Source organism: Clostridium simiarum (assembly GCF_018919175.1).
GTDB lineage: Bacteria > Bacillota > Clostridia > Clostridiales > Clostridiaceae > Clostridium_L > Clostridium_L simiarum.
This window is the reverse complement of the sequence record NZ_JAHLQL010000004.1, coordinates 173,015-230,685: the sequence shown is the minus strand read 5'-3', so window position 1 is coordinate 230,685 and position 57,671 is coordinate 173,015. Positions and strand designations below refer to the sequence as shown.

At 31.2% G+C, this 57,671-nt stretch carries 50 protein-coding genes (2 of these 50 running past the window's edge); 3 read left to right on the top strand and 47 right to left on the bottom strand.

What is annotated here, in order from left to right:
- The 32 genes from whiA to KQI89_RS12415 form a co-directional block, all read right to left on the bottom strand.
- Nucleotides 1–209 carry the start of a DNA-binding protein WhiA gene (whiA, locus tag KQI89_RS12570; RefSeq protein WP_032122560.1) on the bottom strand. The gene continues 745 nt to the left of window position 1, outside the view, so 209 of the gene's 954 nt are visible here — the first part of the coding sequence; its start codon is at nt 207–209; its stop codon lies off the left edge, out of view.
- A 17-nt stretch (nt 210–226) separates the two neighbouring features.
- Nucleotides 227–1,555, bottom strand: a complete 1,329-nt coding sequence (locus KQI89_RS12565; protein ID WP_216457355.1) for a gluconeogenesis factor YvcK family protein — start codon at nt 1,553–1,555, stop codon at nt 227–229.
- Nucleotides 1,552–2,436, bottom strand: coding sequence for an RNase adapter RapZ (gene rapZ / locus KQI89_RS12560; protein ID WP_216457354.1), 885 nt, complete (start codon nt 2,434–2,436; stop codon nt 1,552–1,554). The genes KQI89_RS12565 and rapZ overlap by 4 nt, the downstream gene beginning before the upstream one ends.
- A 152-nt stretch (nt 2,437–2,588) precedes the next feature.
- A complete protein-coding gene (gene hisC / locus KQI89_RS12555) occupies nt 2,589–3,674 on the bottom strand; it encodes a histidinol-phosphate transaminase (RefSeq protein ID WP_216457353.1) in 1,086 nt (361 codons plus the stop codon).
- Nucleotides 3,675–3,895: 221 nt separating this feature from the next.
- Nucleotides 3,896–4,810: a UDP-N-acetylmuramate dehydrogenase gene (gene murB / locus KQI89_RS12550; RefSeq protein WP_032122564.1), complete on the bottom strand. Its 915-nt coding sequence runs from the start codon at nt 4,808–4,810 to the stop codon at nt 3,896–3,898.
- A 115-nt stretch (nt 4,811–4,925) separates the two neighbouring features.
- The gene (locus tag KQI89_RS12545; protein WP_216457352.1) at nt 4,926–5,654 is read right to left on the bottom strand and encodes a phosphatase; all 729 of its coding nucleotides are present in this window, start codon (nt 5,652–5,654) and stop codon (nt 4,926–4,928) included.
- Nucleotides 5,655–5,803: 149 nt separating this feature from the next.
- Nucleotides 5,804–6,679 (bottom strand): DUF5808 domain-containing protein, encoded by an 876-nt coding sequence (locus KQI89_RS12540; RefSeq protein ID WP_216457351.1) that lies wholly within the window; start codon nt 6,677–6,679, stop codon nt 5,804–5,806.
- A 162-nt stretch (nt 6,680–6,841) separates the two neighbouring features.
- Nucleotides 6,842–8,707, bottom strand: coding sequence for an excinuclease ABC subunit UvrC (uvrC, locus tag KQI89_RS12535; protein WP_216457350.1), 1,866 nt, complete (start codon nt 8,705–8,707; stop codon nt 6,842–6,844).
- 13 nt (nt 8,708–8,720) lie between these two features.
- Complete coding sequence (locus tag KQI89_RS12530) at nt 8,721–10,199, bottom strand: peptidoglycan D,D-transpeptidase FtsI family protein (RefSeq protein ID WP_216457349.1); 1,479 nt, start codon at nt 10,197–10,199, stop codon at nt 8,721–8,723.
- 1 nt (nt 10,200) lies between these two features.
- Nucleotides 10,201–11,400, bottom strand: coding sequence for an FtsW/RodA/SpoVE family cell cycle protein (locus tag KQI89_RS12525; protein WP_216457348.1), 1,200 nt, complete (start codon nt 11,398–11,400; stop codon nt 10,201–10,203).
- A 36-nt stretch (nt 11,401–11,436) separates the two neighbouring features.
- On the bottom strand, nt 11,437–11,871 hold the full coding sequence (locus KQI89_RS12520; RefSeq protein WP_032122570.1) for an FHA domain-containing protein: 435 nt from the start codon (nt 11,869–11,871) through the stop codon (nt 11,437–11,439).
- 497 nt (nt 11,872–12,368) lie between these two features.
- Complete coding sequence (uvrA, locus tag KQI89_RS12515) at nt 12,369–15,194, bottom strand: excinuclease ABC subunit UvrA (RefSeq protein WP_216457347.1); 2,826 nt, start codon at nt 15,192–15,194, stop codon at nt 12,369–12,371.
- A 29-nt stretch (nt 15,195–15,223) separates the two neighbouring features.
- Nucleotides 15,224–17,203, bottom strand: a complete 1,980-nt coding sequence (gene uvrB / locus KQI89_RS12510; RefSeq protein WP_216457346.1) for an excinuclease ABC subunit UvrB — start codon at nt 17,201–17,203, stop codon at nt 15,224–15,226.
- 193 nt (nt 17,204–17,396) lie between these two features.
- Nucleotides 17,397–18,755, bottom strand: a complete 1,359-nt coding sequence (locus tag KQI89_RS12505; RefSeq protein WP_216457345.1) for a PDZ domain-containing protein — start codon at nt 18,753–18,755, stop codon at nt 17,397–17,399.
- A 14-nt stretch (nt 18,756–18,769) separates the two neighbouring features.
- The gene (locus KQI89_RS12500) at nt 18,770–20,038 is read right to left on the bottom strand and encodes a S41 family peptidase (RefSeq protein WP_216457344.1); all 1,269 of its coding nucleotides are present in this window, start codon (nt 20,036–20,038) and stop codon (nt 18,770–18,772) included.
- A gap of 148 nt (nt 20,039–20,186) precedes the next feature.
- Nucleotides 20,187–21,077, bottom strand: a complete 891-nt coding sequence (ftsX, locus tag KQI89_RS12495) for a permease-like cell division protein FtsX (protein ID WP_032122573.1) — start codon at nt 21,075–21,077, stop codon at nt 20,187–20,189.
- A complete protein-coding gene (gene ftsE, locus KQI89_RS12490) occupies nt 21,067–21,753 on the bottom strand; it encodes a cell division ATP-binding protein FtsE (RefSeq protein WP_032122574.1) in 687 nt (228 codons plus the stop codon). Before ftsE ends, ftsX begins: the two co-directional genes overlap by 11 nt.
- 113 nt (nt 21,754–21,866) lie before the next feature.
- Nucleotides 21,867–22,730: a YitT family protein gene (locus KQI89_RS12485; protein ID WP_216457343.1), complete on the bottom strand. Its 864-nt coding sequence runs from the start codon at nt 22,728–22,730 to the stop codon at nt 21,867–21,869.
- A 236-nt stretch (nt 22,731–22,966) separates the two neighbouring features.
- Complete coding sequence (locus KQI89_RS12480) at nt 22,967–23,812, bottom strand: YitT family protein (protein ID WP_216457342.1); 846 nt, start codon at nt 23,810–23,812, stop codon at nt 22,967–22,969.
- Between the two features lie 297 nt (nt 23,813–24,109).
- Nucleotides 24,110–25,048, bottom strand: coding sequence for a transketolase family protein (locus KQI89_RS12475; protein ID WP_216457341.1), 939 nt, complete (start codon nt 25,046–25,048; stop codon nt 24,110–24,112).
- Nucleotides 25,048–25,872, bottom strand: coding sequence for a transketolase (locus KQI89_RS12470; RefSeq protein ID WP_216457340.1), 825 nt, complete (start codon nt 25,870–25,872; stop codon nt 25,048–25,050). The genes KQI89_RS12475 and KQI89_RS12470 overlap by 1 nt, the downstream gene beginning before the upstream one ends.
- A gap of 297 nt (nt 25,873–26,169) precedes the next feature.
- Complete coding sequence (locus KQI89_RS12465) at nt 26,170–26,523, bottom strand: type II toxin-antitoxin system PemK/MazF family toxin (RefSeq protein ID WP_032122579.1); 354 nt, start codon at nt 26,521–26,523, stop codon at nt 26,170–26,172.
- Entirely contained in the window at nt 26,480–26,773 is a 294-nt protein-coding gene (locus KQI89_RS12460) for a hypothetical protein (RefSeq protein WP_032122580.1), read from the bottom strand. The genes KQI89_RS12465 and KQI89_RS12460 overlap by 44 nt, the downstream gene beginning before the upstream one ends.
- Before the next feature lie 217 nt (nt 26,774–26,990).
- Nucleotides 26,991–28,151: an alanine racemase gene (gene alr / locus KQI89_RS12455; RefSeq protein ID WP_032122581.1), complete on the bottom strand. Its 1,161-nt coding sequence runs from the start codon at nt 28,149–28,151 to the stop codon at nt 26,991–26,993.
- Nucleotides 28,152–28,276: 125 nt separating this feature from the next.
- The gene (locus KQI89_RS12450; RefSeq protein ID WP_216457339.1) at nt 28,277–28,885 is read right to left on the bottom strand and encodes a germination lipoprotein GerS-related protein; all 609 of its coding nucleotides are present in this window, start codon (nt 28,883–28,885) and stop codon (nt 28,277–28,279) included.
- Nucleotides 28,886–29,011: 126 nt separating this feature from the next.
- The gene (locus KQI89_RS12445; protein WP_216457338.1) at nt 29,012–30,523 is read right to left on the bottom strand and encodes an NAD(P)H-hydrate dehydratase; all 1,512 of its coding nucleotides are present in this window, start codon (nt 30,521–30,523) and stop codon (nt 29,012–29,014) included.
- Complete coding sequence (acpS, locus tag KQI89_RS12440; protein ID WP_216457337.1) at nt 30,524–30,913, bottom strand: holo-ACP synthase; 390 nt, start codon at nt 30,911–30,913, stop codon at nt 30,524–30,526.
- 164 nt (nt 30,914–31,077) lie between these two features.
- Entirely contained in the window at nt 31,078–31,431 is a 354-nt protein-coding gene (locus tag KQI89_RS12435; RefSeq protein WP_216457336.1) for a DUF6514 family protein, read from the bottom strand.
- 393 nt (nt 31,432–31,824) lie between these two features.
- Nucleotides 31,825–33,081, bottom strand: a complete 1,257-nt coding sequence (locus KQI89_RS12430) for a hypothetical protein (protein WP_216457335.1) — start codon at nt 33,079–33,081, stop codon at nt 31,825–31,827.
- A complete protein-coding gene (locus tag KQI89_RS12425; protein ID WP_216457334.1) occupies nt 33,078–34,205 on the bottom strand; it encodes a DUF58 domain-containing protein in 1,128 nt (375 codons plus the stop codon). Before KQI89_RS12425 ends, KQI89_RS12430 begins: the two co-directional genes overlap by 4 nt.
- Before the next feature lie 10 nt (nt 34,206–34,215).
- On the bottom strand, nt 34,216–35,166 hold the full coding sequence (locus tag KQI89_RS12420) for an AAA family ATPase (RefSeq protein WP_216457333.1): 951 nt from the start codon (nt 35,164–35,166) through the stop codon (nt 34,216–34,218).
- A gap of 264 nt (nt 35,167–35,430) precedes the next feature.
- Complete coding sequence (locus KQI89_RS12415; RefSeq protein WP_032122588.1) at nt 35,431–35,889, bottom strand: COG2426 family protein; 459 nt, start codon at nt 35,887–35,889, stop codon at nt 35,431–35,433.
- A 362-nt stretch (nt 35,890–36,251) separates the two neighbouring features.
- Here KQI89_RS12415 and KQI89_RS12410 point away from each other — a divergent pair, with 362 nt between their 5' ends.
- Nucleotides 36,252–38,912, top strand: coding sequence for an FAD-dependent oxidoreductase (locus KQI89_RS12410; RefSeq protein WP_216457332.1), 2,661 nt, complete (start codon nt 36,252–36,254; stop codon nt 38,910–38,912).
- Nucleotides 38,913–38,958: 46 nt separating this feature from the next.
- On the opposite strand, the gene KQI89_RS12405 is transcribed toward KQI89_RS12410, so the two are convergent.
- Complete coding sequence (locus KQI89_RS12405) at nt 38,959–39,300, bottom strand: single-stranded DNA-binding protein (RefSeq protein ID WP_032122590.1); 342 nt, start codon at nt 39,298–39,300, stop codon at nt 38,959–38,961.
- 366 nt (nt 39,301–39,666) lie between these two features.
- On the opposite strand from KQI89_RS12405, the gene brnQ reads away from it, so the two are divergent.
- Nucleotides 39,667–40,962 (top strand): branched-chain amino acid transport system II carrier protein, encoded by a 1,296-nt coding sequence (gene brnQ, locus KQI89_RS12400; RefSeq protein WP_216457331.1) that lies wholly within the window; start codon nt 39,667–39,669, stop codon nt 40,960–40,962.
- Between the two features lie 52 nt (nt 40,963–41,014).
- Here the strand turns inward: brnQ and KQI89_RS12395 are convergent, their stop codons facing one another.
- The 7 genes from KQI89_RS12395 to KQI89_RS12365 form a co-directional block, all read right to left on the bottom strand.
- Nucleotides 41,015–42,895, bottom strand: a complete 1,881-nt coding sequence (locus tag KQI89_RS12395; RefSeq protein WP_216457330.1) for a M6 family metalloprotease domain-containing protein — start codon at nt 42,893–42,895, stop codon at nt 41,015–41,017.
- 2 nt (nt 42,896–42,897) lie between these two features.
- Nucleotides 42,898–43,533 carry a response regulator transcription factor gene (locus tag KQI89_RS12390; protein WP_216457329.1) on the bottom strand — a complete coding sequence of 212 codons (636 nt, stop codon included), beginning with the start codon at nt 43,531–43,533 and terminating at the stop codon, nt 42,898–42,900.
- A gap of 59 nt (nt 43,534–43,592) precedes the next feature.
- Nucleotides 43,593–44,678 carry a sensor histidine kinase gene (locus KQI89_RS12385; protein ID WP_216457328.1) on the bottom strand — a complete coding sequence of 362 codons (1,086 nt, stop codon included), beginning with the start codon at nt 44,676–44,678 and terminating at the stop codon, nt 43,593–43,595.
- A 226-nt stretch (nt 44,679–44,904) separates the two neighbouring features.
- The gene (locus KQI89_RS12380; RefSeq protein WP_216457327.1) at nt 44,905–46,017 is read right to left on the bottom strand and encodes an ABC transporter permease; all 1,113 of its coding nucleotides are present in this window, start codon (nt 46,015–46,017) and stop codon (nt 44,905–44,907) included.
- Nucleotides 46,014–47,159 (bottom strand): ABC transporter permease, encoded by a 1,146-nt coding sequence (locus KQI89_RS12375; protein WP_216457326.1) that lies wholly within the window; start codon nt 47,157–47,159, stop codon nt 46,014–46,016. The genes KQI89_RS12380 and KQI89_RS12375 overlap by 4 nt, the downstream gene beginning before the upstream one ends.
- 16 nt (nt 47,160–47,175) lie before the next feature.
- The gene (locus KQI89_RS12370) at nt 47,176–48,108 is read right to left on the bottom strand and encodes an ABC transporter ATP-binding protein (RefSeq protein WP_216457325.1); all 933 of its coding nucleotides are present in this window, start codon (nt 48,106–48,108) and stop codon (nt 47,176–47,178) included.
- A 120-nt stretch (nt 48,109–48,228) separates the two neighbouring features.
- On the bottom strand, nt 48,229–49,203 hold the full coding sequence (locus KQI89_RS12365) for an LCP family protein (protein ID WP_216457324.1): 975 nt from the start codon (nt 49,201–49,203) through the stop codon (nt 48,229–48,231).
- 430 nt (nt 49,204–49,633) lie between these two features.
- Between KQI89_RS12365 and KQI89_RS12360 the strand changes: the two genes are divergently transcribed.
- Nucleotides 49,634–51,595, top strand: a complete 1,962-nt coding sequence (locus KQI89_RS12360) for a family 10 glycosylhydrolase (RefSeq protein WP_216457323.1) — start codon at nt 49,634–49,636, stop codon at nt 51,593–51,595.
- Nucleotides 51,596–51,732: 137 nt separating this feature from the next.
- On the opposite strand, the gene KQI89_RS12355 is transcribed toward KQI89_RS12360, so the two are convergent.
- The 7 genes from KQI89_RS12355 to KQI89_RS12325 form a co-directional block, all read right to left on the bottom strand.
- Nucleotides 51,733–52,887: an exo-beta-N-acetylmuramidase NamZ family protein gene (locus tag KQI89_RS12355; protein WP_216457322.1), complete on the bottom strand. Its 1,155-nt coding sequence runs from the start codon at nt 52,885–52,887 to the stop codon at nt 51,733–51,735.
- A 68-nt stretch (nt 52,888–52,955) separates the two neighbouring features.
- Nucleotides 52,956–54,230: a PTS sugar transporter subunit IIC gene (locus KQI89_RS12350; protein ID WP_216457321.1), complete on the bottom strand. Its 1,275-nt coding sequence runs from the start codon at nt 54,228–54,230 to the stop codon at nt 52,956–52,958.
- 71 nt (nt 54,231–54,301) lie between these two features.
- The gene (locus tag KQI89_RS12345) at nt 54,302–54,613 is read right to left on the bottom strand and encodes a PTS sugar transporter subunit IIB (RefSeq protein ID WP_032122601.1); all 312 of its coding nucleotides are present in this window, start codon (nt 54,611–54,613) and stop codon (nt 54,302–54,304) included.
- A 129-nt stretch (nt 54,614–54,742) separates the two neighbouring features.
- Entirely contained in the window at nt 54,743–55,012 is a 270-nt protein-coding gene (locus KQI89_RS12340; protein WP_032122602.1) for an acylphosphatase, read from the bottom strand.
- Between the two features lie 92 nt (nt 55,013–55,104).
- The gene (locus KQI89_RS12335; RefSeq protein ID WP_216457320.1) at nt 55,105–56,190 is read right to left on the bottom strand and encodes a DUF871 domain-containing protein; all 1,086 of its coding nucleotides are present in this window, start codon (nt 56,188–56,190) and stop codon (nt 55,105–55,107) included.
- An 11-nt stretch (nt 56,191–56,201) separates the two neighbouring features.
- Nucleotides 56,202–57,536 carry an N-acetylglucosamine kinase gene (locus tag KQI89_RS12330; RefSeq protein ID WP_216457319.1) on the bottom strand — a complete coding sequence of 445 codons (1,335 nt, stop codon included), beginning with the start codon at nt 57,534–57,536 and terminating at the stop codon, nt 56,202–56,204.
- 25 nt (nt 57,537–57,561) lie between these two features.
- Nucleotides 57,562–57,671, bottom strand: partial view of a hypothetical protein gene (locus KQI89_RS12325; protein WP_216457318.1) — the 3' end only. The gene runs 259 nt beyond the window's last position; 110 of the gene's 369 nt are visible here — the last part of the coding sequence; its start codon lies off the right edge, out of view; the stop codon is at nt 57,562–57,564.

Sequence of the window (57,671 nt, the reverse complement as noted above, 5' to 3'; positions counted from 1 at the left end):
TGTATATCAAAATGGTCTTTTAGTAATATGAATATAAGCCTAGCTGTAGCAGGGTTTTCAGTGGTTATTTTAAAGCTAAGCTGCCTATTCCCTGCAAAGGTTAAGGTTCCACTAACCTTCATTATAGCGGATATCTGGGCTAATGCCTCTTCCTTTGAAGTTTCTACAAATCTACATATTTCACCTTTTACTTTTGATGAAAACGACATATCTCATTCTCCTAATTCTAGTTTTTCTTTTGCTTTAATCTTTCTGAAAGATAGAAGTATTCAATTATCTTCTTTCTATCATAGAACAGCTTTTTCTCCATTATAGTTTCTACTATTACTGAGGCTAACTTTTCTGAATCATGTCTTACAAGCCCCTTTCTAGTCTTTACCAGGTTCGAATCTATAATTTTAACATTTAGTCTGGCTAGTTCTTCTTCATCCTTGGTAACTAGTTTAGAGTTTTCTTTTAAATATCTTTCTTTTAATTCCTCTTCTATAGTTCCCGCATTTGTTATTACATAATCTACTATGCCATCGCCACCATGCTTCATTATTGCCTTAATATGATCTGCCACATCATAATCATCTGTTTCTCCTGGTTGGGTCATTATATTAGAAATATATATCTTAAGAGCGGAAGTTTTATGAAGGGCATCGGATATATCTTTTACTAACAAATTAGGAATTACGCTGGTATAAAGACTTCCTGGTCCTAATATTATAGCATCTGCATCCTTAATAGCCTCTACAGACTCTTTTAATGCCTTAGCATCCGCTGGTTCAATTATTATGCTATCTATGGGGCTATTTTGTTTTATGGCCTCCTCTGGAATATTAGATTCCCCTTCAACTATACTACCATTTTGAAGCTTTGCTTTAAGCACCATATTTTCTAAAGTAACAGGCATAACTCTTCCTGTAACAGCTAAAACAGAGCTCATCTTTTTAACAGCATCCTCAAAGTTGTCTGATATACCGTCCATAGCCGCTAAAAATAAGTTTCCAAAGCTCTGGTTTTTCAATCTTCCATCTTTAAATCTGTATTGCAAAAGTTCTTCCATTAGTGGCTCTGTATCAGCTAAAGCTAATATACAGTTTCTTATATCCCCTGGAGGAAGTATCCCAAGATCTTCTCTAAGATCTCCAGATCCTCCACCATCATCCGCTACAGTAACTATAGCTGTTATATTAGAAGTATAGTATTTTAATCCTCTAAGCATAGTTGAAAGTCCAGTTCCGCCACCAATTACAACTATTTTAGGGCCCTTAACCAAAAGTCTCTTTTCGTAAATTAAAGTTTCAAGCTTTCTTGAATCCAAAGAAAACTTTAGATATCCCTTATTTATCAATGCCATTATTGACTTAATACCTTCAGTGACTGAAATGTATAGCACAAAAATCCCTGTTACATTTAATAATATATAGAAACCTTTATAATACCAATTATAGAGCATGTGCCTTGATAACTCATTTAGTCCAAATATAATAAGTATCATTCCAAATATAGCAAAAAGAATCCATCTTTTTACCTTTATACCTGGTTTCAGCCAATCTGTAATCTTCATAGCTTCTTACCACCCTTATTTATATCTTCATTTATATCTCTATGATCTATGTTTGCATTTCTTCCAGAGTTCATAAGAGTATGGTATATGGAATTGGCTATGGCTACAGATCTATGTCTTCCACCAGTACAGCCTATGGCTATAATAAGCTGTCTTTTACCCTCTTTTATGTAATGGGGTATTAAAAACTCTAACATGTCTTCTAATCTAAGGATAAATCCTTTGGTTTCTTCATGTTGCAATACATACTCTTTTACAGGTTCCTCCATGCCTGAAAACTTTTTTAGTTCAGGTATATAGAAAGGATTAGGTATAAATCTCACATCAAAAACAAGATCTGCATCCACTGGAATTCCATATTTAAATCCAAAAGAAAGCACAGTTATACTTAAATCTTTTATAGCTGTCACTCCATCACCATAGATAGAATTAATTTTTTCTCTAAGCTCATGTATGGATAATTTTGAAGTATCTATAATATTATCAGCTTTTTCTTTTACCTCTTTAAGCCTTGTTCTTTCAAGAGTTATTCCATTAGTAACCCTTCCATCCCTTGCTAGAGGGTGTCTTCTTCTAGATTCTTTAAATCTTTTTACTAATACTTCATCTGAAGCATCTAAAAATAATATCTCATATTTGAAATCATTTTTTCTTAGGTATGTTAAACTTTCAAAGAGTGCATCAAAAAACATGCCTCCTCTTATGTCAATAACTAAAGCTATTTTTTCTATTTTACCCTCACTTTGTATACAAACCTCTGCAAACTTTGGTATCAAAGTTGGTGGTAAATTGTCTACGCAAAAATAGCCTAAATCCTCTAAGTTTCTTGTGGCTTCTGTTTTTCCTGCTCCCGATAATCCTGTTACAATTACAAATCTCATAGTATCACTCCTATGCTATGCTGGTTAAACTTATTATATCACAGATGAGTAAGCTTTATAATATTAAAAAAATTGCAATGGTCTTTTAATATAAAAAAATCGGATAGTAAGTATTCTATTATACTTACTATCCGATTTTAATTATACTTTATTTATAGAATCTCTTTTAACGCTTTAACAAACTTTTCATTTTGCTCCCTAGTACCTATGCTTATTCTTAACCACTGAGGCATATCTAACAAAAATCCTGGTCTTATTATTATTCCTTTTTTAAGTAAAGCATCAAATATAGGTTTATCATCTCTATTTAAATTAACCATAATAAAGTTAGTATTGGTTTCTATATACTCTAAACCTAGGTTTTTAAATTCACTATATAAAAACTCTTTTTCTACGTTATTAGTATCATAAACTTTCTTTAAAAATTCATCATCTTCAATAGCTACTACTGCTGCATTTTGAGCAAATAGATTTACATCAAAAGGATTAATAACTCTATTTACATATTGAACCAAATCTTCGCTAGCAACTCCATATCCGCACCTTAATGAGGCTAAACCATAAGCTTTTGAGAAGGTTCTTAATATTATCATATTAGGATGATTTTTTAATAGTTCTAAAGAGTCTGGAAAATCCGGATCTACCACGTATTCAACATAAGCCTCATCCATAACTATAATAACACTGTCTGGTATTTTATTTAGTATTTTATCAAAGTCTGCCTTTTTAAATATATTTCCTGTAGGATTGTTAGGATTACAAAACCATATTATCTTAGTTTTATCTGTTATGGCATCCACCATAGCCTCTAAATCTAAAGCATTGTTTTTCATAGGTATTTTTATTGCTTTAGCCCCCATAAGCTTTGTGCTAGTTTCATATCTTGGAAAAGTAACTTGTCCCATTATAGTTTCGTCTCCAGATTCTAGTAAAGTATTGCACAAAACTTTTATTAAAGAATCTGATCCTGCTCCACAAAATATCTGTTCAGGACTAACATTTAACTTTTTAGCTATAGCTCTCTTTAATTCGTAACTAGAAGAATCAGGATATAATGCTGAGTCATTTATCATATTCATTATAACCTCTTTAGCCTTTGGTGAACATCCAAGAGGATTTTCGTTAGAAGCAAGTTTTATAACCTCATCTAACCCTAATTCTCTCTTTACCTCACTAATAGGTTTTCCTGCCACATACTTCTCAATATTTAACACATCTTTTCTAATAGAATAACTCATGTTATCTTCCATTTCTTATAATTATTACCCAATAAGAAATGGATTACACCCCCCTTTATATATATTATGGATATAGAACCCATTTTATAATTAAGAATGGAGAATCAAGAAGATTTCTCAAGGCAATTTAACACTTTATTACTATTAGGTTTTGTAGCTTATAAATTTCCTTAATTATAAATCCTTAACTATCCATTCATTAACTACTTTATAACCATTGATTAGTCTTCCCCTATTATCCTAACTTCTGGTTGCAACTCTACTGAAAAATTATCTAATACTGTTTTCTGCACAAAATTTATAAGTTCTAAAATTTCTTTAGCAGTTGCATTGTTCCTATTTATTATAAATCCTGAGTGTTTTTCTGAAACTGCTGCACCACCTATAGCTCTCCCCTTTAGTCCAGAGTCTTGTATTAACTTCCCTGCAAAATATCCTTCAGGTCTTTTAAAAGTACTACCTGCTGAAGGGTACTCTAAAGGTTGCTTTTCTTCTCTTCTTTTTGTGAGTTCATCAATTCTATTTTTTATCTTTGACTTTTCCCCTGATTTAAGCTGAAGTGTTACTTGAAGAACAACATACCCCTTCTTCATAACTGCGCTAGTTCTATAACCAAGTTCTAACTCACCATTTCTTAGAGTAAGAACATTTCCCTCTTTATCCATAACTAAAGCATGTTCTATTACATTTACCATTTCTCCATCATAAGCCCCTGCATTCATGGTAACAGCTCCCCCTATGCTACCCGGAATGCCACAAGCAAACTCAAAACCTGTTAAACTATGCTCTAAGGCACAATTAGATACATCTTTTAATTGAGCTCCACCCATAGCTATTATCTTATCTTCTTCTACAATTACATCATCTAATTTACTAAGCTTTATTATAATACCTCTAAAACCGCCGTCTCTTACTAATAGATTTGATCCATTACCTATAATATAATAGGGAATTTCACTTTTAACACAAAACTTAACTGTCTCTATTAATTCTTCTTTTGTCCTTGGGGTAACCAAAATATCTGCTGGTCCTCCAATTTTAAAATATGTGTGTTTTTTCATAGACTCATCTAGCAATATATCTTCTTTTTTCAATATTTCTTGTAATTTAGGAACTAAGTGACTGTAATGATTCATTATATTTCTCCTCGAACTTACTTAATTGATAAATACATCATGAAACCTATTATGCATTTATTTTTATTAATCATAATATATTATACATTATAATATAAATATATTTAATAGTCTATTAGAGCTTATAATCTTTAAGTTTTCCCTTTTCTTTAAGATAATTTATTAGTCTATTCTCATCTAGGTTTATTATAAGTTCCTCTGGCATATTTACTTTTTTTAATATAGCTTCTGATTTATCAAATCCACCTATATCGTAACATATATGAGCATCACTACCCATTACAATGTTAGCTCCATATTCCTTACATAAGCTTGCAATCTTTATGCAATTATCCTCAGAACCTAGCCTTGATCTAAAAGAGCTATTGTTTATTTCAATAAGCACATTTTTTTCTTTAGCCTTTTTTACTAATTCTTCTTCAAATATTGGAAAAGAAGGATTGCCTGGATGTCCTATTATATCTACAAGAGGATTATCCATCACCTTTATTAGTGCTCTTGTATTTTCTTCCCTACTTCTTGGAGTTATGCATACATCATGAAGACTTGCTATTATTATATCTAATCTCTCTTGAAATCTATTAGAAATGTCTAAATTACCATCAATATCCATTATATTGGCTTCACAGCCCTTTAAATGAATTATTCCTTCCATATGAAGTGGAAGAACTTTTAAATTCCCAAAATAAAATTCATGAGGTCCTCCTGGCATAGCTGGTCCATGATCTGTAGTACACAATATCTTTAATCCCTTTTTACAGGCCCACTTCAAATTTTCTATAAGTGTGCTATAAGCGTGTCCGCTTTCTATTGTATGTGTGTGTGTATCTAAAACATATTTCATCCTTTGTCCTCCTGTTTTCTACTTTTAAAAGTAACTTTCTATTATTAATATCCATATTTTTTATTTAATTAAAATCCCAACAATTTATATTCTACATTAATTAAATTAATTCATCAAATTCCTATTGAGTAAGTTTTACTTTATATCAATTATCTTAACTGTTCTTTTATATTATCATACAAGGACTTTGTTATATTTTCGTCCTGCTTATTTATAAAAATCCAGGTTCCTTCCTGTAACTCTATAGCTATACAAGGTTCTTCTACATCATTTATAAAAATCAATGATTTTCCCTTTCCTTCTACGTTAAAGTATCCATAAGCCTTTCTACAACTAGTGGCACCATTTCTTTTACATTTAATTCTAGGCATTTTGTTTTCATAAGTTACAGTTTTTATATCCTTTAGACTTATTTCCTTTCCATAAGCACCTTCAATTTTTAGTGCGTTTTCATTTAAATTTATAACCCTATCCTTTGTAAAAGCAGGTATATGTAACATTAAAAGAAACCCACCAATTATAATTATTGCTGTAATTATAATAAAAATTTTTCCTAAAAGTTTTCCTATATTCAAATCCCATCCTATACCTATTCTTTTTCTTGTAATAATGGAAGGATCTTTCTTATTGTAATACATTGTACCCATTATATAATTTTCGTCATCATCGCCCTTTGGAAAGTAAAAGTTCCAATTTTCTTTACTTTTAATAAGTTTCATGGCCTTATAAGATTTGTAGTGACAAATATTTAATGTTAGAAAACTTGCTATAGCCCCAGTGTAAAAAAACAGTGGAATATACTCTTCTTTAAATAAATGTTGAAGAACTATTATAACTAACCACAATACTCCATAGGAAATATTCCAGTTTCGTTTAAAGCACTTATCTACATGTTTTATATCCTCTCTATTAAAAGCACTTTTAGGAATTCTAACACCGTAATAGACTTCACTTCTTGATGTACTTTGACTAAAATAGCCTATAAAATATAAGATAACCATTATAAAAAGCTCAATAATATACATAAGTTACATAATACCCCCATATCTATGAAAACTTTCTCATAAATTCAATATGTCTCATATATAATAATTTTCTCCCCAAACCCCTTAACCTTGTATAGTTAGAAAAAACATGCTTTATAAATAAATTTTAAACCTCATTTATAAGCATGTTTTTAATTACAATTATCTTTGGTTTTTAAAAAACTCCATAATACTTTCTGCAGCCTTTTTATCTATAGATGGAGTATCTATAAGCTCTTCATATTTAGCATTTTTAATATTTTCAATACTTCCAAAATTTTTAAGTAGTTCTTTCCTTCTCTTGTCTCCTATGTTAGGTATATCTTCTAGTATAGAGTGAAGAACCCTTTTATCCCTTAAACTTCTATGATAGGTTATAGCAAATCTATGAACTTCATCCTGCATTCTAGTTATAAGTTGCATGGCATTAGAACTAGGTCTCATTAATAATTCTTCATTATTAAATATTAATCCTCTAGTATTATGTTTATCATCCTTTACCATTCCGCAAACTGGTATATTTAAGTTTAATTTATCTAATACCTCTAAGGCTATATTAACTTGACCCTTTCCCCCATCCATCATTATAAGGTCAGGAAATACACAAAACTTACCTTTACTTAATTCAAGATTTCTCTCTTGTATATTTTTAATCTCATCTAAGCCATGTTTAAATCTTCTAGTAAGGATTTCTCTCATACTATCATAGTCATTAGCACCTTTTACAGACTTTATCTTAAATCTCCTATAGTCACTGTTCTTTGCTTTTCCCTCTTCAAATACTATCATACTTCCTACAGAATCCATACCCTGTATGTTTGAAATGTCATAAGCCTCTATTCTGTGAGGAATATAATCTAAGTTTAATATATCCGCAAGTTCTGTAAGGGCAACTTTATGAATCTCTTTATCTCTTAAAATCTTAAATTTAAACTGCTCTAATGTTAACTTAGCATTCTTCTCTACCATATCTAAAAGGCTTTTCTTTTCGCCCTTTTTAGGTATCTTCAGCCAAACCTTGCTTCCTCTTTTCATAGTTAGCCATTGTTCTAAAAGCTCTCCATCTTCAAGATCAGGAAGGTATATGGTTTTAGGAACATGGGCTGTACCGCCATAAAAACTTTTTAGAAACTCTGACACTATCTCAGACTTTTCAAAGTGTGCAGTGTCCTCAAGCATGAAGTGCTCTCTTCCCATTAACTTTCCTTCTCTTAAGAAGAATACTTGCACACAAGTATCTTTTTCATCTCCATAGATATTTATGAAATCTTCATCCTCAAAGTGTCCTAAGAACATCTTTTGCTTTTCAGAAATTCTTTCTACTGAAGATATCTTATCCCTTACAGAAGCAGCCTTTTCAAAATTTAAGTTTTCAGCCGCCTCCATCATCTCTTTCTTTAAACTTTCTAGTATGTTGCTATTTTTTCCATTTAGGAGTTCTATAATATCATCAATTATCTTTTTATATTCAGCTTTATCAATATAACCTGCACAGGGTGCCTTACATAAATTTATATGGTAATTTAGACAAGGTCTACATTTAGTGCCCTGTTCTGTTATATTTAACTTACAGGTTCTAATAGGAAAAATCTTTTTAATAAGCTCTATGGTTTCATATACTGCAGTGGCATCAGTATAGGGTCCAAAATATTTATTGCCATCCTTTGCAATACTTCTTGTAACAAATACTCTTGGAAAATCTTCATTAGTAGTTATTTTTATAAATGGATAATGTTTATCATCCTTTAATAGTATATTATATCTTGGTCTATACTTTTTAATAAGATTACATTCTAATATCAAAGCTTCCATTTCTGAATCTGTTACTATATACTCAAATTCAGCTACATGGCTTACCATAACTCTAACCTTTTCAGAATGATTTTTAGAGTTTTGGAAATATTGTCTTACTCTATTTTTAAGCACCTTAGCCTTACCTACGTATATAACTTCCCCCATAGAGTTTTTCATTATATAAACTCCAGGTTTATCTGGTAATATCTTAAGTTGATATTCAAAATCAAACATTCAAAACACCTCTTTATTTTAAAAGCGCCGCTTTAAAAACTGTCCCGGCTGTTTTTGCTGCCTTTCCTCCTCCGGCTCCTCCACCTTCTACTATTACTGCTATAGCTACTTGTGGATCTTCATAAGGTGCAAAACCTATAAACCAGGAATGTGGAGCACCGTCATTTCCGTTTTTATCTTTGTAATCTGCTGTACCTGTTTTACCAGCAGCATTAGTTCCATCAAAAGCTCCTGGTCCACCAGTTCCTCCAGTTATAACTGATCTCATATATGATTTTATTATATCTGAATTATCTTTAGATATAATTTTGCCAAGGGATTCTTCTTTTATATCCCTTATTTTATTCCCTTCTGGATTAACAATTTCTTTTACTAGATGAGGCTTCATCATCTCTCCATCATTAGCAACTGTTCCAGCCACTAAAGCCATTTGCATAGGGGTAGATAAAATAGCACCTTGACCTATACCAGTTTGGGCTATATGCCCTTTCTCATTGCTTTGTAAGTTAGGAAAATTTCCTTTATTTATGATGAACCCATCAGAAGGTATACTTTTATTAAAGTAAAATTTCTCCGCTGTTTCCTTTAACTTATCATTACCTAAATCTAAAGCTAAGGTTCCAAAAACCACATTACTTGAATGTCTAAAGGCTGCATCTAATTTTAGATTTCCCCAAGCTACATTATTTAAGTTGTTTAATGACTCCTTACTATTAAAGACGATCTTCCCTGTGTCATTAAAAGTTTTTTCTGTAATGCCTGGTATATTCTCTAAGGCACTAGCTGTGGTTAAAACTTTAAAAGTAGATCCTGGAGGGTAAAGTCCAGCTACTGCTCTATTTACCATAGGTGTATTAGTTTCATCCGTTGCTATATCATTCCAAATCTCCTTTAAGTTATTAGGATCATAAGATGGTTTAGATACCATTGCGAGAACCTCTCCAGTTTTAGGATTTAAAACCACTATAGATCCTCTCTCCTTACCTAAAGCATCATAAGCTGCCTTTTGAATATTATAGTCCAAAGTTGTAACTACACCGTTACCAATCTTTTCTTTATCCTTTTCAAATATCTTGCTAAACTCTTTGTTTTTAAAATAATTTATTATAGTTTCATAGTTTAGAGTTACTCTGCTACTGCTCATAAGCTCTTCATCATATTCTTTTTCTAGTCCAGTTATACCATAGGTTATATCTGAATAGCCTAATGCGTGAACAAACATAGGTCCAGCAGTATATTCTCTGTTTTGAGTGGTAATACTTGCTCTTTCACTTTTAGTTAAAGCCTCCTTGTTTCTATCATATATAGTTCCTCGAAGAACCTCATTTCTTTTTGCAATAAGCCTTTGATTCTCAGGCTTATTAGCTATGTTTGGAGCCTTTAAAGCTGTAAAGTATGCAATGTAAGTTATAAGAGCCAAAAAACATAATAGAAATACTATTAGTACCTTCTTAATACTTTCAAATATATCATCTTTAATAACATTTCTCATCTTATCCCTCCTCTGAAACCTTTTGTATTATGCCTAAAGCAAAAAACATAGTAAGCATAGAAGTTCCTCCATAGCTTACAAAAGGAAGGGTTATACCTGTTAGTGGTATTACATTCATAACTCCACCGATTATAACTAGCACCTGACTTGCTAACATGGCGCTATAACCTACTACAAGCAGTTGAGAAAATTTATCTTCTACATATATAGCAGCTCTCATACATCTATAGAAAAGTAAAAAATACAACATTATAATGCCTAATCCCATTATAATACCTAATTCTTCACAAATTACTGCAAATATAAAGTCTGTTGTCCTTACTGGAACTAGTCCTGGAAGTCCAAATCCTAAGCCTGACCCCAATAGCCCACCTGAGGATATTGCATAGAGTCCTTGAACTATCTGAAAGCTTTCATCATTTGCATACTTCCAAGGATCTTTCCATATCATAACCCTTTTTCTTACATGAGAAAACATATTGTAGCTAGCAAAGGCTCCTGTGCCAGACATTACAAAAGTAGCTATAATATACTTTAGCTTCGAAGTAGCTATATAAAGCATAGTTACTGACATTCCAAAGAAAATAAGAGCAGAACCTAAGTCCCTTTGTATAACCATGAATCCTAGAGATACCATGACAATTATAGCGGGCTCTATTAGATCTTTAAAAGTTTTATAATCCTTTAAAGATGAGGCTAAATAGGCCGTGAGGAACAATTTACCAAACTCTGAAGGTTGAAAGCTAATAGGTCCTATTATAACCCAGTTTTTAGCTCCATAAACTGTTGTACCTATAAGAGTTGCCATGGCCATAAAAACCACTGTTCCTATCATATATAGACGTTTATATTTAGAAAAACTTTTAAGGTCTGGCAATAAAACCACTACTAAAATATAAACTGAAATACTAATACAAAACCAAATTACTTGTTTTATAGAATCACTACGTTTTAATCTATAAAGCATAGCAATACCAATAACAGATAATAAACATACAAAAATAAGTATAAATTTATCTCCATCAGGGAAAAATTTTCTTACAATAAAGTAAGCATACCCTATAAGAAGGCATATAACAGCTCCCATAATTAATGCACCTTTGTCAAAAGGTTCTTTTAAAAAACCTAGATTAACAAAAAATGCTATACACAATAAATAAGTAAGCCCTAAAAGCTTTCTCTCATCTTTAATACTATTCATATATCCACCTTCTTTTATGCGAAATAAAAACTTTCACTAGCCAATAACCCTAAATGTTACTGTGCCTATTTTAATCTCATCTCCTACCTGTACTTCTATGGCACCATTTACTTTTACCCCATTTAGCATAGTTCCATTAGTGCTTTTTAAATCTTGTAAAAAGTAGTTATCATTCTTCACATAGAACTTTGCATGGGAACCTGAAACATATTGATCTGACAATATTACATTGTTGTCTACTGCTCTCCCTATAGTAATAGGTCCTCTAATAGGGATTACACTTCCCTTTTTCAATGAATTATTTTCTCCCGGATCCTCTACTTCAAGTCCTAGAGATTTCTTTAGTTTCTTTTTCCTCCCTCCATTTTTCACATCTTTATACATTATCTTTAATGCTAAAAATATTATTACATACAAAATAATAATAAATATAATGGTAAATAGAAGTCCAAAAAGTCTATTAAATCTCATATTTTCACCTCTTATCTTAATTAATATTATTACAATAATATAATTCCACTTAATACTATTGATTGATAATTTGCGATTTAATTCCCCTATACAATTATACGTCATTTTAATTATTTATGACCATGGATTTTAAATATTATATCACGGTTCTATGAATTTTATGTTAATAACCTTCATTAAGGGATTCTTGGCTTTAAGTATAATTTATGTGTACTAAATCCTATAAGACTTGTCCAAGTGATTAAAAGTGCCCGTTGTAGTAAAGTAATGAGATAAACAGAGTTCTTGCCTTTAGATGGAGTTTTTACTCCCTCTAAAGCTTAGAAATAGTTATCCAAGGATGTAGCCGCTCTTTATTCCCACTTTGAAGAAGATGGAAGTATTAGAGTGGGCAGTCATTGGATAAAAAAAGACGACTAAGTCGTCTTTTAATTGTGATTTAAGAGATCTTTTATAGTTTAATAGCCTTATTATTTCTACATGTTTTTTTACTTTATTTAAGAAAGTATCCTCTTTAAATAATGTCCTGTATAGGATTTTTTATTTGCTGCTATATCTTCTGGAGTTCCCTTTGCTATTATGGTTCCTCCTTTTTCTCCACCTTCCGGTCCAAGATCTATTATGTGATCTGCACATTTTATCACATCTAAATTATGCTCTATTACTACTACTGTATTTCCTCCTTCTACTAACCTTTGAAGTATAGAAATTAATCTACTTACATCATCTATATGTAAACCAGTAGTTGGTTCATCTAAAATATATAAAGTTTTTCCAGTACTCCTTTTAGATAACTCATAGGCTAATTTTATCCTCTGAGCTTCTCCTCCTGAAAGTTGTGTTGAAGGTTGACCTAATCTTATATATCCAAGTCCTACATCATATAGAGTTTGCATCTTATTTTTTATTCTTGGTATATTTTCAAAGAAATTTAAGGCTTCCTCTACTGTCATATTTAATATTTCATCTATATTTTTCCCCTTGTATTTCACCTCTAATGTTTCTCTATTGTATCTCTTTCCTTTACATATATCACAAGGCACGTATACATCAGATAAAAACTGCATCTCTATTTTTATAATACCATCACCGCTACACGCTTCACATCTTCCACCTTTTACATTAAAGCTGAATCTCCCTGGCTTATAGCCTCTCATTTTTGATTCTTGAGTATTTGCAAAAACTTCTCTTATAATGTCAAATACCCCTGTATAAGTAGCTGGATTAGATCTAGGAGTTCTTCCTATAGGGCTTTGATCTATAGCTATTATTTTGTCGATATTCTCATGACCTAAAATCTCTTTATGTGCTCCAGGATATACCTTTGCATTGTTTATCATCTTATTAAGGCCTTTATATACAACTTCATTAATTAAAGTACTTTTTCCTGACCCAGATACTCCAGTAACTAAAGTTAATGTACCTAATGGTATATCTATATTTACATTTTTAAGATTATTTTCTTTAGCTCCCTTTACCTTTATAAAGTTTCCATTACCTTTTTTTCTTTCCTTTGGAATATCTATCTTTTTCTTACCTGTTAAATATTGTCCTGTTATAGATCCTTCACAGTTTCTTACTGTATCCAAATCTCCTGCAATTACTATTTCTCCACCGTGTTCTCCTGCTCCTGGCCCAATGTCTACTACAAAATCAGCCTCTCTTATGGTATCTTCATCATGTTCTACCACCACTAAGGAGTTTCCTAAATCTCTTAGGTGCTTAAGTGTTGCAATTAATTTATCATTATCCCTTTGATGGAGTCCTATGCTAGGCTCATCTAATATATAAAGTACACCCATTAAGCTAGAGCCTATTTGAGTAGCTAATCTTATCCTTTGAGCTTCTCCTCCAGATAAAGTTCCAGCATTTCTAGACAGATTAAGATAATCTAAACCAACATCTAGAAGGAATTTTAACCTACTCTTTATTTCTTTTATGATTTGATCACTTATGATTTTATTTTTTTCAGACATACTCACTGAAGTTATAAAATCTAACTCATCTCTTATAGGCATCTTACAAAATTCCTGTATATTTTTATTACCTACAGTAACCGCTAAAGCCTCCTGCTTTAATCTAGCTCCTTTACATTTAGGACAAGGATTATCGCTCATGTACTGCTCTATGTCTGACTTTATATAATCAGAATTTGTCTCCATATACCTTCTTCTTAAAGAGTTTATAACTCCCTCATAATTATGATTAAATTCCCCTGTAGAAAATTCTTTTTCATAATGAACTTTAAGTTTTTCTCCTTTTAAACCATATAATAATACATCTACCACCTTACTTGGAAGATCTTTTATAGGTGTATCAAGTTTAAACTTGAACTTCTTAGTTAGAGCCTGCAATACACTATAAGTCCATGAATCTTCCTTTAAGCGACCCTCTCCCCAAGGGGCTATGGCACCCTCCATTATACTTTTACTTCTATCTGGTATAACTAGGTTTTCATCTATTTCCATTAAAGTTCCCAGACCATCACATTTATCGCACTTTCCATAAGGTGAGTTAAAGGAAAAAAGTCTAGGTGCTAATTCGTCTATACTTATGGAACAATCTGCACAAGCAAATTTTTCACTAAATAAAAGTTCTTCTTCTCCTATTACATCTATAATAACTAATCCCTCTGAAAGTTTTAATGCAGTTTCTATAGAGTCTGATAGCCTACTTCTTATATCTTCTTTAATAAGCAAACGGTCTACTACCGCTTCTATACTATGCTTTATATTCTTTTCAAGGGTTACCTCTTCTTCTGTAAGTTCAATCATATTTCCATCTACTCTAGCTCTTACAAAACCATTCTTTTTAATATTTTCCAATATCTTTTCATGGGTTCCCTTTCTTCCTCTAATTATAGGAGACAACACCTGAATTTTACTTCTCTCAGGTAGCTCCATAATTTTATCTACCATTTGATCTACAGATTGCTGAGTTATTTCTTTTCCACACTTAGGGCAATGAGGAATTCCTACTCTAGCATATAACAGTCTCAAATAATCATATATTTCTGTTACCGTTCCTACTGTAGAACGTGGATTTCTACTGGTAGTTTTTTGATCGATGGAAATTGCTGGTGATAGTCCTTCTATGTACTCTACATCTGGTTTATCCATCTGACCTAAAAATTGTCTTGCATAAGCAGATAAGGATTCAACATATCTTCTCTGGCCCTCAGCATAAAGGGTATCAAAGGCTAAAGACGATTTACCCGAACCTGAAAGTCCCGTAAACACTACCAGCTTATCTCTTGGTATCTCTAAATCCACATTTTTAAGATTATGAACTTTTGCCCCTTTTATAACTATTTTATCATGCATAATAAACTCTCCTTATTTTTACCAAGTCACTATTTTTTCTTTTTTCTAAGTTTAAATATTATATCTCTAAGCTCCGCTGCTCTTTCAAATTGTAGATTCTTTGAAGCTTCCTTCATCTCTTCCTCATATTTTTCTATAAGCTTTTCTACATTTTCTTTATTAGCTTGAATAGCTTCTTCCAAGCTTTCATATTCTGATTTTTCTTCTGCTACCTTAGTAGTCTCAATTATATCTCTAACCTCTTTTTTAATAGAAGTCGGAATTATGTTATGCTCTTCGTTGTACTCCATCTGTATAGCTCTTCTTCTATTAGTTTCATCTATGGCTCTTTTCATAGACTTAGTAATGGTATCACCATACATTATAACCTTACTATCTACATTTCTTGCAGCTCTTCCTATGGTTTGAATTAATGAAGTTTCCGATCGTAAAAAGCCTTCCTTATCTGCATCTAATATAGCTACCAATGAAACTTCTGGAATATCCAACCCTTCTCTTAAAAGGTTTATACCTACTAATACGTCAAACTCACCTTTTCTAAGATCTCTTATAATCTTCATTCTCTCTATGGTATCTATATCTGAGTGAAGATAGGTAGTTTTTATATTAAGTTCTTTTAGATATTTAGTAAGATCTTCTGCCATTCTTTTAGTAAGAGTGGTAACTAAAATCCTATATCCCTTTTCAATAGTATTTTTTATTTCTCCATAAAGGTCATCTATCTGTCCCTTAACTGGTCTAACTACTATTTCTGGATCTAAAAGTCCTGTAGGTCTTATTATTTGCTCTGCAACACTTAATGAGTGCTCTAATTCATAAGGGCCTGGAGTAGCACTAACAAAGAGAACCTGATTTAATTTTTTCTCAAATTCTTGAAACTTTAAGGGTCTATTGTCGTAGGCAGAGGGTAATCTAAATCCATAATCCACTAAGGAATCTTTCCTAGATCTATCCCCTCCATACATAGCTCTAACCTGCGGTAATGTGACGTGACTTTCATCTATAAAAAGCAAAAAATCTTCTGGAAAATAATCTATTAAAGTTTTAGGAGCTGTCCCTTGAACCCTTCCATCTAATATCCTAGAATAGTTTTCAATGCCGCTACAATACCCCATTTCCCTTATCATCTCTATATCAAAATTTGTTCTTTGCCTTAATCTTTGAGCCTCCAGAAGCTTGTCTTGAGATATAAGTTCTTTTAATCTTATCTCTAATTCTTCTTCTATTTGATTTATTGCTACTTCCAATCTTTCATGAGATGTAGCAAAGTGAGACGCTGGGAATATAGATACGTGATTTCTCTCTGATAATATGTTTCCTGTTAACACATCAAATTCTTTTATCTTATCTATTTCATCTCCAAAAAACTCTATTCTTATGCCCTTATTATTAGATGAGGCAGGAATTATATCTAACACATCGCCCCTTACCCTAAAAGTTCCCCTGGCAAAGTCAATTTCATTTCTCTCGTACTGTATTTCCACTAGTTTTTTGATCACTTCATCCCTGTCCTTTAACATTCCAGGTCTCAATGAAATTGTAAGCTTTTTGTATTCATCAGGATTACCTAATCCATAGATGCAAGAAACAGAAGCTACAATTATAACATCTCTTCTTTCAAATAAAGCTGAAGTAGCAGAGTGCCTTAATTTATCTATTTCATCATTTATGGAAGCATCCTTTTCTATATAAGTATCTGTTTGTGCCACATAAGCTTCTGGTTGATAGTAATCATAATAAGAAACAAAATATTCCACTGAGTTGTTAGGAAAAAAGTCTCTGAATTCAGAACATAACTGAGCTGCTAAGGTTTTATTGTGAGCTAGAATTAATGTAGGTTTTTGTAATTTTTCAATTATATTAGCCATGGTAAAAGTTTTCCCTGAGCCTGTAACTCCAAGCAAGGTTTGAAACTTATTACCCTCATTAATAGACTTTACTACTGTATCTATAGCTTGAGGTTGATCTCCAGTGGGCTTAAAAATTGAGGATATTTTAAACTCTCCCATACAATCATCTCCAATATTTTTATAATTATAATGAATTAATTAAAAGTAAATCTTTTTATTAAACTGAACGCTTGTTCGTCAATTATATTCTATACTTATTATTATCCCCTGTCAATAAACATAGTAACCTAAAAAATGTGAAATATATATAAAAAAATGGAACCACCTTTTAGTGCATTCCACTTTTAATTATCTATTTTTCTTCATCTTTATCATTTTCTTCATTTTTATGACTTTCGTCTTCTTTATGATTTTCATCTTCATGCTTTTTTAGGTTATTTAAAATTTCACTGAATCCCCCATTACTAATATTAGTTATCACATCTTCTTTTGGCATGAATCTTGGTACAAGCACTAAGCCTATTCTTTTTCCCTCTATTTTATTTAACATAAGCTCCTTGATTGTACCTTTTGAATCTTTTAGTTTAACCTTCATATCCGTTATACTCTTATTTACGAAACTATAAAAAGTAGCCTCATTTTCTATTCTGTAATCATTTATTTCTAAAAGCTTGTCCCCGCTTCTTATTCCAACTTTATGTGCAGGTGAGTCTGGAGCAACTTCTAATACTACTAACCCCTCTTCATCACTGATAAACTTTGGCTCTGACTTGGATTCTATAAGCTTTTGGACGTTTAACATCACTTCATGTCCTAAAGGGGCAAATAATATAACAAAAAGCTGCCACGCAAATCCTTTATTTGCAAGCTGAGCTAAAACTGTAAGTATAACGCCATATAATAATATGCCTATACCTGAACTAGTAGACTTCTCTTTCTTAGATTTACTAAATGTTACTCCATTATAGCCTATAACACCATAAAAAGGCATAATACCTATTATAGCAATGCTTAGTATATCAAGAGTTAAAGGTCCTTTAACAATGGGCCACCAACTTGGTGCAGTTATACTTTCTCCTCCTATTACTGATCCATTATTAAAAATTAGCAATATAGCTATGGGGATTGCCCAATAGCGTTTAAGAGCAAAGCCCCCCATTATTTTCCCTTCTTTATTTGTAAATATGGGTAAGGCTCCTCTATCTCCATCTATCAATACCAATAGGCCTTCCACTATGTGTAACACTCCCACTAAAGTCATTAAAGCTGCAATATCTATATAAAATGGTTTAGTTATCATATCTATATTAGGGTAAATAGTGGATAATGGATCTTTTATGATGTTCATTATTATGCTGAAAATCCCCAGTAATGCTCCTGAATATGAAAAACATATAAATCTTGGGTTAAAAAAAAGAAGCAGTACAGAAAATATAAACATTATGTGTATACCTGAATTTTCACCAAACATCACCCCTAAATAAGAGAGCATGAGACTTGCTAAGGCTCCTGCAAATATGCCAAGTACCAGTTGCGACATTGTAAGTTCTAGGGGAGAATTTATTCTCTCCCCTATTATCATCTGCTGCATTATAGCAGTTCTTTTATTTTTTCTATAGAACATAAATCCAAGCATGGCAAGGGTTATTGCAAAAGATGGACTTACAATAGCAAAGGCTACGGATTTTAATGTATATCCCGTAATACTCATTAAATAAACTCCTCCTATTTCACCTTATCCTTAAGTATCTCTAAAGCCTTTTGGAATTGAGGATCTTTTTCTCTACTATAGGATTCTCTTACTTCATCTGTAATCTTTACTTCTATTTCTGGAGCAATACCTACTTTATGAATATTTTCTCCATTAGGAGTGTAATATTTAGAAACAGTTACTTTAAGTCCAGTACCATCTTTAAGGTCTAGTACTCTCTGTACCACTCCCTTACCAAAGGTTTTTTCTCCCACTAAGGTTCCTGCTTTGTAATCTCTAATAGCTCCTGCTACTATTTCTGATGCACTAGCTGTTCCTTCATCTGTAAGTAAAACCAGTGGCATTCCTATAGAATTTCCACCTACAGATTCATACTTTTCTTCTGCGCCATACTTATCCTTTGTAGATACTATTACCTTACCTTTATCTATAAAATTAGAAGCAACTTTAACACATTCACTTAAAAGTCCACCAGGGTTTGATCTTAGATCTAATACTAATCCCTTCATTCCTTTAGACTTTAATTCAGAAAGTTTTTTATTAAACTGATCTCCAGTATGTTCGTCAAACATAGATATTTGAATATACCCTGTAGATTTATCAAGCATTTCACCTTTTACAGTAACCATATTAATAGTATCTCTTTTTGCTTTTACTTCAAAAGATCCTTTGCTTTCTCTGTATATCCCTAGCGTAACTTCTGTTTTATCCTTGCCTTTCATAATAGATACGGCTTTCTCAAGATCATTTCCAGTTAAATCAATATTATTTACCTTTTGAATTATATCTCCTGATATTATACCAGCCTTTTGTGCCGGAGAATCATCAAATACTGAAATTACTACTATTTTATTATCTTTAACACCTACTTGAATTCCAAGCCCTACATAAGCTCCTTCATTTTTTTCCATCAAATCAGAAAAATCTTTTTCATTCATAAAAACTGTATAGGGATCATTTAATGATTCAGTCATACCTTTTAAAGAACCTTCTAATAGATCCTTATCCTCCATGGGGCCATCATATAACTTATACAATATTTCTCTTACCTGAAATAATTTTTTAAACTTATCAATATCTTTTACACCTTCCATGGCTGCTGCAAATTCAGGACTAGAAGCTACAGACCCGGGAATTGAAAAAGCTATTTTATTTCCTAAAACAAAAGATCCTAAATTGGTTATGAGTAATAAAGCTACAACTAGCGCTATCCATTTTCCTCTTCCAGAACTTCTATTGTTTTTAGGTAACCTTTCGTTTATTTCTTTTTCATTTAAACTCATAAAACAAGACATCCTTTCTTTAATGCAAAAGCATCTACATATTAATTTACAATAGTTTATTATATAGTGTATGCTAAAAGGATAATATTCATAAATAATTTTATGGCTCTGTTTTTTAATTATAAAAACAGAGCCATAAAATTAAACATTAAACATCAAGGAATTTTCTTAAAGATATTATACTTCCTAGGGCACCTATTATTATCCCTGATAAAATAAAGGCCCAAAGCATTGGATTAATTATGTAGTTTGGTGAAACCATTTGAGCTGTCATAAGGGATTCCGTTATCTTAATAAAACCTAACCTATAAATGTAATATAGAAGTACATCCGCTATTAAAGCACCAAACACACCCATTGTCATACCTTCTATTATAAAAGGCCATCTTATGAACCAATCAGTGGCTCCAACAAATTTCATTATACCTATCTCTCTTCTTCTTGAGAAAACTGTAAGCTTTATTGTATTTCCAATAAGGAATAAAGAAACTCCTACAAGAATTATAAATAATATTATCCCTGCCCATTTCACACTCTTAGATATGGTTATTATACTTTTTACAAGGTCCTCATCATTTCCTATTTCATCTACACCACTCATATTAGTAACTTCTTGTCCAACACTCTCTGCTGCCTCTGGTGTAGTAAGCTTTACCACAAAAGAGCTTGGCATAGGATTTTTTGAACTATCATAACCACTTAATAAACTTGCATTTTCTTTTAATTGTTCTTTAAACTTTTGAAGGGCTTCACTTTTGCTTTCATAAGCTACTTCTTTAACACCTTCAGTTTTTCTAAGCTTATCTTCAATGGCTTTTTGATCTGAAATAGTTACATCTTCTTTTAAAAATACTTTTATTTCAACTTTAGATTCAACTTCACCCACAAACCTATTTATGTTTAAAGCTAGCATAATAAATATACCAAATATAAAAAGTGTAGCGGATACTGTAATAATAGATGCAAAACTTATGGTCTTATTTCTTTTGATACTTTTAAATGCATCCACAAAAAAACTTTTAATAGTGCTAGTTTTCATAACCGTACCTACCTCTCTTTTCATCTCTTGCAATACTTCCCTTTTCAATAGCTATAACTCTCTTTTTCATAGTATCAACTATATCCTTAGCGTGAGTTGCCATTAAAATCGTAGTGCCAGCTTTATTTATATCATCTAATATATTCATTATTTCCATAGCTGTTTCCGGATCCAAGTTTCCTGTAGGCTCGTCTGCAATTAACAGAGATGGGTTATTAACCATAGCTCTTGCTAGGGATACCCTTTGTTGCTCTCCTCCTGAAAGTTCATTTGGAAACATCTTATATTTGTCTGATAGACCTACTAATGCTAATACTGTAGGAACTCTTCTTCTGATTTCTTTTTCAGAAGCTTCAACAACCCTCATAGCAAAAGCAACATTTTCATATACATTAAGATTTTGTATCAATCTAAAATCTTGGAAAACCATTCCAATCTTTCTTCTGTAATAAGGAACTTCTTTTTTCTTTACATTAGTTATATTAGTACCATTTATTATTATCTCACCTTTAGTAGGATCAATCTCCTTTATAAGCATTTTTATAAAAGTGGACTTACCAGCCCCACTTGGTCCCACTAAAAAAACAAATTCCCCTCTATCTATAGAAATATCAACATTCATTAAAGCATTTACATTGTTATCGTAAGTTTTACTTACGTTCTTAAACTCAATCATACCTACAACCCCTTATGTGAATTTTCTGCAATTTATATTATTAGACTACAAATATTATAACACAAGCTTACTTTTTGTAAAAAAAATATTTTATTAATTTATTGTTAACGAAATTACATTTCTCTAAATCCTTCTCCTAATACCTCCTTAACTTCATTCACTGTTATAAACGCCTTTGGATCACTTTCCTTTATAAAATTTTTAAGTTTTATAAACTCCCTTCTACCTAAAACCGTATAGAGCACACTATTATATTTCGAGCTATAAGCTCCTTTTCCTTCAAAAATTGTGCAACCTCTTTCTAAATCTTTCATTATAAATTCACTGATCTCTTTATGCTTTTCTGTTACTATCATAACTTGTTTACAAGCATTAAATCCATCTATAACAGAGTCTATAATGTTTCCATTAAGGATTACACTTAAAAAAGCGTACATACCTATTTCAAAACCAAAAGTGAGAGCTCCTGCCAACACTACCAAGATATCCACAGAAAATAAAGCCTTACCTATATCTAAGTGTAGATACTTGTTGATAATTTTAGCTATTATGTCTGTTCCTCCTGTAGAAGAGTTTTGGTTAAATACTATGGCCAAACCTGTAGCTGTTATCAAAGTTCCAAATATGGTAGCTAAAAGCAGATCATTTGTTGGCGACATAGGATTAAATAGATTTTTTATTATCCACATGATAACAGATAAACTTAAAGCTGAATATATGGTCTTTAATCCAAAACTTCCTCCTAATACCAAAAATCCAACTATAAATAATATTAAATTTAATATAAGGGTCATAGCTTCTACTGAAATATTAGGTAGGTAATTATGAATGACTATAGATAATCCTGCCACCCCACCTTCCGCAATATTATTAGGTATAAAAAAATATTCTACTGCAATAGCAACTAATATAATTCCAAAGGTAATAAAGGCATATTCTTTAATTATTTTTTTCTTATTTAACCCTTTAGTTTTCATAAAATTATCCTCCTAAAATCATTTAAGTTATTTTGTCCTATGTCTATGAACCCTATTCTTCAAACTAGGTTAATAGTGGTTAACCATAGATTACACTTTCTAACTTTTAAACTACGCCTGAAACTAAGAAGCCATTTATGTAACAATCTAATAATTGTATATAAAAAAATAAAGAGTATTATTTTCATATATATACTCTTTATAATTTTACCATATTAAATTCTACAATCCTATCTTTATTCTATGTTTGCAAATCCTTGTCCCAATACTTCATGAACCTCATTAACGGTTATAAAAGCTCTAGGATCTACTTCTCTTATGTAAATTTTTAATTTTATAAATTCTTTCCTTCCCATTATACTATATAAAAGGTATACATTATCTTTACTGTAAGCTCCTTTACCATCAAAAGTAGTGCATCCTCTATTTAGCTCTTCCATTATGTATTTAGAGATTATATCCCTTTTCTCACTTACTATTATTACCTGCTTACTAAGATTAAATCCTTCTACTACTCTATCAATTATAAGTCCATTTAAAAGCACAAACACTAGAGCATACATACCTTTTTCCCAACCAAAGGTTATTCCAGAGATTATTGTTACTATAAGATCCGCAGAAAACATGGCTTTACCTATATCTAAATGGAAATATTTATTAAATATCTTGGCTATGATATCCGTTCCACCTGTTGAAGCACTTTGATTAAACACTATAGCTAGCCCTGTTCCTGTTATTACACTAGCAAATACTACTACAAGAGCCAAATCCTTAGTTGCAGCTACTGGATGAAGAAAGTTCTTTACCATCCAAAGTGAACTCGAAAGACCAAAAGCAGCATAAATAGTTTTTATTCCAAAATTTCTTCCAATAAATATAAAACCAACTATAAATAAAATAAAATTAAATATAAAAGAAAATAATTCAGTTGATATATTAGGCAAATAATGATGAGCCACAATAGAAAGCCCTGTAACCCCTCCGCCTGCAATTTGGTTCGGTATAGTAAAATATTGAGCCGAAAATGCTATCATTAATACTCCTATAGTTATTAAACCATACTCTTTGAAAGTCTTATTCATACTTTTACCTCCTTTGTTATTACGAATACTATACCCTCTAATGTATAAATCTTTTAATCAATATGCTGCTACGTTTAACCAGGCATCCCCATAAATAAAGTCTACATGAATCTTAGATAAATCTACAAAAATACAAACCTCTTCAGAAACATAACCAAAAATATTATAAACCATAGTTTTCTACAATTAAATAGTATTTTGTAGAAATATCATATTAGAAATAATCATCATAAAAAAATTTCTCCTGTGCAAAAACACAGAAGAAATTTTATTTATTTATCATTTAGGATTTAAATTTTATTTCAAGGATATACCTTTTTTAACTGCCTTAACTATTTCTTCAGCAGTAAGTCCATAAGCTTTTAATAACTCTGCTGGCTTTCCACTTTCACCAAAGGTATCTTTAACCCCTACTCTTATAACTGGTACAGGACGTCTTTCAGCTACTACTTCACAAACCGCTGAACCTAATCCTCCGATTATATTGTGCTCTTCAGCTGTTATTATTAATCCTGTTTTTCTTGCTGCATTTTCTATAGCTTCACTATCTATTGGTTTTATAGTGTGAATGTTTATAACTTCAACCTTTATTCCCTCTTCTGCTAAAGTGTTATAAGCCTCTAGAGCAGCCTCTACCATAATTCCTGTAGCTATTATAGTAGCATCTTTACCTTCTCTTAGTGTAACTGCCTTTCCTATTTCAAACTTATAGTTTGGATCAGTATTTACTGTGCTAACAGCGGATCTTCCAAGTCTAACATAACAAGGTCCATTATACTCAGCAATAGCTTTTATAGTAGCTTCTGTTTCTACATCATCTGCTGGGCATATAACTGTCATATTTGGTATACTTCTCATAAGAGCTAAATCTTCTATAGCTTGGTGGGAAGCTCCATCTTCTCCAACAGTAAGACCTGCGTGAGTAGCACATACCTTAACATTTAGTTTAGGATAGCATATAGAGTTTCTTATTTGCTCAAAAGCTCTTCCTGCTGCAAACATAGCAAATGTACTTGCAAAAGGAATTTTTCCGCAAGTAGACATCCCTGCTGCAATGCTCATCATGTTTCCTTCTGCTATACCTGCATTTATAAATCTATCTGGGCAAACCTTCTTAAAGTCAGCGGTCTTGGTGGATTTTGAAAGGTCTGCATCTAAAACTACAATATTTTTATTCTCTTGGCCTATCTTAGCTAAAGCTTTTCCATAGGCTTCTCTTGTCGCCATCTTTGCCATTAGTTTTCCCCTCCAATTTCCTTTAGAGCTGCCTCACATTGTTCTCTATTTGGTGCAGAACCGTGCCAGCCCACTTCATTTTCCATAAAGGATACTCCTTTTCCTTTTATGGTATTGCAAACTATCATAGTAGGCATTCCTTTTGTATTTTTAGCTTGGTCAATAGCATTTAATATAGCCTCAAAATCATGTCCATCTATCTCTATAACATTCCAATTAAAAGCTCTGAATTTATCTCCTATTGGAGCTGGATTCATTACTTCTTCACATTTTCCATCTATTTGCAAACCATTAAAATCAACGAAAGCAGTTAGGTTATCTAACTTGTAGAATCCTGCTGCCATAGAAGCTTCCCAAACTTGACCTTCTTCAAGCTCTCCATCTCCTAAAAGTGCAAATACTCTATAGTCTTTTTTATCTATCTTTCCAGCAATAGCCATACCTACTGCCGCAGATATTCCTTGACCTAAAGATCCTGTAGACATATCTACGCCTGGAACATCATTCATATTTGGATGTCCTTGAAGCATAGAGCCTAATTTTCTAAGTCCCATTAGCTCTTCTGCATTAAAATATCCTCTTCTAGCTAATGTACTGTATAAAACTGGTGCTGCATGTCCTTTTGATAGTACAAATCTATCTCTATCCAACATTCTTGGATTTGAAGGGTCAATATTCATTTCATTAAAATATAATGTTGTTAATATTTCTACAGCTGATAAAGAACCTCCTGGATGTCCGGAGTTTGACTCTGTTAGCATAGTTACTATATCTTTTCTTATAACCTTAGCTATGCTTTTCATTTCATCAATGCTTTTTTTCATGATAGACCTCCTATGTTTATTTAGTAGATTTCTTTCGAAATCTTTATTAAGCTTTCAAGTTAGTATTAAGTATCAAACTTTTTAAACTTTCTTTCGCTTAAGATATATATTGTTGTTCTACTTTACTATTATATATTTAAATCGATTTAATTTCTAGTATTCAATGTTTATAATTTGTTATTTATTCTATAGGTACAAAAATACCCTATAGGTATACTTTTTTTGTATATCTATAGGGTACATTTTATTTATATATATTTCTAATTCTTTATCTCAATTCAATTTAACTTTAGTATGTCAGCATAACCCTAAGCTTATGAGCAAGGCCTTATCAACCTTTTCCATGTCTGCATTAGTCATATGACCTATCTTCTCTTTTAATCTTTTCTTATCTAGGGTTCTTACCTGTTCTAAAAGAACTACAGAATCCTTATTTAAGCCGTATTCCTCTGAAGATATTTCAACATGGGTAGGAAGCTTTGCTTTATTAATCTGAGAGGTTATAGCTCCAACAATGACAGTTGGACTATACTTGTTTCCAACATCATTTTGTACGATTATAACTGGTCGAATTCCTCCCTGTTCTGATCCAACTACGGGACTCAGATCAGCATAATATATATCTCCTCTTTTCACTACCATCGTTGTCATTAGACAAATCACTCTCCGAAAGCCATGTCTCATATTCTAAACATTCTTCATATTCACATGCACAACCTAATTCTGAGTATTCTAAGTTAATGGAAGCCATTTCAAGGTATCCATCTTTCATGTTTTCTATGCTATTATTTTTACTCTCTATATATAGTATTACGGATCTCATAATAAATTGACTCTTTTTTTTGTCATCATCTTTGAGTACATCTGAGAGAGTTACCATTAATCTCTTACATCTTGACATACTATTATACTTACCTCCTATTTTACAAAAGCGTAAATATGTATAGTCCAATTATAGTACAACATTCGTCAATATGTCAAAGGATTTATGTGATTTTTCATCAAATTATTACAGGAAGATTAATGGTTACATTCTAATTTTTGACATTAATTGTGTTTTTCATACTCTTTAATTTTTTTAAAATGGATTTGGTGTTTATTTTAATTTTTTATTATATTTAGATATAATTTCTTATTTTAATCACTTCACCATTTTTTATATAGACTCTAGGAACCCTTTTACTTATCATACACATAACTTCATAGTTAATAGTTCCTATGGCTTCTGCTATATCTTCAGCATCAAACTTAGCCCCACCTTGGGACCCCATGATTATTACCTCATCCCCCACATTTACAGATTCAATGTCTGTTACATCTACCATACACTGATCCATGCAAATCCTTCCTACTACAGGCGCTAACTTTCCGTTTATTATAACTTTACCTTTATTAAAAAGTAAACTATTATATCCATCAGCGTAACCTACAGGTAATGTGGCTATGATGCTTTCTCTCTCTGTTTGGAACCTTCTACCGTAACTTATGTACTCGCCACTTAGTAACGTCTTAACGTGTATTATATTAGTTTTAATAGTCATCACAGGTTTTAAATCTATATTTGTTTTGTCTACTTCTTTTGATGGATAATATCCATACATTATCATACCTAATCTTACTGCATCAAAATGCGTGTCTGGTAACTCTATAGTGGCTGCACTATTAGCTATATGCTTGACCCCTACGTTTACCCCCATACATTCTAGTTTTTCACAAAACCAATTAAACTTCTTTAATTGAAGATAGGTATATTCTTTATCTTTTTCATCTGCAGATGAAAAATGAGAAAATAATCCCTCTATTGATATGTTAGGCAGCTTACTTATTTTATATACCCATTGAAGGCTTTCTTCATTAGGTAAAAAACCTATTCTACCCATACCTGTATCTAAGGCAATATGAATCTTAGCCTTTTTATTATACTTTTTTGCCTCTTTTGATAGCTCTTCTGCATACTCGTAGGAATAGACAGTTTGCTCAATATCATAACCTATAAGCTCTTTAGCAAAAGTAAGTGGGGTATATCCAAGTATCATAATAGGTGCCTGAACTCCTCCTCTTCTTAGTTCCATAGCTTCAGTTATTATAGCTACTCCTAATCTTTTAACCTTTTCTTCCAATAAGGTATGCACTAATCCTAAGGCCCCATGTCCGTATGCATCTGCTTTTATAACTGCTATTATTTCCTTATCTTTGGTAATCTTTCTAACTTGCCTTAAATTATAGCTTAAATTATCTAAATTAATTTCTACCCATACTGGTCTAATACTTTTAAACATATTCATGCACCTCTTGACACCTTACATCTCTGACTAATTAGTTATCTAAATTTAATATCTCAATATCTTTCTATGCCATAGCTACTATTAAGTAATGATATTTTTCTATGAATTATTTAATGTTACTACTTAAAAAGATTTTTGTCCAATTCAATATTTATATCTAAATTTCTATAAATTGCACTAACCCTTTCATTCCCCCTCTCATCAAAGATAACTATTTTTTCAGGTAGGTTTTTTGTAAGATCAACATACATGAATGCAGTTTTGAGGTTGCGATTATTTCCTGGTATTATTAATTCTACAACCATGTAGTTTTTACCTTCTAAATTTTTACAAAAATATTTTATATCCTGACTACTATATAAATATTTTATATATTCGCCTATAAAGGTGAATCTATATAGTTCATCAAAATCATTATCCAAGCTGTACTTTGCATTATTAACAATATCTTCTACTTCTATGGAATCTTCTTTGTATACATAAACTCTTTTCTGCTCTAATTCAAGTCTATATCCTTCATCCTTATGAAAATACTGCTTTGCTTTTTTTGTACTAGCCTTCTTATCATTTTTTATTTCATATTCTACATAGCTTTCATAAGACTCAATAGACTTAATAAAATCTAATACCTCTTCAACATTCCTTGCTGGTTTTTTACAAGAAATATTAGCAAAAGGTAAAGATAAAATTAAAAAGAATAATAGCATAATTCTTATATCTTTTTTCATCAAATCCTCCTTAGCAATAATCATTCAATTAGATTATTCTTTTTAAAATTTTATACTGAATATTTTACTAAGAACTCAATATAAGTTTTTCACTATTACTATTATTCTTTAAAGGTTTATATTATTCTATTTATAATTGTTTTTCTTTATATTTTTTATAGCATAAGGTATATACTCTAGAACATGAGATGCATTTACTGCAAACATATCCTTTGATAACTTTTCCCCTATATATCCATGAATAAAAGCTGCACAATAAGCAGATTCTAAAGGCCTTTGAAATTGAGATATAAAACCTGCAACTATACCTGTAAGACAATCTCCCATGCCTCCTGAAGCCATGGCACTATTTCCTGTTGGATTTATATAGGTGGTTTCTCCATCTGTTATCACTGTATGATATCCCTTAAGGAGTACTATTACTCCTTTTTCCTTTGCAAAGCTCTTTGCTACTTCTAATCTATTTTCTCTTATATAGTCAATAGATAGACCAGTTATCTTTGCCATCTCCCCAAGATGAGGGGTTAAAACTACAGTTGATTTTTTATTATCTAAAATATCTGTATTCCCTTGTAACACGTTTAATCCATCAGCATCTATAACTATTGGGCAATTTGCATTTTTTATGAGGTATTTTAACATCTCTAATGTATCATCTCCCTCACCTATACCAGGTCCAAAAGCTATAACATCACTTTTATCTATTAAATACTTTAACTCCTCTGCTTTTAAAAAGGGTGTTACCATAGCCTCAATTAGTTTAGAGCTTAAAGTCTCATATATTTCCTCCCTACAAGCTAAAGTCACAAGCCCAGCGCCAGTTCTTACTACTGATTGTGTTGTAATATAAGCAGCTCCTGTAAATCCTATAGACCCTGCAATAACTGTAGTTCTTCCATAGTCTCCTTTGTAAGCATATCTATCTCTAGAGGTTATAAAATGTCTTATCATATCTTCCTCTAACATAAACTCATTTTTATGAAATCTTTCTATTACAAATGTTGGTATACCTATATCTTCTACAATAATTTCTCCTGTATATTTATCAGTTCCATATCCTAAAAAGCCCCTTTTATAAAGCTGAAAGCTTATAGTTTTGTCAGCCTTTATACAATTTCCAAGAGCTTTACCGTTATTACTATCCATTCCTGATGGAGTATCTATGGAAATCACATATTTACTGTTTTCATTTATTATAGATATAGCTGAATCATAAGGCTCCTCCAGCTGCCTTTTAAGCCCAGTACCAAAGATAGCATCTATCGTAACTTGGCTATATAAAAGAGAATTTCGAAGGGCATGTATATCATCTAAATTTGATATATTATTTATTTCTACTCCCATATTTTTAAGAATATTATAGTTTAACTTGGCATCTTCACTTAAGATACTGCCTTGACCTATTAAAAACACCTCTACACTTTTATCTTGTAATATAAGATGTCTTGCCACTGCAAACCCATCTCCACCGTTATTTCCACTTCCACATACTACTACAAAATTTTGATTATTACTCAAGTCCAAATTTTTTATAACTCTCAGTGCTGCATTTTCCATTAAAACTATACCCGGAATTTTCACTTTATCTATAGTATATTTATCTATCTCTTTCATTATTTCTGCTGTTGCTATGTTCATTCAAAACACCTCCACTATAGCATAAGCTATGGCTGTACTCTTATTATGTGAAATAGACAAATGAATTTTATAATCCTTTTGTCTACTTCTAAATGTATTTTTTAACACTTCTTCTGCTTTCTTTGATAATATTACTAATGGTTTCCCTAGATTATCTCTTAAAACTTCAATATCACTAAAATTAAATCCTCTAAATCCTGTACCTATCGCTTTGCTCACTGCCTCTTTAGATGCAAATCCTCCAGCAATACTTTCATAATTTTTTTTATAATTGTAGTATTCTAATTCCCTATCAGTGAATACTCTATGCATAAATTTTGAATTCTTTTCAATAGCATTTTGCACTCTCTCTATTTCTATTATATCTGTACCTATTCCATGTATATTCATAATAATATTCACCTCTTCATAAAGAAATACAAGCATAAAATAAACTATAATCCAGCATTTCTATTGATTTGTGGGATTTTTTTATATGTTTCATTATAACATAAGGGAACGCAGGATTCATCTTTAGGAAAGCCTCAAGATATTCCTGCGTTCTCTATAATAACTTAATTCGTTGCTATGCTATAAAAATTATCTTCGAAATCCTCTATATATGAATCTACATGTTCTCCTATTATATCTATAAAATGGATAGGCGATACCTTACCTTCGTATAAAACCCTTAAAAGATTATGAACTTTATGTCTCTGAGGGCTAATGCTTTTTAGCGAATCTCTTTCAATATTTACCACTACTCCATTCAATAAGTCCTGCCTTTCAACTTCAATTCCATAGGACTGAACCTCTATGCTAGAATCTTCTGTAGATAAAGTAATATTTCCCTTTGTCATTCTGTAGGAATATATGTACATTCCTTCTTCCTTTATTTCGCTTCTGGATAAGCTTTCAACAATGATCATTTTCTCTCCCCCCAAAATATGACTTCATTTATTTAAACTATTTTGAAATACTATAATGCCTCATATATATAATGTTATTTTCCTTCTTATTATAGTATCACTGAAAACACAAGAAAGTTGTCATAATATAGTTTGAGTTTTCAGAATATTTAATCTCTATTATGACACAAACTTCATTTTAGCGATATTTAATATCTGTTAATAAAGTAACACTCTTGGGAAGTTGTCCTTTTCGAAGATGATTCTTGTCGAATTTTATATAAATTTTTAGATAATTTCTTTGCACTATTATTTTTCGACAAGGTATTTAATGTAAATATAGTAATTTTTAGTTAGATCGAGAACCTGATAATGAATTTTAAGTTCTTAATTTCTCAAATGTAATAAAATTAACTAAGATCTGTTAATTTTATCCTTTATTTCATTATAACATTTTTTATATTCATTTACTTCATTTTCTTTTATAGAATGATTAGAGAATTTAGCTTCGTTATATAATTGAGTTATATATCTTACTTTTTCATCTTCTTCAATATGGATCCTTGTAACATTATAAAGCTGCTTTGATGTCATATAAGGTTTAAACCATCCTTTTTTAAAAGTTCTATCTTGAAAATCCCTAAATATATAAAATATCTTCTCATTTAAGGTTTTTCTTTTTAAAAGCTCTTTCATCCTTATGGCAAGGCTCTTTTTAGTGCTTACCCTTTTTCTGTCTATTTTTTCTCTTACTTCTATAACTCCTTCGTCCTTAATAACTTTTCCATGTCTATATTTCTTTATAGTACTATATATTAAATATACAACTAGTAGCACTATAGCTATCTTAATTACATTCTCTAATATAGACCAAAAAAGCTGCTGCTCATTTTGAAGGTTTTTAAGATCCTGTAATTGATCCTTTTGTTCCACTAAAGACATATTAGCATTACTGTTGTTTCTTGTTAATAAATCCTGAATAAAATTTATAAAAGCATTTATAGGTGCACCTAATAAATATAGTATGGCATATATTATCTTATCCATAATAAAGCTTATTACTTTAAGTAATGTTGATAATATAGTTTTAAATATATTATAAATAAAGTTTGTAGATAAGAGTAAAACAGATATTAATATAGAAGTATTAACTAAATCATCACTTTTCTTTCTTTGAATCTTATATTCGAACTTACGCGCCTCTCTTAAAGTTATCACAGATAAAACTATGAAAAATATATAATATCTTAAAAGAGTAGTTCCATATATTCTATCCACTTTTAAATACAATACTACTGATAGTACTAATGTTATAAAACTATGTTTAAGCTTGTCCGCGATGTAACTATAAGAAATCCTCTCTAAATCATATCTTGGTAATATCAGTGTTACTAATATTCCCAAAGAAGCATAGGGTATAAAATCTTGTTTTCCATAAATAATAAAAAACAATAAAAAGTTCATAAAAAGTGGTGCTAAAATTATGAGATATCTATTACCTGTTTTTCCATCAAGATACTGCATTAAAATCATAATTAAAAATACAACTAAAAAATCTAGATATCCTGGAGTCATATTACCAAAACCATTAGAAACAACTGCATAACATATGAATATAGCTAACATTTTAGAGGTGTAAAATAACATCTTTATATTCTTTTGCCAACTCATATCTCTCCCTTCCCTTCATAATGTATTTTTTCCACATGATCTATTTCGGGAAGAGAGCCCTCTTTAGAAATATCTATTATCCTCATCATAAAACCATATCTCCTAAGCTTTATTATTTCATTGATAATATCATCATTCATATAGGGTGTTAAAATTATATAGATGGAATTTTTCCTAAAGTATTTTCCTTTTTCTTTTAAGAATTCATCAAATTCTACTTTAGGTGCTTTATCCATTCTTGCTCCAAACTCTAATATGCTTTTAAAATTATTCACTCCTGGTAATATTTCATTGTTAAATTCACCTTTATAACTTATCATATTTGCATTAGTTAAAACTCCTGTGGGTATTCCTTGTTTAATAGTCCAATTGGATAAGGCAGTTACTATATCTACAGCCCTTTCTATAGCTTCTCCATCCATAAAAGCCCAATAGGGTTTAGAACACTGCACATTTATAACAAATACCACTTCTCTTTCTGAAGTGTACTCATACTCCTTTACTAAAAGTTTGTTCATTCTAAGACTAGAATTCCAGTGGATATCCTTCATCCTGTCTCCTCTTGTATATTCTCTAAGTCCTCTTATATATATAGGATCAGAAAATATCCATCTTTTCACCACAATATCTCCTTGAATACTATTGTTTTCAAAGAATATTTTTTTTGCTGGTAATACTATAGGATAGACTATTATCTCCAAGAAATCCTCGTTTTCCTGCTTTAAATTCGAGAAACCAAAAATGTCTCCTAAAGATAAGGATATATTCCTAAGATAATAAACCCCTCTTTTATTTATAATAGAGGGATGATATCTTTTTATTCTTTCATAACCTAAAATAGTGTAGCTACTTGAATAGTAATTCATATTAGCATTTTTTAGGCTAGTTTTGAATTTAATCCTTTCAAATCCAAATGGATATTCTTCCTCTATATTTAAAAAAGATACAGGAAATCTCTTTTCGTTATCAATCTGTGTGATTACATTAAATTGTTCCCCAGGAAATATTCTATTTTTATCTAAGCTTCTCTTTATAGTAAGGTGCTCAAAACCTTTTCTTCTGGTATACTCTGCAAAGATATAAAAAGCTAGCAAAACTAAAATAAATATAGAGTAACTCTTCATATTTTCACCCCTATATCTCTTCTAAGGGAGTGTGAACTGCATTTAATATATCTTCAATTACCTCTTCTGCTTTATTATCAAAGGCTCCTCCTCCAGCTTTTAATATTATTCTATGACTTAAAATAGCCGGTGCCATCTCTTTCACATCTTCAGGAATAACATAATCTCTTCCATGAATGGCTGCATGAGCTTGAGAGCCCTTCATAAGAGCTATGGTAGCTCTTGGCGATGCTCCTAAATCTATATTTTTATGCTTACGAGTTTCACCTATTATATCAACTATGTATTTCTTTATACTATCTTTAACTTCTACATAAACATAATTACTTTGAAGGTATTCTATATCTTCTAAGGATATTACTGAGGTTAATTCTTCTAGTGGGTCATTTTCTCTATATCTATCCAATATATCAATCTCTTCCATATAGCTTGGATATCCCATAGATAGTTTTATGAAAAATCTATCTAACTGAGCTTCAGGCAAAGGGAAGGTTCCAAATTGCTCTACAGGATTTTCTGTGGCTATAACAAAAAAGGGTCTACCTAGCTTTAATGTATTTCCTTCTACAGTTATTTGTCTCTCTTCCATACATTCTAATAATGCAGATTGAGTTCTAGGAGTTGCTCTATTTATTTCATCAGCTAAGACAAATTGACTTAGTAAAGGACCTTTTTTAAATTCAAACTCTAATGTTTTTTGATTATAATAATATATTCCTGTAAGATCTGAAGGTAAAAGATCTGGTGTAAATTGTATTCTTTTAAAGCTGCAATTTAAGGTTTGTGCTAAAGATTTTGCAAGTTTTGTTTTTCCAAGTCCCGGAACATCCTCCAAAAGTACATGTCCAGAACAAATAAAAGCAACCATTATCTTATCTATTTTATTCTTTTTACCTACAATTACCTTTCCTACATTTTCTAAAGCCTTTTCTCTAAACTCCACAAACTTATTAACATCCATACTAATTCACTATTTAAGAATCCCCCTCTTAAATAGCCCCTCCTTTCAATATCCCTTTTAAAATTCAGAAATAATATACAATTATTATATCATAATGAAAATTATTTCTTCTACATAAAAATTCAAACAAATTAAAATGATAATAAAATATAGTCTGTAATCCTATAATAATTATAAGACTACAGACTAATTGACATTTTTACATATTATATTTAAACCTATGTAGTAATCCGTCTAAAATACTTCTATACTAAATTTCAAATTCTAAGCAAATATTGCTGGAAACCCAAATATAATTGTAAGTATAAAAGCTGATATTAACCCTCCTAAAGCTGTACATAAGAAAGATTTTTTAAAGTCCAATCCTAAAAATGAAGCAACAGCACTTCCAGTCCATAATCCTGTAGTAGGTAGTGGGATTGCTACAAATATTATAAGACCTATTTCTTTATATTTTTCAATCTTACCTGTATTTTTTTGAAGTTTATTTTCGATTATTTTATTTAAAGGATCGAAAAATTTATATTTTTTCATCCACTTAAATATAATATTAAAAAATAATAGTATAAAAGGTACAGGAAGTAAACTTCCTAAAAAGCTAGCTATCATAGTAGCCCAAGGATCCAAGCCATATTTCAGTATTCCTATTGGAATAGCAGCCCTTTGTTCTGTTAAAGGTACAGCAGACATTATAAAAATTTTAAACAATAGAGAAAAATCCATACTAAAGCTCTCCTTACAATTGTATTTAATTTTTAAAGTTTCTCATAATGATTCTATTATAATGAGATTTTATGACTTCATCAACATATTATTTGTTAAATCCATTGACCTACATAATTCTTTCCCTTATAATTATGTATAGTAATTATTAATTAATATCTTTTATTCTTATTTGTTAATAATTTAATTATTGAAAGACTTTTAAAATTATTATTTCTGGCTATACTAAAAAGATTATTTATAAAAAATAAGTCAGTATAAAAAACTTAACTTGATTACACAACAAAATTTTAAACAATCTTATTTAATAAATGATATAATTAATACATACTCTTATAGCATTATAGAAAGGAATGTGAAATATGAGATCTTTAGAAGTAAAAAAGGATATTTATTGGGTTGGAGCATTAGACCCTGATCTTAGAATCTTCGACATCATTATGTACACACCTTATGGAACCACATACAATTCTTATGTAGTAAGAGGCAGTGAAAAAGTAGCCTTATTCGAAACTGTAAAAGCTGAATTTTTTGACCAATATTTAGAAAGATTAAAATCATTAGATGTAGATATTCACAAAATAGACTATATAATTGTTGATCATACAGAGCCTGATCATGCTGGTTCTGTGGCTAAAATTCTTGAATTTTCTCCTCAAGCTAAAGTAGTTGGATCTGCTCCTGCTATAAAATTCATGGAAAAGATTGCAAACAAACCTTTTGAATCTATAGTAGTTGAAGATGGTACTACTCTAAGTCTTGGTAACAAGACCCTTCAATTTATAGCAGCACCATTTTTACATTGGCCAGATTCAATATATACTTTCGTACCAGAGGATAATATAATATTTACTTGCGACTCTTTTGGAAGCCATTATTGTTCTGAAAATGTATTTAATGACTTAATAGAAAATGAAGAAAATTATATGGAAGCTTTAAGATATTATTATGATTGTATCATGGGTCCCTTTAAACCTTATGTGCTTAAAGCTATTGAAAAGATAGAAAAACTTCCTATAGATACAATTTGTACAGGTCATGGACCAATTTTAAGACAGGATCCTTGGAAAATAGTGGAGCTATATAGACAGTGGAGTACACCATTACCTACTGCTGAAATTCCAAAGATAACTATTCCTTATGTATCTGCTTATGGCTATACAAAATCCTTAGCTGAAAACATAGCTGAAGGTATAAAAGCTACAGGAGACTTTGATGTAAAAATGTATGATGTAATTCATCATAAAATGGATGATATCGTAAAAGACATTACTGAATCTGAAGGTGTATTATTTGGTTCTCCAACAATTAATAGTGAACTTCTTGAACCTATTCGTGATGTACTCTCAAAATTAAACCCATTGGTTCACGGTGGTAAAGTCGCTGCAGCTTTTGGTTCCTATGGATGGAGTGGAGAAGCTGTACCATGTATTGAGAGAAGACTAAAAGAATTAAGAATGGATATATTTACTCCTGGGCTTAAAATAATTTTTAAGCCTTCTGAAGAAGAGTTAACAAAAGCCTTTAGATTTGGTGAAGGTTTTGCTAAAAAGCTTCTGGATAAGAAAAAACCAAAGGTAGCATCAAATGGAAAGAAAAATAAAACTAAACTTTGGAAGTGTGTAATTTGTGGAGAAATCTTCGAAGGAGACCTTCCACCAGAAATATGTCCAGTTTGTGGGGCAACCCGTGATCAATTTATAGAAATAAAATCGGAAGATACAACTTTTAGAAAAGAAAGTGAAGAAAAGTTCGTAGTTATTGGAAATGGTGCTGCCGGTTTCTATGCTGCAAAAGCTATAAGAGATAGAAATCCAAAATGCACTATAAAGATACTCTCTAAAGAAAAATCCATGGCCTACTATAGACCTCAACTTTCCGATTATATAACAAACTCCATACCAGATGAAGACTTTTATATAGCACCAGAAAAGTGGTATTCAGATAATAAAGTTGAACAATTACTTGGAGTTTATGTAAAAGAAATACTACCTGAAAACAAAAAGATTACTCTAAATGATGGCACAGAGGTATACTACGATAAATTAGTATTAGCCAACGGAAGTTATAACTTTATTCCACCTATAAAGGTTGCATGCGATGATCTTAAAACTGCAGCCGGTGACTTAGTTCTAACTTGGGAGAACTATCATAAAGTAGATGGATTATTTACATTAAGAGAATTAGAAGATGCAGATGCAGTTAAATCTTATATTAAAGAATCTAAAAAAGTTGTGATAATTGGCGGAGGACTTCTTGGACTTGAGGCCGCTTGGGAAATGAAAAAGCAAGGACTAGATGTAACTGTAGTTGAATTTAGCACAAGACTGCTTCCAAGACAGTTAGACAACGAAGGTGCAGTACTATTTAAAAAGATAGCAGATAAATCAGGAATCAATCTAATACTTGGCGACTCTGCAGAAGAACTAATTGCAGATATGTGCTTAATGCCAGATGAAAATCATAATAATGTTAAAAAAGCTAAGGTTATGGGATTAAAACTAAAAAGTGGCATTACACTAGACACCGACATGGTTTTATTCTCTGTAGGCATAAGACCTAATAAAGCCCTAGCTGAAAAATCTGGAATAGCTTCTGATAAAGGTGTTATAGTTAACAATAAAATGGAAACAAATATTAAAAATATATACGCCTGCGGTGACACAGCAGAACTTAATGGCATAGTGTATGGAAACTGGCCTGCTGCTATAGAAATGGGTAAAGTTGCCGGAGCAAATGCGGCAGGAGATGGTATAGTATTTGAAGATTTCGTATCCTCAACTATATTCCAAGCACTAGATGCTCAAATCTTCTCTGCTGGAACAGTAAACTTTGATGATAACTCTTTGGAACAACTAGGATTTAAAGATATAGAAAAAGGAATATATAAGAAACTATTCTTTAAGGATGGAATATTAGTAGGTGGTATTCTAATGGGTAATATCTCTAAATCTGCTAAAGTTGTTGCTGGAATAAAAGAGGGGTATGATTTAGATAAAGTAGTAAAAAATGATCTTCTTTAATTAATAAAAAACAGACTTCTCAAATGATTTTTGAGAAGTCTGTTTTTTATTGAGCCATTTCTTCTTTTTTTCTATTTTCTACAAAGTGAAAGTCCTCAGCTACTACTTCATAGGTATATCTCTTATTACCTTCTTTGTCCTCATAGCTTCCAGTTTTTAATCTTCCACTAACACTTATAAAACTGCCCTTTTGAAGATATTTTGATATAATTTCTGCTCTTCGTCCCCATACAGATACAGGTATAAAGTCTGCTTTGTTTTCGCCTTCTGAATTTTTATAATTTCTATTTACTGCTACAACAAATCTAGCAACCATTCTTTCATCCTGTTCAAAAACCTTAAGTTCTGGGTCTTTTACTAATCTTCCAACTAATAGAATTTTATTCATACTAACCTCCAAAATTTAACTTCATTTCTTTTAAGATTATAACCATCATATTCCTTTTTATACATTACATCTTACAAACTAAATACCTTACAATTTTTTTACTTTAACCACACATTTGATACTATATTATCAAATATTTTAATAAATAATTTTAAATTTATTTAATAACCTTCAAAATCATTGTTGAATTATCATAATTAAGATGTTACCATATTCATATAGTTTGTCTAAGATGTTAATTATGATTAATTAGCATAATAGATATTCTAAAATCACTTAATATTAAAGAAATTTGTTTTTAATAAAAATAAATTTCTAATCCATTTAATTAAAAATCATAGATAAAATAAGAAGATGAGGTGACTTATGAAAAAATCCACAAAGGACATAACCATAATAGGGTTCGCTCTATTTGCCATGTTTTTTGGAGCTGGTAATTTAATATTCCCTCCTTATTTAGGCCATCTATTTGGAGATAAGTATATTATTTCAGCTCTAGGCTTTATACTTACAGGAGTAGGTTTACCACTTTTAGGTATATTAGCCTGTACAAAAGTTCAAGGAAACTTTGAAAATATAGGTGCCCCTGTAGGATCTATTTTCACTAAAATATTCTCTGTTTCATTATTTTTAACTATAGGTCCAATGCTTGCTATACCTAGAACTGCAGCTACAACTTATGAACTTGCTATACAACCAATATTTCCTTGGATGCCTTCCCTAACAGCAGTTATTATATACTTTGCTTTAAATTTAGTATTTATATTAAGACCATCTAAGGTTATGGATCTTATAGGTAAATTTTTAACTCCTATACTATTAACTAGTTTAGCTATATTAATTATAAAATCCATATTATATCCTTTAGCACCTCTTATAGATACTGGCAAAAGCAGTGCATTCTCAACAGGCTTTAAGGAAGGATATCAAACTATGGACGCCTTAAGCTCTATAGTTTTTGCCTCTATAACCTTTAAAGCTGTTTTAGATAAGGGTTATAAGGGTAAGGAAGTTATGACTATGACATTAAAATCTGGAGCCATTGCTATAATAGGATTAGCCCTTGTATATTCCGGATTAATGCATTTAGGTGCTCAAACTAGTAGCATGTTTCAAAGTGATATCTCTAAAACCTATCTTCTCCTTGAAATATCAAGAAGAACCTTAGGTTATCTAGGAAGTATATTAATAGGACTTGCCATTGGAGTAGCTTGCTTTACAACCTCTGTAGGTCTTATATCCTCTGGATCCTCTTTCTTTGAAAGCTTGAGTAAAGGAAAGCTACCTTATAAGTTAAATGCAATAGTAATAAGTATTTCTGGTATAATAATAGGTTCCTCTGGAGTAGAGAGCATAGTAAAATTAGCAGGTCCTATTCTAGACATACTATATCCTATAGCTATAACTTTAATAATGCTTACATTCCTAAAAGATAGGATAAAGGATAATTTTATATTTAAAGTAACGGTTTATACCACTTTAATATTTAGTGTAATTAGTACTATATCTTCAACAAAATCTTTATCTATGTTAAATATCGGTATCATTAAGTTTATAAAATACATACCTCTATATTCTAGTGGTTTTGCATGGTTAATTCCAACCGTAATAATGTTTATTTTATCCTATTTATATGTAGGCTTTTCTACGAATAGGGTTTAAAATATAGCTTATCATAATTTTTATATTGTAAATTAATAAGGAGCCTCATAACCTAGTTATGAGGCTCCTCTTTGATTTTATTTGAAATTAACACTACATCATATATATCTATTATTCCATCTTTATTCAAGTCGTACTTTATAGAATATAGAGGTTCTTCCTTTGTTAAATTATAATAGTTTAGTATAATATTTAGATCTTCAAAATTAACTACTCCATCTCCATTTAAGTCCTCTGGAATGAAATCCTCATCCCCTCCTGCCAATGAAACTTGTACATTTATAGAATCTAAAGTACCCCCTTTTATCTCTATACTAACATTACTTTCCTTACCAGAATATAATCTACTATTAGGCAGGGTATCTTTATTAAACTTACTTACAAAGCCCGCTCTAAAATAACTATCAATTTTATCAAATAAAAATGGCTGATCTAAGTTTCTTCGTCCAACAATAGCTTCATCCGCTTCTTCTAAATCTACTCCCTTATGATTTTCATCATCATTTACAGTATTATAAGAATTTTTTGCCCTCACCACATTATCATCTATGTGCCAAATAGCAATACCACCTGACTTAACGGAATCACTAAGCCCTCTATCAAAGCCTTTAAACTGCCTATTTTCCACTAAAAAGTATTCTCCTATGGTATCTGTAGGAATCTTTAATATATCTCCTCCATAAGAAAAATCCCTAAGGCTATATTCACCATTATTCAATATGGTTTTAGGATTAATTAGTCCTAATTTTACTTTAGACCAAGCATCTAGATGAGTGGGAGTCTCTCCAGAACTTTCTCCTTTAACTTTTCCCCAGCCACCTGAGCCCATGAGACTATGTATACCTACCCCTTGAGAACTGTAATCAGTATCATAAAGATCTGGCAATCCTAATATGTGTCCTATTTCGTGGCAAAATACTCCTAAGGTAGCCTGATGATCATAATGCATCTCTCCTTGCATAGTATATCCACAATTTATACCAGCTAAGTCCTTTATACCGTCTAACTCTAAGGATGAACTAGGTAAAGACCAACTATGAGCCCAAATTCCCGGTGACTTATCATAACTCACACTGGAATCATACCCAGCAACCACTAAAATTATATTAAGTTCCTCTTTAGATATGTACCCGTCTTTATTTTCATCAAAAACTGAATAATCTACATATGTATCTGAAGCAATTAAAGCCTCACGAACCAGTTCCCTTGGACCATCTTCTCCTCCAAAATCTTCTTTAAAATTTGGATGATTCCTATCCAACTTTACTTTAACTATTCCATCATTAGCTTGTCCATAATTTTCTTTAGCAGCATTAAAATTTAACTTTCCTCCCGAAACTTCTTTATAATAAGATTTTACTGATTTACCCCTGTCAGAAAAAAATAAATCTTGCCATTTCTCTTCTCCATAAGATAGCTCTCTATCCTGGAATTCCACTAAAATCACCAATATATTTCTTTCAAAATCCATAATTGGCTTGATATCTTGTGTATAAGAACTATTATAAAGGTGTGGAAGAGTACTTTCCATTAAGTTTCCTCTTTTAAAAGTCACTCCCTTTTTTTTATTTCTATAATAGACTCCAAGATTTTTATCTCTTATATCTGCATGCTTTAATGCCTCTGAACTTGGTAAATCTATTGAGTATCTTTCTTCTAGAGATTTTAACTCATAATTATCTAAATAAGAATAGCAAAAAAAGCCATTAGAGTCTTTCGTTAATATATATCCATCCTGAGATAGATAATAATTAAACCATTCGTCTCCAACCCTTTTTACCAAAAATTCACTACCTGAGGGTTGAGATAATTTCATATAATTCTCTGCTGAGGGCATTGCCAAAGCTTCATGAAAATAAAAAGCACTAAATAGAAATAAACTTATGAAAAATAAGCTCTTATTAAATTTATTTTTTAAACACCATTTCTCCATACTTAGCTCCTCTCTAAATTTTTAACATAAAATATAGCAAGTTGTGTTCTATCCCTTAATTCTAGCTTTTCTAATAATTTAGTTACATAGTTTCTAACAGTCCCCTCAGTTAAGTAAAGTTTTAAACCTATTTCTTTATTTGAAAGCCCCTGACCTACATGCTTTAAAACTTCTAGCTCCCTTTCAGACAAATCCATATTTTTTATATTAGGTTTGTCCTTTTCATTCTTAATCATATTAGATAAGCTCTTTATAACTTCCTTTTCAAAAACTACATTTCCCTTGCTTATAATTCTTAAAGTTTCTATTATTGAATCTGCTGGTTGACTTTTTAATATATATCCCTCTGCTCCATTTTTTATGGCTTCTTTTATATATTCCTCATCCTTAAAGGTAGTGAGCATGACCACTTTAACATCCTTAAAATTTTCCTTTATAAGTTTAGTACCAAGAACTCCGTCCATTATAGGCATTCTTATATCCATTATTACCATATGAGGACTTGTTTCTTTACAGAGTTCAAAGGCTTCTTGTCCATTAGAGGCTAAACCCACTACTTCAAAATCCTCTTCATTTTCTAATATTATCTTTAAGCCTTCTCTTATAAGCGAGTCATCATCTACAATTAATATTTTCATATAAGCACCTACCTTTCTATAATACCTAGTGATAAGAGCTTTTAAGCCCTTACAGTAGCTTATTCATTACTTATTCTTGGCATAATTCCTACTATGATAAATCCATCCTGTGAAGAAATAGACAGATTTCCTCCTATGTTTTTAAGTCTCTCCTTCATACCGCTAATACCAAGCCCCTCTTTGATATTTTCAGCTCCTACTCCATTATCTTTTATATAAATCCTTATAAAATTTACGTTTGCATCTATTTCTATATTCACCTTGGAAGCCTTTGAATATTTAGATATGTTAGTTAAAGCTTCTTTTAAAGTTGATGTAATTATTTGCATCTCAAAGGAATTTACATTATTAAAATCCCCTTTATATTTAAATTCTACATTGCAATAGTTAAAATCCTCTATTAACTTTTTAATATATTCTATGCCTATATTTTCTTTAGGTTTAATATTATGTACCGTATCCCTTATTAGCTCTAAAGATGATGACAACCCTTCAATAGACTTGTCTAAAAGCTGCAGCATCTTATCTTGGTCTTTTAATGCCACCCTTCTAGAAGCCTGTAGCTGCATAAGTATTCCTGCTATTTTATGTCCTAAATTATCATGTAGAGTTCTGGCTATCCTATTTCTCTCTTTAGCTTCTGTAAGATATACTATTTCTCTTGAAGAATTCATTAACTTTTGCTTAGTACTCTCAAGTTCGTATATATATCTTCTTTCCTTGTCATGAGTACTTTTATATAGATTATTAATATAACTAAACTTTTTCCTCTCTATACCTATAATAAAGCATAAAAAGGCATAGAGAGCGTATGAAGGCAGGTAATTGTATTGTCTTTTATATAATAAAAATCCTATGCCTAAGCCAAAGGATAGTAGGGGAAATACTTTGTTTCCTTCCTCTTCCACATCAATAATAAAAATCCCTAATAATAAAACGGCTTTTATATCCATTAGCATAATAAAAAAAATGCTTATAGCTTCTACTGTTCTAGATATGTTATTATTGAAATACTTTTCTCTAAATACATCAATGCATAGAAAAAAAAGTAGTAAAATTACATGAAATTCCTTAATGCTCTCCCCCATAATAATCTCTATAATATAAAAAAATAATATGATAAAATTAAACCATATCTTTTTCATAAAAATCAATCCTCTTAATTTCAAATTATGTATTTTTAATATAATATTATCATATAAAGTAAACTAAATAAATGGAGACTACATAAATAGCCTCCATTTATCTGATGACTACCTGCTCTAATACTCCCATCTTCTTCAAGAGCAGCTACGTCCCTGGATAACGATTTCTAAGCTTTAGAGGGAGTAAAAACTCCCTCTAAATGCAAGAACTCTGTTTATTTTTATCTTATTTATTTATCTCCACTGTTTTCCAAGAACTTAGTAAGAAGAAAACCAAGGTAAACAGTAGCATTATTCCTATTTCATAAGTTAATTTTACAATATTATCTCCAAATAATACTTTTTTAGATGCCTCTATAGCCCAGGTGGTAGGCACAAAATTAGAAATATTTCTTAAAATCTTTGGCATTATTTCTCTTGGCCAAAAACATCCACCTAACATGCAAAATGGAGTTAAAATTAAAGTCCCTATAAGAGAAAATTGTCTTGTGCTTTTAGCTATGCTATTTATAAAGGTACCCAAAGATACTGAAACTAACCCAAATAGTAGCATAATCAAATATAACTGTAAAAACTCGTAACTTAAATCCACCTTTAACATAAATTTTAAACATCCCATTAAAATAGTAATCTGTACAAATGCTATTAATATTCCGCTAAGAATATTTTGAAACATATAACTTTTAATTGTTATAGGAGAGGTAAATATTCGTCCATACATGTTCTTTGCTCTATCTTCCACTATAAAAGAACATCCCATGATTCCAAGGGAAAGTACTCCCATTACTAAAAATCCAAGAACCTGAAGTATCATTGCGTTATTTTCACTACTTTCATTAATAAGCTTATCCGAAACCTTAAGGATACCTTCTTCATAATTCTTTAATCCTTCATAAAATTTACTTTCATCTCCCTCTGATGTATATGCCATGTTATTTATTATATTGCCGTAATTCTCTATAAATATCTTAATAGGAATTTGTGTATTTGTTTCACTTATACTATAACTGTTAATTACAGGATTTTCACCTTTAAACAATTTATCAGTATAGCCTTTTTCTAAATGAATTATATAATCTAAATCTTCATTTATAAGCTTTTCTTTTATATCCTCTTCTTTTACATTATATACTGCAACTTTAGAAAGTTCGCCTAACTTTTCCTTAATAACTCCAGTAACCTTTGTGTTATCTTCATCTATAAATCCTATATTGCTTACCTTTACGTTTGATAACCTAAAAGATACAAAGAGCATCAACATAAGTGGCCAAATTAACATACCCACTAAAGCCATCTTATCCTTTGTTATACGTCTTATATTGTTAATTAATATAGTCATGCTCTTGCCCTCCTCTCAAATATAATTGAAATTAGGAAAAATATTAAAGAAAATCCTAAAAGTATTAAAATAGAATTTCTTATCTCTAGGGCACTACCTTCATATATACTACCAAATATAGCCTTTTGAGCTAAGTAGCTTGGAGAAAGTTTCGTTATCTTTGACAAGATACTACCTGAATCTGGCATATTTATCTTAACATAACCACCTGATACTAAAGTAAATATGGGTACAAGTATACTTATTATTTTACTTACTAATGCTTCTTCCTTAAATATGCTACATATGAGTATTCCTAAAGATATAGAAAATAGAGTAGCTATAAAACATATAAATAAAACTTGCATTATATTACTTCCAAAATTAGCTTTAAAAACAAACTTAGAAAAAAGAACTAAGGTCAGTATCTGCCAACTCATAGAAAATATAGCCCCTATGGTTTTACCAAATACTACATCTAAGGATCTTAAAGGTGATGCCTGAATTCTTCTACCTATTGGCGACATCCTTCCTTCTGCCATAGCCCCTGCTCCATAATTAGCTCCATATAGTATAATCATAACAAGCATTGTAACGGCATAATAATCCATAGCGGAAGGTTTCTTCCCTTTAGAAGTAATAGGGTTATCCTTTAAAACCTCTGTTCTATCAAACTTTATTCTCTCCATATTTATGCTACTCATTGCCTTATAGGCGTTTACCTGTTGAACATAACTTTCTATAATATTTTTAAGAACTATATAACTAAAACTAGAACTATCTTTTCCAACTACCTCTATGAAAGTTTTATCTCCAGCTTTAATCCTTCTACTGTAATCTTCTCCAATATATATTATCCCTTTTACTTCTTTATCCCTTAGAAGTTTTTCTCCTTCTCCTAGTGTGGCTACCTTTCTATAACTTACTATTTCTTTTATCTCTTTGTACTCTAAAAATTCGTCAAATCCTTTTGAATACTCTCCTTCATCTTCATTTACATAGGCTACATTGATTTTATCCATATTATTTATTTCAAACACTGAACTTAGTGCAGTACCTAAAATAGCAATTAAAATTATAGGTAGAAAAATCATATATCCTAAAGTTTTTTTATCTCTTAAAAATCTCTTTACATCGTAATATGCTATAGTCAATATTTTCATATTATAGTCAGCCTCCTTAATCTCTTAATTTTCTTCCAGTAAGAGTTAAAAATACACTTTCCAATGTAGGCTTTTCTATATTAAAGGATAGGATTTCTGCGCCACTCTCTTCTATTATAGTTAATACAGCTGATATACTTATTTTATTTTTTTCCGCTATAATATTTAGCATGTCCCCTTCTAATTCACAATGTTTAATCCCCTCAATAGCCTTTATACCTTCTACCATAGTAAAGTTAGCATTAATAATCTTTACATTTATTCTTTCCTCTGTATAAACAAAATCTTTTAACTCTTCTTTACTACCTAAAGCTATAACTCTTCCCTTATCTAGTATTGCTACATTATTACAAATACTCTCCACTTCCTCCATGTAATGAGATGTGTAAATTATTGTAGCCCCCTCTTCTCTAAGTGTTTTAACAGAATTTAATATATGGTTTCTTGATTGAGGATCTATACCTACAGTAGGTTCATCCATAATTATGAGCTTAGGTCTATGGATTATAGCACAAGCTATATTTAATCTTCTTTTCATTCCACCAGAATATTCTTTAACAATTTGGTCTTTTCTATCCCATATCCCCGTGAATTCAAGTGCTTCCTTAGCAGCTGTTTTTAAAGCACTTCCTTTAAGGTCATATAGTCTTCCAAAAAACATAAGGTTTTCATAAGCTGTAAGTTCTTCATAAAGAGCTATTTCCTGTGGTACTATACCTAAGTTTTTCTTTATATCCATGATCTCATCTTTTATATTTTTTCCAAATATATTTACACTTCCACTATCTACCTTTGTTAAACCTATCATAGAATTTATAAGCGTAGTTTTTCCTGCTCCGTTAGGCCCTAACAGTCCAAATATGTCCCCTTCTTTTATATCTAAATTTAAGTTATCTATAGCAAGCATTTCACCGTATCTCTTAACTAAATTTTTTATTTCAACTATCATATTAAATCCTCCTATTCTTTTCTAATCTCTTAATCTTATACTTATATAATATTTCATTACACCATATATAAATAGTGATATAAATAACAAAAGGCTATGACAAATGTCATAGCCTTTTGTTTATTCAAAATATAAGAACTTATGGAACTTCTGTAGATTTTTCTCTACATCCCATTTTAAATAATATATGCCTTTTATAGTAGCATCACTTTTCAAACCATCATAAGGCACTCTTGTTTCCTTTATATCTTTACTTCCATAAAGTACAATTTTAGGTGCCATAAATAATAATTCATTATAATCTAAACTAGTTTCTATATAGGATGATATATCTGATAATAATTGTGGATAAGAAGTAGGGGATATGTCTTTAACCCTGCTAAATAAGCTTTTTAGAACTCTTCTTTGCCTCTCTGTTCTTTCTTCATCATTCTTTCCTACATATCTTATTCTACAATATGCAACAGCCTGTTGCCCATTTAACCTTTGAACCCCTGCAGCTTTGAGATACTTAGGTTCAGTTTTCTCAATGCTTGCAATCTCCCAAACATAATCATTAAGTAGTTTAAGTTCTTCTTTTTTAACCTCTATATCTACCCCGCCAAAGGCGTCTACAATTTTATCAAGGGAGCCAAAGTCTACCTTTATATAATCTCTTATGTCTAATTTATAATTTTCATTTACAGTTTTTACTGCCAATTCAGGTCCACCATAATGATATGCATAATTAAGTTTGTTTATCTTATCTTTTCCAAATTCTATATAGCTATCTCTCATAAGTGAAGACATCTTTACAGTATTAGAAGTACTATCCAAAGAAAATACTATTATACTATCTGATGCATCCTCTTGTTTGTCTACACCTAATAGCAGTATATTTTTAACATTATGCCTTTTTCCTAAGTCTTCTCCCGCTATGTTGTTCCTATCACTATCTATTTTAAGCTCCTCATCACTTTTAGGTAATTTCACATTCTTTACCTTTTTAAACTGCAAGTACCCAAAATAAGTGAAAAATGCAGAAGAAAACAAAGCCACTATCAATATAAAACAAATCAATCTTCCAAGGAAGCCCCTTTTCTTTTTCTTTCTCATCTGTTTGCACCTCTTTTATTAATCTCATTATAATTATACGCATTAAATCTCATAAAGTTAACTGTTTTAATAAGGAAAGGCTATGTTTTAGCTACCTCTCTTACAATCCTTAACTATAACTTCTAAACTTTAGATCTAAAGTCTTTTCTCTAGAGAATCTATATCCTATATTCAATTATGTTTATTATTTTTCCAGTGCCATCTCTTATTATACTATATAAAGAAAGGTTTGGAATATAGCATTAGGCTATTTAACTCACCTATGCATAATAAACAGATAAAATTCTTTGGAATAAAACAAAACACAGCAATATTTTTCGGCAATATCTTTCACTATAAAACTTTGTTTCACAATTAACTTTTATTATTGAAAATGTTTTCTTATTTTGATATAATACTTATAGTAAAAAAATCTATAGGGGGTAGGATTATGAAGAGCAAGAAATTTTTGAGAAATATAGCTTTAGCTATGACATTAACTCTATCTATTTCAACCTTATTCGCAAAGAAAACCTTTGCAGAAGAAGAACTTGTACCTATACATAAATTTGGTACTAAAGATCCAATTCTACTACATCATAAAGAGATCAAAATACCAAAAAACTTTACTCACCCAAAGGAACAATTTAGAAGCACTTGGGTGTCTACAGTATCTAACTTAGATTTTCCTTCAAAACAAGGTTTAACAGAGGCAGAATTTAAAAAAGAATACTTAAAGGTTCTTGAAGATTTTGAAGCTTTAAATTTAAATGCTGTAACTTTTCAAGTTAGACCTATGAATGACGCTTTTTATAAATCTGATTTAAATCCTTGGTCTGTATTCCTAGCTGGAGAGCAAGGAAAAGATCCTGGTTGGGACCCAATGCCATGGATGATAGAGGAAACTCATAAGAGAAACATGGAATTCCATGCATGGTTCAACCCTTACAGAGTATCTCACGCTTTTGATTGGAAAAAGCCAACGGAACAAGTTCTTGAAGAAGAATTAGCTAAATTGTCTGATGATAACTTTGCTAAAAAACATCCTGAGTATTTAATAAGATTTGATAATAAATTAATATTAGATCCAGCTTTACCTGAAGTTCAAAAATTTGTAGAGGATAGCATATTAGAAGTAGTAAAAAAATATGATGTAGATGCAATACATTTTGATGACTATTTCTATCCTTACAAAGTTACAAGAGAAGGTAATCCTGTAATATTTGGCGATAAAGAAGAGGACAAGTCTTCTTTTGAGAAGTATGGAAAAGATTTTGAGGATATTAAAGACTTTAGACGTGATAATGTTAATAACTTGATTAAAAATATATCTAAATCCATTAAATCAGAAAAACCCTATGTTAAGTTTGGTATAAGTCCTTTTGGAATCTGGGGGCACTATGAGGTTCACCCTGGTGGAAGTCCTGAAGGAGATGGTTCTCATACCCCAGTAGACTCCACCGCTAGTTATGATGATAACTATGCAGACACTAGAAAATGGGTAAAAGAAGGATGGATAGATTATATAACTCCACAAATTTACTGGGCTTTCAGCACTACAGCAGCTCCTTATGGTGAAATAGCTGATTGGTGGGCAGAAGTAGTTAAGGGAACTAACTGTCATCTTTATGTAGGACATCCTAACTATAAACATATAGACGCAAAATGGGACAAGGATTGGCATAACCCAGAAGAAATACCTAATCAACTTAAATTCAATACAATGTACAAAAGTATAAAGGGAAGTTCTTTCTTTAGCTTGAAGCATTTACGTACTAACGAATTAGGTGTTACAGATGTAATGAGAGAACAATACTTTAATACAAAAGCTATAGTTCCAGCTATGCCTTGGATAGATAATAAAGCTCCAAATAGTCCACTAGAACTAGCTGTAAACAAAATCGATTCTGGACTTGAACTAACTTGGAAGGAGGATGCTAATAACGATTCTTCATACTATGTAGTTTATCGTTTTGAGGGAGATAAATTGGGTAACACTAATGACTCCTCAAATATAGTAGCTAAAGTTAGAAGAACAGATAACAACATACAATTTATAGACAAAGACGCTGATAGTTCAAAAGCTTATGTTTATGCTGTAACTTCACTAGATAGAATACACAATGAAAGTGCTGTTACGGAAGTATCCTACAAATTAGATGCTACTCCTGTAACTCCAGATACTGGAGACAAGGATTCTTCTGAAGACAATGCTATGGAAACTCCAGCTGATAGTACTGATTCAACGGATAACACTGGATCAGATAGTACTACTAATAATAACACTACAGAACCATCAAAGATTATAAGTTCAAAGCTTCCAAAGACAGGTTCTCCCATAGGAACTAGTGCTGCATTATTACTTGGACTTACCTCTATACTGGCAGGAACAATATTAAGAAAAAGAAAATAATACCTAGCAAAAGGTAGCAACTATAGACAGTTGCTACCTTAAATTTTTATCCCACGACTACCCGCTCTAATCCTTCCATCTTCTTCAAAGTTGGAATAAAGATCAGCTACCTCCCTGGATAAAGCTTAGAACTCTGTTTATTTATATATATGATAAGCTTCCTTTTTATTCTTAAACTCTTCACTTTCCTTATGCCACTTTTCTAATAAATCCTTGGGATTAAAATCCGTAGTTCTGATTTCATCTGTGCCAGCTAATAAATCTATAAAGTGTCTATTATTAAAATCTTCAGATGTTATCCATTGAAACTTATCCTTATAAGTATTAGCTATATAATGAAGCATATATATTCCTACATCCACGGATCTATATTGTCTCTTATCCGTAACATGAACTTGCACTCCTTCACAAAGTTCTCCTACATTCTTTGAGAAGGTAGGCACAAAGTATATAGGTCTAAACTTTACTCCAGGCAACTTTAAATCTTCCATATACTTGCACAACTTTTCTCCATCTACAAAAGGAGCTCCTATAAATTCAAAAGGTTTAGTGGTTCCTCTACCTTCTGATAAATTAGTTCCCTCAAATAAACAAGTTCCATTATATATTAATGCAGATTCTATAGAAGGCATATTAGGGGATGGGTTTATCCATAATAAGTCTGTATCATCAGCATATTGCACTCTACTCCAGCCCTGAACTTTTACAATCTTTAGATCACAATTTATATTAAATTCCTTATTAATATAAAGAGCCAGTTCCCCAGAAGTTAGTCCATATCTAACAGGTATGGGATATAATCCTACGAAAGAAGAATATTCACTTTTTAGTATATTCCCTTCAACTACCTCTCCACCTAATGGGTTTATCCTATCTAGAACTATAAACTCTTTATTATTTTCAGCACAAGCTTCCATGCAGTAAGCCATGGTATAAATGAAGGTATAATATCTTGATCCTATGTCCTGCATATCAAAAACCATAGTATCTATATCTTCAATCATATCCTTACTAGGCTTTTTATTTTCTCCATAAAGACTATACACTGTAAGTCCTGTCCTTTCATCTATATACGTTCCTACAGTAGCCCCAGCCTGAAGATTACCTCTTATACCATGTTCAGGAGAATAAAGATATTTCAAGTTAAAATTCTTATATAGCACATCTATGGTACTTTCAAAGTTTTTATTAACTCCTGTAGGTGTAGTAACAAGACCTAATTTCTTTCCTTTAAATAAGTCTATGTTTTTTTCTATATTATCAATACCATTTAAAACCTTAAGTTTATTCATATCAATCCCTCCAATAGCTAAGAAAAGCAAGGGCATAAGCCCCTGCTTTATATTATATAAAATTATTTTTACTCTTCTACTGCTCCTTGAGTTTCTTCTTGTATTAATTTAGCTTCATATATCTTGAAGAATGGATAGAATACAGCTAATGATATACAGAAGTTAATAATTGTAAGTACAGCAGCTCTCCAGTCATTTGTAGCAAGGAATGCTTTTACTGGTGAAGGTAATGTCCAAGGTGCCATTACGGATACCTTTTTTACCCATCCAAGACTCATAGCTACATAAGTTGTAACAGTGTTTATTAATGGTCCAACCACAAATGGTATTCCAAGTATTGGATTTAATACTATTGGTGCACCAAATATTATTGGCTCATTTATATTAAATAATCCTGGTATAATAGAGAACTTACCAACTTGTTTTAAGTAGCTTGATTTAGAGAATAAGAATAGTACGCAAAGTGCTAATGTACCACCAGATCCTCCTATCCATACGAATAAGTCAAAGAATCCTTCTGTTCCAATATTAGTTGCAATATCTCCAGCTGCTACAGCTGCCATGTTTTGGTCAAGTAATACAAGCCAAATTGGTCTTAATAATGATCCTATAACTGAAACTCCGTGAACTCCAGATACCCATAGTAAACATATTAATAAAACTGGTAAGAATACACCTAAGAAAGTGTTACCTGCAACATTAACTAGTGGTGAGAATAATTTCATTATAAATGCGTTTATATCAAACTTAAGCATTACTCTTATTATCCATAATATTATAATTATGAGTCCACCAGGTATTAAAGCTTCGAAAGATCTAGCAACAGATGCTGGAACTTGCTCTGGCATCTTTATAGTTATGTTCTTTTCTTTACATAATCTTAGAATTTCAACAGCAAATATCATAGTAAGTATAGCTACAAACATTCCGCTTCCACCAAGATAATTCATTGGTAACATCCATCCAAGAGCTGTACCAGCCTTGTCAGTAACGTTAAGTGGTATGTTTGTCATTAAGAATGCAGCCATAGAAAGAACTCCACCACTAACTCCATCTAAATCATAGGAGCGAGATAATGAATAACCCATTCCATAGGAAGCATAAAGGGCCATAAGACTTACTGTAACCCTAAAAGGTATCATTATATCTCCTATATATGGAGTAATAAATTCCTTCCAAGCGGGTATTGGAAGATTAACAACAACTAAAAAGAAACAACCGATTATGATTAAGGAAATAGTTGATATAATACCATCTCTGATAGCTCTTAAGTGTCTTTGTTCTGCTAATCTAGCCATTGGCGGCATCATTTTTTCTTCAATATATTTCATGAATTTTTCCATACTAAAACAACCCCCATTTAAATACGTATAATGAATTTAAATTATTTAACGATTACATCTAAAGTAAATAACTACTTTTCATATTTTTTAATTATTTCATTTAATACCTTAGGTGCACCAATTGGTGTATATCCCATTGGTGGTATTAATTCTACGGGTACATTGTTTTTCTCACCAAGCTCTTTGAAATAATCAAGTCTATGCTTTACTTGTGGTGCAACTATTACAAGATCAAATCCACCCTTTTGTAGCTCTTCGCGATACTCTGTTGTTCCTATTGCGTTTATTTCAAGAGGAAAGTTTTGCTTTTGAGCTTCTTTTTCAATAGCTTTAACAACTATTGTACTAGACATTCCACCTGAGCATACCATTAATACCTTCATAAAATTACCTCCTATTTATATATTTATATGAACATCAGTGCTTTTTTTTATGCTGCTAATTATACTGACAAAACCTATTACAAAAGCACTGATGAGCTCATCAAAGTTAACTGATAAAAAGGCTTTAAATTATTTTATTGAAAATAATTTTTCACTTGGATTTACTTCAATATCTTTTACTTCTATGTTGTCAACAGTAAAGAAACCATTACCAGCTTTTAATTTTTCTATAAGCTTATTTATATTAGCTTCTTCTCCTTGAAGCTCTATTTCTACAGTTCCACCAGATCCTCTTCTGGTACATCCTGTAAGCTTTAAGGACGATGCATTCATCTGTGCAAAATATCTTATTCCTCCATCTTGTACATTTCCTGATATAACTAATAATTTTCTAACCATTTTATCCTCACCTTCATGTGTTTATTAATTCAATTTTTCAAACCTTATTTTATCCGAAGAATAAATTGATGCTTAAATCTAAAAGACTAAGACTATTTTTCTTCTAGCTTAAATTTTTGCCAAGGTTCGATGTAGTCTAATAGGAATATCTCTTCTTCAGAAATCCTTCCAACTACGTTAGTTCTTCCTGAGTTATCCATATCTTTTAATGCAATTTGAAGTTCTCCTGCATAGTGTCCATATTCTGAAGTATCTATTATTAGATCTCCTCTTTTTATATCTGGAGTATTAAAAGCAACAAATTCATGTCCTCTATATTTAACTCTGCTTTGTGTAGATCTTATAACATAATCCGACACATCACCTCTATTAAAGTGAGCTTCTTCTAATACTATCTTTCTTTCTATCTCAGGAACATTTTCGAAAACCTTACATCCAAGAGTAAGCTTTTCAGAATTAACTTTACCTAAAGCCTTAAGCTCTTCTTCTGATGCAAAAGCATTGGCTATTATTATGTCATCAATAAGTTCTGTAGCCCAAAGATGTTTTGCTTGTACTTCTATAGGCATATTTCTATGTTCTTCTAAAGTACACAATCCTTCTGACACTGGCCATGGACCATATTTTGCTTCACTTGAGGAAACAAAGGCTGCAGTTCTAAGTCCTAACTCTTTAAATTGTTTGCTACATTTTATAAAATGTTTGTAGCTTAAGCCTGTATATCTATGTGGATAAAAGTTATGGCAACCTAAAAGATTTTCCTTCTTAGGGTCAAAACACAATATATTATCCACATATTTTGTTCCATTGCTCATATTAAGCTCTATCTTAAGATCTTGTGGATTGTAAGTCATCTCTGACTCTTCCATACCAGAGAATCCAACATCTAATCTTATACCATACAAACCCATTTCTTTGAAGAAAGACAAGTCCTTATGGGTTATATTTAAACTTGTAAATACTTTAGGGCTTATATCAGCAATGACTTCCATACCAAACTTATTAGCATGAGAAACTATATCTTTAAATTCTGCTAATATTCTTTCTGTATCTCCTTCAACGGAAAGAAGACAGGTAAATATCCTCTTAAAATTATATTTTGCAGCAAGCTCAATATAATTTTTTATCTCTTCATTTGAATTATGCATAGGATAAACTGAAATTCCTAACTTTTTCATTTTACTCCTCCTTACTTTATAGACAAATCCTTAACAGCCATATAGTACGCTCCTTCAGCAGAAGACACTTCATCGTCTATTATTGTAAATTTCTCTATATAAGATTTCATAGTTTTTACAAAACTATCTTTTACAATACTAATCTTTGTTATTATGCTTCCTTTAACAGCTAATTTGGCTTCTCCTTCTATTTCTAAAAGTTTGTATACTTTAAATGTAATTTCGGCCAAATCTTTTCCTGCTTGTTCTAATATTTCTATAGCACTACTTTCTCCTTTCATAGCTTCATCTACTATTACTGGAACTAAAGCAGCTATCTCTCCCTTATTTGAACCATATACAAATTTAACCGCATCTTTTATACTATCCATATTTAACTCATTTAAAAGTGCCTTTGATAAGTTACTGATTTCAAGTCCAGTATCTTTATCTTTAACCATCTTTCTTAATGCTTCTATGGCAATGTGATATCCACTACCTTCGTCACCTAATATATTTCCCCAACCACCGGCTCTAACCATTTTTCCTTTATATTTACCATAACTTATAGAACCTGTGCCTGATATAGTTAATATTCCATCTTCTCCTTTTAAAAGAGCATTTATTGCTAAATCAGCATCACTTACCACTGTTATACTTACAGGAAATCTTTCTGATAGATAACTTTTTATTACACCTTTATTATTACCAGTCTCTGCACCTGCAAGACCTGCATATATATGAACACATTTAGTTTCATCTAAATTTTTCATACACTTTAGTATAGCAATCTCAATATTTTTTAAACCTTCTTCTCTATCTACTACTATATTACCAAATCCAGAGTATCCCCTGCCTATTTCTTCTCCTTGGAGGTTATAAGCTATGGCCTCTGTCTTAGTTCCCCCTCCATCAACACCTATTACATATTCCACGCCAATCAATTCCTTTACTATATTTTGCATTTCATTTCTGCTACTTGCAATTTGAAAATACTTATCTATATAACCTTCTACCTCATAGATGAGCTTATTTTTAATTTCATCTTCCCTAAAACCCTTGTTGGCTAAAACTTCTGTTTTTCTCTCTATGAATCCATCTATGTTGTTTAATAAGCTTCCCATATCTTTATGTGTCTTTAAATCAAATTCAATAACACTGCTATCTACATAATATAGAACTGGGCGTCCTTCTCTTTTATATAACAATTTCATATCTAAGAGTTTTTTAAATTCTCTAGCTACATTTGACCTATGCATGTTAAGCTTTTCAGCCACCTGTGAAGCACTTACTCCCTTAACTCCTCCCAGTATGAATTGTTTTCTACATTCATCTTTAACCACATCATAAACAGCTTCTTGTCTCACTTTTCAACCCGCCTTATGAAGACATTCATCTTTTCTTCTTACTTTTACTTACACCTTTAGTTAAACCCTTAGACTTTTTATCGTCCTTTTTTATAAATGTACTATAATCAACTAAACCTTTTAACTTTTTACTCT

Coding starts and splice junctions, on each gene's coding strand:
- KQI89_RS12375 (WP_216457326.1), bottom strand. CDS start 47,159: ATGAAAATATTGACTATAGCATATTACGATGTAAAGAGATTTTTAAGA.
- rapZ (WP_216457354.1), bottom strand. CDS start 2,436: ATGAGATTTGTAATTGTAACAGGATTATCGGGAGCAGGAAAAACAGAA.
- KQI89_RS12545 (WP_216457352.1), bottom strand. CDS start 5,654: ATGAAATATGTTTTAGATACACACACACATACAATAGAAAGCGGACAC.
- alr (WP_032122581.1), bottom strand. CDS start 28,151: ATGTTTAAAAGTATTAGACCAGTATGGGTAGAAATTAATTTAGATAAT.
- KQI89_RS12355 (WP_216457322.1), bottom strand. CDS start 52,887: ATGAATAAACTTAAGGTTTTAAATGGTATTGATAATATAGAAAAAAAC.
- KQI89_RS12390 (WP_216457329.1), bottom strand. CDS start 43,533: ATGAAAATATTAATTGTAGATGATGACTCGCTTATAAGAGAAGGCTTA.
- uvrB (WP_216457346.1), bottom strand. CDS start 17,203: ATGGGAGAGTTTAAAATATCCTCAATTTTTAAGCCCACTGGAGATCAA.
- KQI89_RS12480 (WP_216457342.1), bottom strand. CDS start 23,812: ATGAATAAGACTTTCAAAGAGTATGGTTTAATAACTATAGGAGTATTA.
- ftsX (WP_032122573.1), bottom strand. CDS start 21,077: ATGAAAACTAGCACTATTAAAAGTTTTTTTGTGGATGCATTTAAAAGT.
- KQI89_RS12405 (WP_032122590.1), bottom strand. CDS start 39,300: ATGAATAAAATTCTATTAGTTGGAAGATTAGTAAAAGACCCAGAACTT.
- KQI89_RS12465 (WP_032122579.1), bottom strand. CDS start 26,523: ATGACAACGATGGTAGTGAAAAGAGGAGATATATATTATGCTGATCTG.
- KQI89_RS12485 (WP_216457343.1), bottom strand. CDS start 22,730: ATGAAAACTAAAGGGTTAAATAAGAAAAAAATAATTAAAGAATATGCC.
- KQI89_RS12500 (WP_216457344.1), bottom strand. CDS start 20,038: ATGAGTTTAAATGAAAAAGAAATAAACGAAAGGTTACCTAAAAACAAT.
- KQI89_RS12415 (WP_032122588.1), bottom strand. CDS start 35,889: ATGGATTTTTCTCTATTGTTTAAAATTTTTATAATGTCTGCTGTACCT.
- KQI89_RS12530 (WP_216457349.1), bottom strand. CDS start 10,199: ATGAGAAATGTTATTAAAGATGATATATTTGAAAGTATTAAGAAGGTA.
- murB (WP_032122564.1), bottom strand. CDS start 4,810: ATGAATCATTACAGTCACTTAGTTCCTAAATTACAAGAAATATTGAAA.
- KQI89_RS12360 (WP_216457323.1), top strand. CDS start 49,634: ATGAAGAGCAAGAAATTTTTGAGAAATATAGCTTTAGCTATGACATTA.
- KQI89_RS12435 (WP_216457336.1), bottom strand. CDS start 31,431: ATGATCATTGTTGAAAGCTTATCCAGAAGCGAAATAAAGGAAGAAGGA.
- KQI89_RS12350 (WP_216457321.1), bottom strand. CDS start 54,230: ATGGAAAAATTCATGAAATATATTGAAGAAAAAATGATGCCGCCAATG.
- uvrC (WP_216457350.1), bottom strand. CDS start 8,707: ATGTTTGATTTTGAATATCAACTTAAGATATTACCAGATAAACCTGGA.
- acpS (WP_216457337.1), bottom strand. CDS start 30,913: ATGAATATACATGGAATAGGTACAGATATAATAGAAATAGAGAGAGTG.
- KQI89_RS12370 (WP_216457325.1), bottom strand. CDS start 48,108: ATGATAGTTGAAATAAAAAATTTAGTTAAGAGATACGGTGAAATGCTT.
- brnQ (WP_216457331.1), top strand. CDS start 39,667: ATGAAAAAATCCACAAAGGACATAACCATAATAGGGTTCGCTCTATTT.
- KQI89_RS12445 (WP_216457338.1), bottom strand. CDS start 30,523: ATGAACATAGCAACAGCAGAAATAATGAAAGAGATAGATAAATATACT.
- KQI89_RS12395 (WP_216457330.1), bottom strand. CDS start 42,895: ATGGAGAAATGGTGTTTAAAAAATAAATTTAATAAGAGCTTATTTTTC.
- KQI89_RS12430 (WP_216457335.1), bottom strand. CDS start 33,081: ATGAGTTGGCAAAAGAATATAAAGATGTTATTTTACACCTCTAAAATG.
- KQI89_RS12565 (WP_216457355.1), bottom strand. CDS start 1,555: ATGAAGATTACAGATTGGCTGAAACCAGGTATAAAGGTAAAAAGATGG.
- KQI89_RS12540 (WP_216457351.1), bottom strand. CDS start 6,679: ATGTATATTATTGAGCTTTTTATAATGGTTATCTTATATTTTATAGGC.
- KQI89_RS12335 (WP_216457320.1), bottom strand. CDS start 56,190: ATGAAAAAGTTAGGAATTTCAGTTTATCCTATGCATAATTCAAATGAA.
- KQI89_RS12345 (WP_032122601.1), bottom strand. CDS start 54,613: ATGAAGGTATTAATGGTATGCTCAGGTGGAATGTCTAGTACAATAGTT.
- hisC (WP_216457353.1), bottom strand. CDS start 3,674: ATGAGTTATTCTATTAGAAAAGATGTGTTAAATATTGAGAAGTATGTG.
- KQI89_RS12380 (WP_216457327.1), bottom strand. CDS start 46,017: ATGACTATATTAATTAACAATATAAGACGTATAACAAAGGATAAGATG.
- KQI89_RS12520 (WP_032122570.1), bottom strand. CDS start 11,871: ATGAGATTTAATAGACTTTTTGGACTTCTATTTACCATTATATTTATT.
- KQI89_RS12505 (WP_216457345.1), bottom strand. CDS start 18,755: ATGAGTATTACGGGATATACATTAAAATCCGTAGCCTTTGCTATTGTA.
- KQI89_RS12365 (WP_216457324.1), bottom strand. CDS start 49,203: ATGAGAAAGAAAAAGAAAAGGGGCTTCCTTGGAAGATTGATTTGTTTT.
- KQI89_RS12425 (WP_216457334.1), bottom strand. CDS start 34,205: ATGAAGAGTTACTCTATATTTATTTTAGTTTTGCTAGCTTTTTATATC.
- KQI89_RS12450 (WP_216457339.1), bottom strand. CDS start 28,885: ATGAAAAAAGATATAAGAATTATGCTATTATTCTTTTTAATTTTATCT.
- KQI89_RS12420 (WP_216457333.1), bottom strand. CDS start 35,166: ATGGATGTTAATAAGTTTGTGGAGTTTAGAGAAAAGGCTTTAGAAAAT.
- uvrA (WP_216457347.1), bottom strand. CDS start 15,194: ATGCATGATAAAATAGTTATAAAAGGGGCAAAAGTTCATAATCTTAAA.
- KQI89_RS12475 (WP_216457341.1), bottom strand. CDS start 25,048: ATGGCAAAGATGGCGACAAGAGAAGCCTATGGAAAAGCTTTAGCTAAG.
- KQI89_RS12340 (WP_032122602.1), bottom strand. CDS start 55,012: ATGGTTAGAAAATTATTAGTTATATCAGGAAATGTACAAGATGGAGGA.
- KQI89_RS12525 (WP_216457348.1), bottom strand. CDS start 11,400: ATGAATAGTATTAAAGATGAGAGAAAGCTTTTAGGGCTTACTTATTTA.
- KQI89_RS12385 (WP_216457328.1), bottom strand. CDS start 44,678: ATGAAAAAGATATGGTTTAATTTTATCATATTATTTTTTTATATTATA.
- KQI89_RS12470 (WP_216457340.1), bottom strand. CDS start 25,872: ATGAAAAAAAGCATTGATGAAATGAAAAGCATAGCTAAGGTTATAAGA.
- KQI89_RS12410 (WP_216457332.1), top strand. CDS start 36,252: ATGAGATCTTTAGAAGTAAAAAAGGATATTTATTGGGTTGGAGCATTA.
- KQI89_RS12460 (WP_032122580.1), bottom strand. CDS start 26,773: ATGTCAAGATGTAAGAGATTAATGGTAACTCTCTCAGATGTACTCAAA.
- ftsE (WP_032122574.1), bottom strand. CDS start 21,753: ATGATTGAGTTTAAGAACGTAAGTAAAACTTACGATAACAATGTAAAT.